Source organism: Dactylosporangium sp. NPDC006015, assembly GCF_040614215.1.
Classification (GTDB): Bacteria; Actinomycetota; Actinomycetes; order Mycobacteriales; family Micromonosporaceae; genus Dactylosporangium; species Dactylosporangium maewongense.
In genome coordinates, this window is sequence record NZ_JBEXUD010000009.1 from 108813 (window position 1) to 165841 (window position 57029).

At 73.5% G+C, this 57029-nt stretch carries 47 protein-coding genes and 1 pseudogene (1 of these 48 only partly in view); 23 read left to right on the forward strand and 25 right to left on the reverse strand.

The window, feature by feature from the left end:
* The first annotated feature begins 170 nt into the window (after positions 1-170).
* Together ABZ321_RS18075 and ABZ321_RS18080 are read left to right on the forward strand one after the other, a co-directional pair.
* The gene (locus ABZ321_RS18075; protein WP_354892414.1) at positions 171-3668 is read left to right on the forward strand and encodes a BTAD domain-containing putative transcriptional regulator; all 3498 of its coding nucleotides are present in this window, start codon (positions 171-173) and stop codon (positions 3666-3668) included.
* A 74-nt stretch (positions 3669-3742) separates the two neighbouring features.
* The gene (locus tag ABZ321_RS18080) at positions 3743-5116 is read left to right on the forward strand and encodes an FAD-binding oxidoreductase (protein ID WP_354892417.1); all 1374 of its coding nucleotides are present in this window, start codon (positions 3743-3745) and stop codon (positions 5114-5116) included.
* Between the two features lie 220 nt (positions 5117-5336).
* Here the strand turns inward: ABZ321_RS18080 and ABZ321_RS18085 are convergent, their stop codons facing one another.
* Complete coding sequence (locus tag ABZ321_RS18085) at positions 5337-7391, reverse strand: PQQ-binding-like beta-propeller repeat protein (RefSeq protein WP_354892420.1); 2055 nt, start codon at positions 7389-7391, stop codon at positions 5337-5339.
* Positions 7372-7578 (reverse strand): hypothetical protein, encoded by a 207-nt coding sequence (locus ABZ321_RS18090; protein ID WP_354892423.1) that lies wholly within the window; start codon positions 7576-7578, stop codon positions 7372-7374. The genes ABZ321_RS18085 and ABZ321_RS18090 overlap by 20 nt, the downstream gene beginning before the upstream one ends.
* A gap of 167 nt (positions 7579-7745) precedes the next feature.
* Here ABZ321_RS18090 and ABZ321_RS18095 point away from each other — a divergent pair.
* Positions 7746-8504, forward strand: a pseudogene (locus ABZ321_RS18095) (Hsp70 family protein); the annotation flags it as partial.
* A 157-nt stretch (positions 8505-8661) separates the two neighbouring features.
* Positions 8662-8925 carry a hypothetical protein gene (locus ABZ321_RS18100; RefSeq protein WP_354892866.1) on the forward strand — a complete coding sequence of 88 codons (264 nt, stop codon included), beginning with the start codon at positions 8662-8664 and terminating at the stop codon, positions 8923-8925.
* A 30-nt stretch (positions 8926-8955) separates the two neighbouring features.
* Here ABZ321_RS18100 and ABZ321_RS18105 read toward each other — a convergent pair whose 3' ends face one another.
* A complete protein-coding gene (locus ABZ321_RS18105) occupies positions 8956-9678 on the reverse strand; it encodes an SDR family oxidoreductase (RefSeq protein ID WP_344498429.1) in 723 nt (240 codons plus the stop codon).
* A 70-nt stretch (positions 9679-9748) separates the two neighbouring features.
* Between ABZ321_RS18105 and ABZ321_RS18110 the strand changes: the two genes are divergently transcribed.
* Entirely contained in the window at positions 9749-10606 is an 858-nt protein-coding gene (locus ABZ321_RS18110) for a LysR family transcriptional regulator (protein WP_354892426.1), read from the forward strand.
* Between the two features lie 1353 nt (positions 10607-11959).
* Here ABZ321_RS18110 and ABZ321_RS18115 read toward each other — a convergent pair.
* Together ABZ321_RS18115 and ABZ321_RS18120 are read right to left on the reverse strand one after the other, a co-directional pair.
* Positions 11960-12352, reverse strand: a complete 393-nt coding sequence (locus tag ABZ321_RS18115) for a MerR family transcriptional regulator (protein WP_354892429.1) — start codon at positions 12350-12352, stop codon at positions 11960-11962.
* 3 nt (positions 12353-12355) lie between these two features.
* Positions 12356-13198 carry a serine hydrolase gene (locus ABZ321_RS18120; RefSeq protein ID WP_354892432.1) on the reverse strand — a complete coding sequence of 281 codons (843 nt, stop codon included), beginning with the start codon at positions 13196-13198 and terminating at the stop codon, positions 12356-12358.
* Here ABZ321_RS18120 and ABZ321_RS18125 point away from each other — a divergent pair.
* The gene (locus tag ABZ321_RS18125) at positions 13155-13943 is read left to right on the forward strand and encodes an endo alpha-1,4 polygalactosaminidase (protein WP_344498419.1); all 789 of its coding nucleotides are present in this window, start codon (positions 13155-13157) and stop codon (positions 13941-13943) included. The two genes, ABZ321_RS18120 and ABZ321_RS18125, sit on opposite strands and share 44 nt — an antisense overlap.
* A 1092-nt stretch (positions 13944-15035) precedes the next feature.
* On the opposite strand, the gene ABZ321_RS18130 is transcribed toward ABZ321_RS18125, so the two are convergent.
* Both ABZ321_RS18130 and ABZ321_RS18135 read right to left on the reverse strand, forming a co-directional pair.
* Positions 15036-16376, reverse strand: a complete 1341-nt coding sequence (locus ABZ321_RS18130) for a HAMP domain-containing sensor histidine kinase (protein ID WP_354892435.1) — start codon at positions 16374-16376, stop codon at positions 15036-15038.
* The gene (locus ABZ321_RS18135; RefSeq protein ID WP_354892438.1) at positions 16373-17035 is read right to left on the reverse strand and encodes a response regulator transcription factor; all 663 of its coding nucleotides are present in this window, start codon (positions 17033-17035) and stop codon (positions 16373-16375) included. Before ABZ321_RS18135 ends, ABZ321_RS18130 begins: the two co-directional genes overlap by 4 nt.
* An 87-nt stretch (positions 17036-17122) precedes the next feature.
* Here ABZ321_RS18135 and ABZ321_RS18140 point away from each other — a divergent pair, with 87 nt between their 5' ends.
* The 7 genes from ABZ321_RS18140 to ABZ321_RS18170 all read left to right on the forward strand — a co-directional run bounded on the left by ABZ321_RS18140 (position 17123) and on the right by ABZ321_RS18170 (position 24806).
* Entirely contained in the window at positions 17123-18052 is a 930-nt protein-coding gene (locus tag ABZ321_RS18140) for an ATP-binding cassette domain-containing protein (RefSeq protein WP_354892441.1), read from the forward strand.
* A gap of 136 nt (positions 18053-18188) precedes the next feature.
* Positions 18189-19697 carry an ABC transporter permease subunit gene (locus tag ABZ321_RS18145; protein ID WP_354892444.1) on the forward strand — a complete coding sequence of 503 codons (1509 nt, stop codon included), beginning with the start codon at positions 18189-18191 and terminating at the stop codon, positions 19695-19697.
* Positions 19694-20764, forward strand: a complete 1071-nt coding sequence (locus ABZ321_RS18150) for a hypothetical protein (protein WP_354892447.1) — start codon at positions 19694-19696, stop codon at positions 20762-20764. The genes ABZ321_RS18145 and ABZ321_RS18150 overlap by 4 nt, the downstream gene beginning before the upstream one ends.
* A gap of 629 nt (positions 20765-21393) precedes the next feature.
* Entirely contained in the window at positions 21394-22251 is an 858-nt protein-coding gene (locus ABZ321_RS18155) for a diacylglycerol kinase family protein (protein ID WP_344498407.1), read from the forward strand.
* Between the two features lie 23 nt (positions 22252-22274).
* Positions 22275-23153: a hypothetical protein gene (locus ABZ321_RS18160; protein ID WP_354892452.1), complete on the forward strand. Its 879-nt coding sequence runs from the start codon at positions 22275-22277 to the stop codon at positions 23151-23153.
* A gap of 8 nt (positions 23154-23161) precedes the next feature.
* Entirely contained in the window at positions 23162-24196 is a 1035-nt protein-coding gene (locus ABZ321_RS18165) for an LLM class flavin-dependent oxidoreductase (protein ID WP_354892455.1), read from the forward strand.
* 28 nt (positions 24197-24224) lie between these two features.
* Positions 24225-24806 carry a dihydrofolate reductase family protein gene (locus ABZ321_RS18170; RefSeq protein ID WP_354892458.1) on the forward strand — a complete coding sequence of 194 codons (582 nt, stop codon included), beginning with the start codon at positions 24225-24227 and terminating at the stop codon, positions 24804-24806.
* Between the two features lie 2 nt (positions 24807-24808).
* On the opposite strand, the gene ABZ321_RS18175 is transcribed toward ABZ321_RS18170, so the two are convergent.
* Genes ABZ321_RS18175 through ABZ321_RS18185 form a run of 3 tightly spaced genes read right to left on the reverse strand, consistent with a single transcriptional unit; the run spans position 24809 to position 26438 of the window.
* Positions 24809-25213: a hypothetical protein gene (locus tag ABZ321_RS18175; protein ID WP_354892461.1), complete on the reverse strand. Its 405-nt coding sequence runs from the start codon at positions 25211-25213 to the stop codon at positions 24809-24811.
* Positions 25200-25814 carry a TetR/AcrR family transcriptional regulator gene (locus tag ABZ321_RS18180; RefSeq protein WP_354892464.1) on the reverse strand — a complete coding sequence of 205 codons (615 nt, stop codon included), beginning with the start codon at positions 25812-25814 and terminating at the stop codon, positions 25200-25202. The genes ABZ321_RS18175 and ABZ321_RS18180 overlap by 14 nt, the downstream gene beginning before the upstream one ends.
* Positions 25815-25859: 45 nt before the next feature.
* Entirely contained in the window at positions 25860-26438 is a 579-nt protein-coding gene (locus ABZ321_RS18185) for a TetR/AcrR family transcriptional regulator (RefSeq protein WP_344498395.1), read from the reverse strand.
* 65 nt (positions 26439-26503) lie between these two features.
* On the opposite strand from ABZ321_RS18185, the gene ABZ321_RS18190 reads away from it, so the two are divergent.
* Positions 26504-27448, forward strand: coding sequence for a DUF2867 domain-containing protein (locus ABZ321_RS18190; protein WP_354892467.1), 945 nt, complete (start codon positions 26504-26506; stop codon positions 27446-27448).
* A 46-nt stretch (positions 27449-27494) separates the two neighbouring features.
* Here the strand turns inward: ABZ321_RS18190 and ABZ321_RS18195 are convergent, their stop codons facing one another.
* From ABZ321_RS18195 to ABZ321_RS18205, 3 genes are read right to left on the reverse strand one after another with little or no spacing between them, the layout of a single operon-like run.
* Positions 27495-27872 (reverse strand): VOC family protein, encoded by a 378-nt coding sequence (locus tag ABZ321_RS18195; RefSeq protein WP_344498391.1) that lies wholly within the window; start codon positions 27870-27872, stop codon positions 27495-27497.
* 19 nt (positions 27873-27891) lie between these two features.
* Positions 27892-30294 (reverse strand): FtsX-like permease family protein, encoded by a 2403-nt coding sequence (locus tag ABZ321_RS18200; protein WP_354892471.1) that lies wholly within the window; start codon positions 30292-30294, stop codon positions 27892-27894.
* Positions 30288-31037, reverse strand: a complete 750-nt coding sequence (locus ABZ321_RS18205; RefSeq protein ID WP_344498387.1) for an ABC transporter ATP-binding protein — start codon at positions 31035-31037, stop codon at positions 30288-30290. Before ABZ321_RS18205 ends, ABZ321_RS18200 begins: the two co-directional genes overlap by 7 nt.
* Before the next feature lie 144 nt (positions 31038-31181).
* Here ABZ321_RS18205 and ABZ321_RS18210 point away from each other — a divergent pair, with 144 nt between their 5' ends.
* A complete protein-coding gene (locus ABZ321_RS18210) occupies positions 31182-32495 on the forward strand; it encodes a condensation domain-containing protein (protein ID WP_354892473.1) in 1314 nt (437 codons plus the stop codon).
* 100 nt (positions 32496-32595) lie between these two features.
* Complete coding sequence (locus tag ABZ321_RS18215; protein ID WP_344498383.1) at positions 32596-33300, forward strand: laminin G domain-containing protein; 705 nt, start codon at positions 32596-32598, stop codon at positions 33298-33300.
* 28 nt (positions 33301-33328) lie between these two features.
* Here ABZ321_RS18215 and ABZ321_RS18220 read toward each other — a convergent pair whose 3' ends face one another.
* On the reverse strand, positions 33329-34129 hold the full coding sequence (locus tag ABZ321_RS18220; protein ID WP_344498381.1) for an ROK family protein: 801 nt from the start codon (positions 34127-34129) through the stop codon (positions 33329-33331).
* Between the two features lie 17 nt (positions 34130-34146).
* On the reverse strand, positions 34147-34578 hold the full coding sequence (locus tag ABZ321_RS18225; protein ID WP_354892476.1) for a hypothetical protein: 432 nt from the start codon (positions 34576-34578) through the stop codon (positions 34147-34149).
* 52 nt (positions 34579-34630) lie between these two features.
* Between ABZ321_RS18225 and ABZ321_RS18230 the strand changes: the two genes are divergently transcribed.
* Genes ABZ321_RS18230 through ABZ321_RS18240 form a run of 3 tightly spaced genes read left to right on the forward strand, consistent with a single transcriptional unit; the run spans position 34631 to position 36105 of the window.
* Positions 34631-35134, forward strand: coding sequence for a GNAT family N-acetyltransferase (locus ABZ321_RS18230; protein ID WP_354892478.1), 504 nt, complete (start codon positions 34631-34633; stop codon positions 35132-35134).
* Positions 35131-35595 (forward strand): hypothetical protein, encoded by a 465-nt coding sequence (locus tag ABZ321_RS18235; RefSeq protein ID WP_354892481.1) that lies wholly within the window; start codon positions 35131-35133, stop codon positions 35593-35595. Before ABZ321_RS18230 ends, ABZ321_RS18235 begins: the two co-directional genes overlap by 4 nt.
* 9 nt (positions 35596-35604) lie before the next feature.
* The gene (locus tag ABZ321_RS18240) at positions 35605-36105 is read left to right on the forward strand and encodes a hypothetical protein (protein ID WP_344498373.1); all 501 of its coding nucleotides are present in this window, start codon (positions 35605-35607) and stop codon (positions 36103-36105) included.
* Here ABZ321_RS18240 and ABZ321_RS18245 read toward each other — a convergent pair.
* Positions 36026-36682: a hypothetical protein gene (locus ABZ321_RS18245; RefSeq protein ID WP_344498371.1), complete on the reverse strand. Its 657-nt coding sequence runs from the start codon at positions 36680-36682 to the stop codon at positions 36026-36028. The two genes, ABZ321_RS18240 and ABZ321_RS18245, sit on opposite strands and share 80 nt — an antisense overlap.
* The gene (locus tag ABZ321_RS18250; protein ID WP_344498369.1) at positions 36679-38457 is read right to left on the reverse strand and encodes a carbamoyltransferase C-terminal domain-containing protein; all 1779 of its coding nucleotides are present in this window, start codon (positions 38455-38457) and stop codon (positions 36679-36681) included. The genes ABZ321_RS18245 and ABZ321_RS18250 overlap by 4 nt, the downstream gene beginning before the upstream one ends.
* A gap of 151 nt (positions 38458-38608) precedes the next feature.
* Here ABZ321_RS18250 and ABZ321_RS18255 point away from each other — a divergent pair, with 151 nt between their 5' ends.
* Entirely contained in the window at positions 38609-39625 is a 1017-nt protein-coding gene (locus ABZ321_RS18255) for a hypothetical protein (protein WP_354892486.1), read from the forward strand.
* A 559-nt stretch (positions 39626-40184) separates the two neighbouring features.
* Here the strand turns inward: ABZ321_RS18255 and ABZ321_RS18260 are convergent.
* Complete coding sequence (locus tag ABZ321_RS18260) at positions 40185-40520, reverse strand: PadR family transcriptional regulator (protein ID WP_344498365.1); 336 nt, start codon at positions 40518-40520, stop codon at positions 40185-40187.
* Positions 40521-40649: 129 nt separating this feature from the next.
* Here ABZ321_RS18260 and ABZ321_RS18265 point away from each other — a divergent pair, with 129 nt between their 5' ends.
* Positions 40650-43022, forward strand: coding sequence for an EAL domain-containing protein (locus ABZ321_RS18265; RefSeq protein ID WP_354892489.1), 2373 nt, complete (start codon positions 40650-40652; stop codon positions 43020-43022).
* On the opposite strand, the gene ABZ321_RS18270 is transcribed toward ABZ321_RS18265, so the two are convergent.
* Positions 43015-44061 carry a hypothetical protein gene (locus ABZ321_RS18270; protein WP_354892492.1) on the reverse strand — a complete coding sequence of 349 codons (1047 nt, stop codon included), beginning with the start codon at positions 44059-44061 and terminating at the stop codon, positions 43015-43017. The two genes, ABZ321_RS18265 and ABZ321_RS18270, sit on opposite strands and share 8 nt — an antisense overlap.
* Positions 44062-44096: 35 nt before the next feature.
* On the opposite strand from ABZ321_RS18270, the gene ABZ321_RS18275 reads away from it, so the two are divergent.
* Positions 44097-46058 (forward strand): tetratricopeptide repeat protein, encoded by a 1962-nt coding sequence (locus ABZ321_RS18275; RefSeq protein WP_354892495.1) that lies wholly within the window; start codon positions 44097-44099, stop codon positions 46056-46058.
* Here the strand turns inward: ABZ321_RS18275 and ABZ321_RS18280 are convergent.
* Entirely contained in the window at positions 46052-50053 is a 4002-nt protein-coding gene (locus ABZ321_RS18280) for a bifunctional nitrate reductase/sulfite reductase flavoprotein subunit alpha (protein WP_354892498.1), read from the reverse strand. The two genes, ABZ321_RS18275 and ABZ321_RS18280, sit on opposite strands and share 7 nt — an antisense overlap.
* 135 nt (positions 50054-50188) lie before the next feature.
* A complete protein-coding gene (locus tag ABZ321_RS18285; RefSeq protein ID WP_354892501.1) occupies positions 50189-51535 on the reverse strand; it encodes an MFS transporter in 1347 nt (448 codons plus the stop codon).
* Positions 51536-51561: 26 nt separating this feature from the next.
* Here ABZ321_RS18285 and ABZ321_RS18290 point away from each other — a divergent pair, with 26 nt between their 5' ends.
* On the forward strand, positions 51562-52494 hold the full coding sequence (locus tag ABZ321_RS18290; RefSeq protein ID WP_354892504.1) for a winged helix-turn-helix transcriptional regulator: 933 nt from the start codon (positions 51562-51564) through the stop codon (positions 52492-52494).
* Positions 52495-52514: 20 nt separating this feature from the next.
* Here ABZ321_RS18290 and ABZ321_RS18295 read toward each other — a convergent pair whose 3' ends face one another.
* From ABZ321_RS18295 to ABZ321_RS18310, 4 genes are all read right to left on the reverse strand, one after another.
* A complete protein-coding gene (locus tag ABZ321_RS18295; RefSeq protein WP_354892507.1) occupies positions 52515-52973 on the reverse strand; it encodes a pyridoxamine 5'-phosphate oxidase family protein in 459 nt (152 codons plus the stop codon).
* Between the two features lie 40 nt (positions 52974-53013).
* Positions 53014-53403, reverse strand: a complete 390-nt coding sequence (locus ABZ321_RS18300; RefSeq protein ID WP_354892510.1) for a hypothetical protein — start codon at positions 53401-53403, stop codon at positions 53014-53016.
* A 931-nt stretch (positions 53404-54334) separates the two neighbouring features.
* Positions 54335-54901 carry a DUF4240 domain-containing protein gene (locus tag ABZ321_RS18305; protein ID WP_354892513.1) on the reverse strand — a complete coding sequence of 189 codons (567 nt, stop codon included), beginning with the start codon at positions 54899-54901 and terminating at the stop codon, positions 54335-54337.
* A gap of 39 nt (positions 54902-54940) precedes the next feature.
* Positions 54941-57029 carry the 3' portion of an FtsX-like permease family protein gene (locus ABZ321_RS18310; protein ID WP_354892516.1) on the reverse strand. The gene runs 278 nt beyond the window's last position, so the window shows 2089 of its 2367 coding nt (coding positions 279-2367); its start codon lies beyond the right edge, outside the window; its stop codon occupies positions 54941-54943.

Consider the following 57029-nt stretch of genomic DNA (forward strand, 5'->3'; position numbering starts at 1 on the left):
GCTGCTGGCCGGAGGCTGAGCTGCTGGCCGGAGGCTGAGCTGCTGGCCGGAGGCTGAGCTGCTGGCCGGAGGCTGAGCTGCTGGCCGGAGGCTGAGCTGCTGGCCGGAGGCTGAGTCCAAGATCCGACGGGTCGGCCCCGGGGCGCCCGCCGGCGGATAGCGTGGCGACCGTGACGCGGCTCGACTTCCGGATCCTGGGCCCGCTGGAGGTCCAGCCGCCCGGCGGCGCGCCGCTGGACCTCGGCGCGCGCAAGCAGCGGGCCGTCCTCGCGCTGCTGCTGCTCGACCCCGGCCGGGTCGTGCCGCTCGACCGGATCATCAACGGGCTGTGGACCGGCGAGGCGCCGTCGAGCGCGACCAGCACGCTGCAGGTGTACATCTCGCAGCTGCGGCGCGTCCTCGAGCCGGACCGCCCGCCGCGGACCCCGCCGTCGGTGCTGGTGACCCGGGATCCCGGGTACCTCCTCGCGATCGACGCCGGGCAGGTCGACGCGGCCCGCTTCACCCGCGGCGCCGAGGACGGCCGGGCGCAGCTCGCGGCCGGCGCGTACGCCGAGGCCGAGACCTTGCTCACCGCGGCCCTGCGGGAGTGGCGGGGCGGGCCGCTGGCCGACTTCGCCGACGAGGAGTTCGCGGCGGCGGTCGCCGCGCAGCTCGGCGAGGTGCACGACGGCGCCGTCGAGGACCTCGTCGACGTCCACCTCGCCACCGGGCGGCACGCGGCGGCGGCAGCGGCGTCCGTGGCGCTGCTGGACCGGCACCCGTTCCGCGAACGGCCCTGGGGGCAGCTGATGCTCGCCCTGTACCGCGACGGCCGCCAGGCCGACGCGCTCGCCGCGTTCCGGCGGGCGAGGACGGTCCTCGACGAGGAGCTCGGCCTGCCGCCCGGCCCGCACCTGCGCGACCTGGAGGCGGCCATCCTCCGCCACGACCCGGCGCTCACCCCCTCCGCCGGCAGCCCCGGTTTCGCGGCGCCGCCCGGCGCCGCCTTACAGGCGCCACCCAGCGCCGTGGTGCAGGCGCCGCCCGGCGGCGTGGTGAAGGCGCCGCCCGGCGGCGTGGTGAAGGCGCCACCGGGCGCTTTGATGCAGGCGCTGCCCGGCGCCGCCGTGCAGGTGGCCGAGCGCCCGCCGGGGACGGTGCTCGTCGGCAGGGGGCGGGAGGAGCGGCACCTCGACGAGCGGCTCGCCCAGGCGGCCGCGGGCCAGGGCGGCGTCGTCCTCGTCGTCGGCGAGGCCGGACTCGGCAAGACGCTGCTCGCCGAGCGGGCCGCCGCCCTCGCCGAAGGGCACGGGCTGCGGGTCGCGTGGAGCCGGTGCGTCGAGGCGAGCGCGACCCCCGCGTTCTGGCCGTGGGCGCAGATCCTGCGGTCGCTGCCCGACACCGACGGCCGGCGGCACCTGCTCGACGTGCTCGCCGGGCGCGGCGAGAGCGGATGGCGGGCCGAGGAGCCCGGCACCGCCCTGTTCCACCTGCACGAGGCGGTCGCCGAGACGCTGTCGGAGTGCGCCGCCGGGCAGCCGCTGCTGCTCGTCGTCGACGACCTGCACGTCGCCGACGCGTCGTCGCTGCAGCTGCTCGCGCACCTGGCGCCCGCCCTGCACCGGCGGCCGATCCTGCTGCTGGGCACGATGCGCCCGGACGTCGCCGACGGCGACCCCGCGCTGCGGGAGACCCTCGCGCTGCTGGCGAACGAGCGCGGCGCCGACCGGATCCGGCTCGGCTCGTTCACGGCGGGTGACGTCGCCGCGTACCTCCACGACAGCGCGGGCGGCGACGCGCCCGGCGAGGTCGTCGTGGCGCTGCTGGAGCGCACCGGCGGCAACCCGTTCTACCTGAAGGAGTTGCTGCGGCTGCTCACCAGCGAGCACCCCGGCGGCTGGGGCACCGCGCAGGCCGTCGCCGACCTCGACGTGCCCGAAGGGGTCCGGGACGTCGTCGGCCGGCGCGTGTCACGGCTGCCGGAGGCGACCCAGGCGATGCTGCGCACGGCGGCGGTCATCGGGCGCGACGTCGAGCTGGTCCTGCTGGAGGCCGGCACCGACGCCGAGAACGAACAGGTGATGAGCGCCCTGGAGCCCGCGGTGGTCGCGGGGCTGCTCACCGAGGTGCCCGGCACCTGGGACTACCGGTTCTCGCACGCGATCGTCCGCGACACCCTCTACGGCGCGCTCACCCGGCTGCAACGCTCCCGCCTGCACCTGCGGGTCGGCGAGGCCCTCGAGGCGTTCGACCAGCCCGACGATCCCGCGCTGCTCGGCCGGCTCGTGCACCACTTCACCATGGCGGCGCGGCTCGGCGGCGCGGAGCGGGCCGTCGGCTACGCGCGGCGGGCCGCCGACCTGTCGATGGCGCAGCTGGCGTACGACGAGGCCGCCGCCTACCTGGAGGCGGCCCTCGGCGCGCTGGACCCGACCCGCCCGGGCGCGGCCGCCGACCGGTGCCGGCTGCTCGTCCAGCTGGGTGCCGCGCGCCGCGCGGGCGGGGACCTCGCCGGCACCCGCGCCGTCCTCGACGAGGCGCTCACCCTCGCCCGGCAGCTCGGCGACGACGACCTCACGATGGACGCGGCCACGCTCTTCGGCGGGGTCACGCTGTGGACGTGGCGGCCCTACCTGGTCGTCGACGAGCGGATGATCGGCATCCTCCGCGACCAGCTCGCCCGCCTCGGCGACACCGACCCGCGGCGCCGGGCCGTCCTCCTCGGCACCCTGGCGGTCGAGCTGTACCACAGCGAGGACCGGCCGGCCGGGGAGGCGCACGCCGCGGAGGCCGTGGCGCTCGCCAGGCGCACCGGCGACGCGGAGCTCCTCGCCCGCACCCTCAACAACCTCTGGAACGTCGCCCTGGTCCCGCAGGCCGAGCGGCTGCGCCGGGCCGCCGTCGACGAGCTGCTCGCCATCGACGGGCTGCCGCGCACCGTGGAGCTCACCGGCCGGCTGCACCGCATGATGAACGCCGTGACCGCCGGCGACGTTGCCGGTTTCGAGACCGACCTGGCCCGTGCCGTCCACCTCGGCGAGGAGCTGCGCACCGGGGTCCTCGCCGCGCAGGTCCGGTACGCGCGGGCCGGCCGGGCGATGCTCGACGGCCGCTGGGACGACGGCGAGCGGCTCGTCGGCGAGGCGTTCGCCCTGCAGGCGCACACCAGCCTGTGGGGCACCAACTGGATCCGGCTGGCCATGCTGTACACCAGCCGGCGCTTCCAGGGCAGGCCCGGCGAGCTGCTCGACGAGCTGGTCCGCCGCGCCGACGAGCCGCACCTGGAACTGCTGCGCCCGACCGCGGTCCTGGCCGCCTGCGAGTCCGGCGACGAGGACCTCGCCCGGCGGCTCGTCGACCGGTGGGGCACGCGGCGGGAGATGCTGTGGTGCTGGAACCTCGTGGCGTTCCAGTGGGCGCTCGTGGCGGCGCGGCTCGACCTGCCGCCCTGCGCCGAGCTGTACGAGGAGATCCTTCCCTTCGCCGACCAGTGGTCCACGGTCGGGACCGGCTGCGCCACCTGGGGCTCGATGCGCTACGCCCTCGCCGAGCTCGCGCAGCGCCTCGGCCGCCCGGACGAGAGTGTCGCGCACGCCACGCTGGCCCTGGAGGCGCACCGCCGGCTCGGCGCCGCCCATCTTGAGGCCGCAAGTATCGCTCAAGTCGCGCGTTTAAGTGGTGCTTGACCGGCGGCCAAGCGCTGTCGTGCACCGTGGTCCGTGGCGCCGCTGCACGCGCCCCGAACCCTGAGGAACCTCTGATGACTGCATCGACCGACCTGTCCTTCGCCGACCTCGCCGCCGCCGTCGACGGCCCCGTCTTCCTGCCCTCCGACGAGGGCTTCGCGGAGGAGATCTTCGCCTGGAACGTGGCGAACCCGCACCGACCAGCCGTCGCCGTCGGCGCCGCCAGCACGGCCGACGTCGCCGCGGCGGTCAGCTGGGCCGGCCGCCACGGCCTGCCCGTCGCCGTCCAGGCCACCGGCCACGGCGCCGTCCGCCCCGCCGTCGACTGCGTCCTCATCACCACCAGCCGCATGCAGTCGCTCACCGTCGACGCCACCGGCAAGCGCGCCCGCGCCGCGGCCGGCGTCCGCTGGTCGCAGGTCATCGAGGCGGCCGCCCCGCACGGCCTCGCCCCGCTGAGCGGCTCCTCGTCGCAGGTCGGCGTCGTCGGCTACACGCTCGGCGGCGGACTCGGCCCGCTTGGCCGCACCTTCGGCTTCGCCGCCGACCACGTCCGCTCCGTCGAGATCGTCACCGCCGACGGCGTCGCCCGCACCGTCGACGCCGACCACGAGAGCGACCTCTTCTGGGCCGTCCGCGGCGGCAAGGGCAACTTCGGCATCGTCACCGCCATCGAGTTCGACCTCTTCGACGTGCCGTCGCTGACCGGCGGCGGCTTCTACTTCCCGGCCACCCACGCCGCCGAGGTCCTGCACGCCTACCGTGCGTGGGCGCCGACCCTGCCCGAGCGGATGAACACGTCCCTCGCCATGCTCCGCCTCCCCCCGCTGCCGCAGCTGCCCGAGCCGCTGCGCGGGGCGTTCGTGGTGCACCTGCGGGTGGCGTACCTCGGCGACACCGACACCGCGTCGGAGCTGCTCGCTCCCATGCTCGCCGCCGCCCCGGTCCTGCTCGGCGGCGTCGGCGAGATGCCCTACCAGGCCGTCGACTTCATCCACCAGGACCCGGTCGACCCCACGCCCACCCGCGAGGGCGGCGCCCTCCTCGGCGACCTGACCGCGGCCACCGTCGAGGGCCTGCTCGCCACCGCCGGCCCGCAGGTCGACGTCCCGCTCATCATGGTCGAGCTCCGCCACCTCGGCGGCGCCCTCTCCCGCCCGCCGGCCGTGCCGAACGCGATCCCCGGCCGCGACGCCGCCTTCTCGCTCTTCGTCATCGGCCTGGGCGTCCCGGAGCTGGTGCCGGCCGTCGACGCCGTCACCGCCGCGGTCCTGGCCTCGACCGCGGACGCCACCGTGCCGGGCGGCTTCATGAACTTCTCCGGCGGCGCCGGCCCCGAGGCCCTCCAGTCCAACTGGCCCGCCCCGGACCGCGACCGCCTGCTGCGCATCAAGCGCTCCTACGACCCGACCAACGTCTTCTCCACCAACCAGGCCCTCCTGCCCTGACCCCTCGCAGCTGAGTCCCGCGACGCTGACCGACCTCGGGTCCCGATCGGGATCCGCTGGCCGCAACGGCACGGGACTCACTGTTGCTCGTGAAGGTGGAGACAGTGACACCTGCCTGGTCACGCCGCGGGCAGTTGCGGCAGCACTTCGGACCGCCGGCGCCGGCCTGATCCTGGGCGCAGACGGCATCAACCTCGATCCGAATCCGCGATGCGCGGACTCACAGTCTCAACGCGGTCGCAGCGGCGGCGTCGTTGACGAAGGCGACCAGGCCGTTCGTCAGGGTCGGCGCCGTTGCGTGCCACCTACCGACCAGATGCCGCCAGCGCACCGTGCCGGTGGCGGTGTCGACGGCGTAGAGGTGTTCACCGACTCCGAAACAGGCGATGTCACCAGCCAGGGTCACCGCGCCGGGGTAGTAGCCGGTCCGCAGCGTCCAACGGACGCGCCCCGTCGCTGCTTCGACCGCATGCAGATCGCGGGTGGCGAAATACGCGGCGCCACCGGCGATCGTGATCGCCGAGAACGGCCCACCCCAGCCGTTGGCATGCATGTACCAGCCTGTCTCGCCGGTCTCGCGGTCCAGTCCGTACACCCGTTTGCCCTCCGGCCGAGCCGCCACGACCACACCATCGGCGGCGGCAAGGACCCATTCGAGGGGCATCTCGCTGGCGAACCGCAGCAGAAGTGGTCGCGGCTTCGGCACGACCTGCCACCGGATCTCGCCCGAGGCGGGCGCGAGGCTGGCCACCCGTCCGGCATCCGTGCCGACGACGACGCCGTCGGTATCGGCGATCGACGCGACCGGCCCCCCGACGAGCTCTCGCGCCCAGCGGTCCTCACCGGAGTCCGCGGCAAGGCTGACCACGCGATTCTCCCGACGCACCACGACGTGACCGCCTGGCGCCAGCACCGGCAGGCGGGCGTCTATGCGGTGTCGCCAACGCTCGGCGCCGGTCGCCAGATCCACCGCGGTGAGGTCGGGCGTGGCGAGATCGTCGCGGACGGCCACATATACGTTGGCACCGTCCGCGACCAGCGCGGTCCGCTCCGCGGGTCCGGCGATCGGATGCCGCCACTGCCGCTCGCCCGTGCCGCTGTCGATGCAGTGCACCTGGCCTCCGTCGTCGCAGACCAGCACGCGGGAGCCGGCCACGAGCACCGGCCTGACAAGGCTCCGCTCCGGCTCGGCGAAGGCCCATCGGACCGCGCCGGTCAGCGCGTCGAGCCCGTACAGCCGATGGTCTGTGCCCGCCATGAGCAGGGTGTCGCCGGCGACCGGAGGAGCGAAGGTCGCCGGTTCACGCGACTTGACATCCAGCGCGATCTTCCAGGTGTTGCGTTGGTGCGTCGCGACCAACGGAGGAATCGGCCGCCGGATGCCACGCACGACGGGCCCGACCCGTTCGACCGTCCACACGACCTCGGCAGCAGGCGGGGCAGCAGGCACCTTGGCGGTCTGGGCAGGAGCCACCTCGGTGGCCGGCGACTCGTCCACGATGGACGGTTGGCTGACGGATTCCGGAGCCGGCGAGGCCGTTGCGGCGACGTTGCGTGCGAGGGTGAAGGCGCCGGAGGTGTTCCGTGCGGCGGCCTCCGCCCTCGGCAGACCCTTGCTGCGCAGTCGTTGCGACACGTGGTGATACACCGTGTCGAGGCTGAGATACTCGCCGCCGCCGGGCAGCCCTTCGGTGAGCAGTCCGACCAGTTCGCCGGTGAACGCCGTGTGCTCGGCACCGACCGGCGCCATCGCCAGCTTGGTGGCGGACGTGGCGGTCAACACGTACGCACCGTCGATGACGACCTGCCCGGCCGGTCCGCCTCCCATGCCGTCCAGCGCAGCCCCGCTGAAGCAACAGTCCAGGATGACGATCTTCACCGCGGCGGGGCTGTCGAGCACCGTGTCCCGCAGTCGCTGGTACGGCAGGCAGTCCACGTCGGAGAACTCCACCGAGGACTCGGCAACGGCCAGGTACAGCTCACGGCGGCGTCCGGCCCGCATCCCGTGACCGGCGTAGTAGACGAGGAGTGCGTCGGTGGCCTCGTCAGCGGCCTTGGCCACCGCCTGCGCCACCGCGACTGGTGTCCGGGGGTCGGAGACCACGGTGATGGACTCGCTGGGCAGCCCGCACCGAAGGGGATCGGTCAGGATGTCGGTGAGCGACCGGAGGTTGTTCGCGACCGCGGGGAGATCGGCCAGCTCGGGCTCGTGGTAGGCGCCGACGCCGATGAGCACGGCGCGCGAGGCGAGCGGGTCAGCGAGGATCAAGGCCATCCTCGACGGGCCGTCGGCAGCAACACCAGTACGTGTCGGTGATGGTGCCGAGGTACCCCGGCGTGGGCGAGCCGTGCTCGGCCTGGACGGTCCACGAACGGATGTCGTCATCGGACCGCAGCCATCGGCGGAGGGCCTCGACCTCCTCCCCGCCGTCGTCCGGCTGAAGCCGGAGTTCGTCCGTCATAGCGGACAAGATAGTGTCCGTCGCCGAGCCGTTGCACCCTACGTTCGGCCGCAAGGCGTGCGCTGCCGCGCTGTGCAGCAATTGATCGAGATGCCGACCGCCTCCGGCCCGGCGCCGCGCTCACACCGGCGCCGGGCTTGCCCGTGCACGCGGTCCAGGATTGCCCGATGGTCAGCGGGGTTGGGGTCCGGCTCGGCGTCGACTTCGGGACGACGAACACCGTGGCCGCGCTCGGCCGGCCCGACGGGTCGGTCCGGCCGCTGGTCTTCGACGGGAGCCCGGTGCTGCCGTCCGCGGTGTACCTCGGTCAGGACGGGCAGCTGCTCGCCGGGCGCGACGCGCTGGACGGCGGCGGGGTGCGGCCGGAGAGCCTGGAGCCCAACCCGAAGCGCTGCATCGACGACACGGCCGTGCTGCTCGGGTCCGTCGAGGTGCCCGTGCGGGAGCTCGTCGCGGCGGTGCTGCGGCGGGTCGCCGCGGAGGCGGAGCGGGTCGCCGGGGCGGCACCGGCCGAGGCCGTGCTGACATGCCCGGCGACGTGGGGGGCGCGCCGGCGGCAGGTCCTGCTCGACGCGGCCGCGGCCGCGGACGCGGGGCTGGGCCCGGTGCGGCTGGTGGCGGAGCCGGTCGCGGCGGCGGCCTGGTTCGCCTCGACGGAGGGCGTCACGGTCCCTGTCGGCGCCTGCATCGTCGTGTACGACTTCGGCGCCGGCACCTTCGACGCGGCGGCCGTCCGGCGCGACGCCGGCGGGTTCACGGTCCTGGCCGACGAGGGCCTCCGGGAGACCGGCGGGCTGGACGTCGACGCGGCGGTCGTCAGCTACCTCGGCGCGGTGCACGCCGCCCGGGCGCCGGGGGCGTGGCAGCGGCTGAGCAACCCCGCCACCGCGCGGGACCTGCGGCAGCGGCGGCAGCTCTGGGACGGCGTGCGCACGGCCAAGGAGACGCTGTCCCGGGCGGCGGTGACCGAGCTGCACCTGCCGATCGTCGACGACGTCGCGGTCCTCGGCCGGGAACCGCGGCGGCGAGCTCGGCCTGGCCTTCGGCCTCGCGTCGCCGGCCGCGGCGCAGGACGTGTTCGCCGTGTCGAAGGCGTTCGCCGACAAGTACCACGTGACGAGCCTCGACGAGTTCGCGCGCGCCTGCTCGGGCACCGCGACCGTCCTCGGTGGACCCACCGAGTGCCCGGCCGGCTACCCGTGCCGGCAGTCGCTCGCCGACGTGTACGCCCTGCGCGCCGGTGCCTTCACCGAGCTGCCGGACCGCGGTCCCGCCGCCCGCGCCGCCCTCACGGGCGGCACGGTCTCACTCGCCCTGATCTCGAGCAGCGACCCGGTCTTCGCGTAGCGTCGTCCCTACCAGGCTTCTACCCGGCTTCTACCAGCGGACCGGGCCCTCGTCGTCGAAGAAACCGCCCGACGGGCCGTCGGCGGGCAGGGTCGCGAGGTGCACCGCGATCGCCGCGCCCTGCTCCGGGGTCCGGAAGCCGCTGTGGTGGTTCAGGTCGGTGGCGCAGTAGCCGGGGCAGCCGGCGTTGACCAGGATCGCCGTGTCGCGTAGCTCCTTGGCGTACTGGACGGTGACGGCGTTCAGGAAGGCCTTCGACGGCGCGTACGCCACCGACGCCGGCATCCCGCTCAGCGGCCCCTGCGGGTCGGTCTGCTCCGCGAACGAGCCGACGGAGCTCGACATGTTCACGATCCGCGGCCGCGGGGACCGGCGCAGCAGCGGGAGCATCGCGTTGGTCACGCGGATCACCCCGTACACGTTGGTGTCCACGGCGGCCTGCACGACGGCCAGGTCGACGGTGCTCGGCACCTGCGGCGTGCCGCCGATGATCCCGGCGTTGTTGACGAGCACGTCCAGCTGGTCCAGTCGCGCCGCGGCCGCGTCGACGCTCGCCTGGTCGGTGACGTCGAGCGCGACCCCGAACGCGTCGGCGCCGCCCGCGCGCAGCTTCGCCACCGCCTCCTCGCGCCTCCCGGCGTCGCGGGCCCCGACCCCGACACGCCACCCGAGCTCCCCGAGCCGCGCCGCGATCTCGTACCCGATCCCCTTGTTCGCGCCGGTCACCAGCGCGACGGTTACTGCAGTGGTCATACCCACGATGCTGGTCCGCCCCCGCCCCGGCCGCCAACACCGTCTGGGTCAGGACCGATACCGTAGCGGTATGGAAACGCGCGAGCTGGCGTACTTCGTCGCGGTCGCCGAGGAGCTGCACTTCGGCCGGGCCGCCGCACGCCTCGGCATCGCCCAGCCGCCGCTGTCGCGGGCGATCCGCCAGCTGGAGCGCCGCCTCGGCGTCACCCTCCTGGAGCGCACCAGCCGCTCGGTCGCGCTCACCGCGGCGGGCGAGGTCCTGCTCCGTGAGGGCCGTGCCGCCCTGGACGCGGTCGCCGCCGCCGACCGCCGCACCCGCCGCGCCGGCCACCCCGCCGCCAAGCTCGTGCTCGCCACGAAGTCCGGCGCGGCCGGCGACCTCCTGCCCGCGCTGCTCTCGGCGTACGCCGCAACCGCCCCCGCCGCCGTCACCATCGAGGTGCTCCTGTGCGGCATCGGCGAACAGGAACGCCTGCTCCGCGACGGCCGCGCCGACGTGGCCCTGCTGCACCTGCCGTTCGACGACGTGACCGGCCTCGACGTCGAGGAGCTGCACACCGAGGGCCAGGTCGCGGTCCTACCCGCCGGCCACCGCCTCGCCGGCCACACCCACCTGCTGACCGCCGACCTGGCCGGCGAGCCGTTCCCCACCTGGCCCGGCTCCCCCGCCTCACCCGGCCCCGGCCCGCTGGTCCGCGACAGCACGCAGCTCTACCAGCTGATCGCCCTCGGCATGGTCGTCGCCACCCTGCCGTCCTCGTGCCGCTCCCAGCTACGCCCCGACCTGGTCGCCGTCCCCGTCCTGGACGCCCCCACGGTGACCACGGTGATCGCCTGGCCCCCACACAGCCGCTCCCCCGCCCTGGCCACCCTGATCCGCTGCGCCATGGACCTCAGCACCCCCGCAGCGCTCACAACCCCAGCGTGACACCGACAACGACCACGCCAAGCGCCGACCAGCATTACTCCCCGTCGGCCCGGCACCCGTGCATCGCGTCAACGTCCGCCGGCGGCAACGTGCTCACCGCCGACGCAGCGTCCCCACGGCACCAGCTGATCCCGGCCACACCGTAGATCCACGCCGACCGGCGCGCCGTGGCCATCGGCACCCCGCAGCGCTCTCAGCCCCAGCCCACCGAGCAGAACCGCGTCGCCGCCCTCCTCGAGGCCCCGGGCCGACCAGCATCACCCGGCCGGTCCACACCGAGGCAGCGACCTCGCGGCACCAGCTGATCCCCGGCCACACCCCAGGTCCCGGAGCCCACAGGCTCCTGATCTCAGATGTCCGCCAAAAAGCGGGGCAGGCCCACCAGAGCCGACCGGGTCCGCCTTGGCCATCCGCTCACCGGCGTCGCCACCGGGGCATGCCGCCATCACCGGACGCGAACTCCCCTTCGCCGGATCGCCACAAGCGCTCCCGCGAGCCAAACACCACGCGCCCTCACGCCAGGTAGCGCAGCCAAGCTCCCGACCAGCCCGACACCTGCACCGCATCAACCATGCCGCTCACCGACCGACACCACGGACCCCCAATGCCCGCCGTCACGGCCACGCTCCCGACCGGCTCACAACCCGCCCAGCAAACGCACCGCCAACGCTCCGACGCGACCACGCTCATCTCCGACCCAACTCCCGCGCACCGCCACCGCTGCAACACCCGCCGACACGACCACGCCCACAACCGCCCGACAACGCACCACTGCTTCGACACCCGCGCACGACCACGGCTCCGATACCGACCGGCGCGACCACACACCTCACCAACACCCGCGCATCACCACTGCCGTAATACCCGCCGATACGGCCTGCCGCCTCATCCGCACGACATCCGCGCACCGCCACCACCGCAACACCCGCCCAGCCACGCCGCTCACCCACACGACATCCGCGCACCGCCACCACCGCAACACCCGCCCAGCCACGCCGCTCACCCACACGACATCCGCGCACCGCCACCGCATCAACGCCTACCGGCACGACCACGCGCCCAGCCAAACTCATTACCGCCCAACAACGCACCGCCACCGCATCAAGTCCCGCCGTCACCGGCGCACCGCCACCGGCTCCACTGCCAGCCGGTGCGGCCACGCACCCCGCCGCCCGGCATCCGCGCACCGCGTCAACGCCCGCCTGGTGGCAACCATGCTCGCCGCCGGGCCGACGCCCACGCGGGTGCTATCGCTCGATGCCCGCCCGCGCGGTCGCGCTTCCCAAGGGCTCACGTCCGCGCACCGTCGGCGCCGTGGTCAGGCCTGCGGCGGCGCGGGCGTGGACCTCTCCGTCACGCGGAGGCCTGGGCATCGGCGGGAGCTAAGCGGGCGAGCTCAGTGCGGTACCAGCCGATCTTCTCCTTGATCCTCGTCTGCTCGTCGCGCAGGTCGGCGATCTTGCGCTCGATGTCCCGGTCGTGCTCCTCCAGCAGCTCGGCGCGCTCGGCGAAGGTGCTGTCACCGTCGCGGGCCAGCTCCGCGTACCGTCGCATCCGCGCGATCGGCATGCCTGTGTCCCGCAGGCAGCGCAGGACCTCCAGCCACGCGAGGTCGTCGTCGGTGAACATGCGCTGCCCGCCGGCGGTGCGGTCGATGCCGTCAAGAAGGCCGATCCGCTCGTAGTAGCGCAGCGTGTCGAGGCTGAACCCGGTCTTCTGAACGGTCTCCCGTGGCGAGTACGGCATGCCTCAGTTTCCCACGAACGCACGAATCCCATCGCCCAGCTCACGCATGGTCGCGAGCACCTCACCGACCGTCGCCTCGTCCGGTGGCCAGTTGGCCAGCACCGCGTACGCGCACCCGTTCACGACACCGACGTCCGCCCGGACGCCGTCGTCGGTGCCGGTCTTGTTGCGCAGGACCAGGCCGTCGTGCGACAACGGGTCGAGCGCGAACGCCGACGCGACCATCGACAGATCCGCCGACGTGCGCATCCAGTCCAGCACCCGCTCGCCGCCGTCGATCCCCGGCAGCCGGTGCAACAGCAGCGACAGCTCGGCGGCGGTGCCCGACGACAGCCGCGGCGGATGCGCGGCCGTCCGCACGTCGCGGACCATGTCGTGCAGCGCCGTCGACGCCAGCCCCAGTTCATGCCCGAGGGCCGCGACCCGCTCCAGCCCGACGTGGTGCAGCAGCACGTTGGTCGCGAGGTTGTCGCTCACCGACGCGACCAGCACCGCCAGGTCGTGCGCGGGCAGCACGTCGGTGCGCAGGTGCTGCCACAACCCGGAGTCCGCCACCGGCTCGACGTCCCGCCGGTCACATGGCCGGTCCAGCGGGAGCCCGCGGGCGACCTCGATCAGCAGCAGCAGCTTGCCGACACTCGCTGTGGAGAGCACGGTGTCGGGGCGGTGGTCGTACACCACCTGGCCGCCGCTGTCACGAACACATACCGACCAGGAGATGGGGCTGTCTGTCCCCCGGCCGGCCGGCGCATTCCGCCGGACCGTCAGATCAGGCCACCCGACGCCCAGCCGATGGCGAGGCATGCGACACACCCCCCGCGCTGTATTCCTGGCCGTCACAGCCATCTTCGCCGTCGTTTGCTCCACGGTACCGGCATCCGCCGCGACCTCCCCCGCGACCTGGTGGAAACCGGCGGTCGGCGCCACCTGGCAGATGCAGTTCACCGGAAGGCTCGACACGTCCGTCACCGCCGACGTGTACGACATCGACGGCGCCGACTCCACGAAGGCCCAGGTCACCCAGCTGCACGCGGCCGGCCGGAAGGTGCTCTGCTACGTCGACGCCGGCTCCTGGGAGGACTGGCGCGCCGACGCCGCCCGCTTCCCGGCCGCCGTGCGCGGCAAGGCCCTCGACGGCTGGGCGGGCGAGCGGTGGCTCGACATCCGCCAGTGGGACACGCTGCGCCCGATCCTCGCCGACCGCTTCGCGACCTGCAAGGCGAAGGGCTTCGACGCCGTCGACCCCGACAACATGGACGGCTACACCAACCCCACCGGCTTCCCCCTCACCGCCGCCGACCAGCTCCTGTTCAACCGCCGCGTCGCCGACCTCGCCCACTCCCTCGGCCTGGCCGTCGGCCTGAAGAACGACCTCGACCAGATCACCAAGCTGCAGCCGTCCTTCGACTTCGCCGTCAACGAATCGTGCCTGCAGTGGAAGGAGTGCGCCCTGCTCACCCCGTTCATCACCGCCGGCAAGCCCGTCTTCCACGTCGAGTACAAGGCCTCCTTGTGCCCGACCGCGGCCGGCCTCCGCTTCAGCTCGATCCGCAAGAACCTCCGCCTCGACGCCTTCCGCGCCCCCTGCTGACCAGCGCTCAACCGCCGAGCCAGTGCTGCTCCCCGAGCATCGCGGCGGTCTCCTCGTACATCGCGAGCCGCGGCTCCCCACTCACCGGATCCGTGTTGCGCCACCTCGTCCATGACGGCCGCCGACGCGGGCTTCAACGACGGCAACTTCTCCACCCGCCCTTTGCCCCCGGGCCGCGACGTGACTCCGTGACCCACGCTCGTACGTGCACCGCCGCGCCGGCGGCGCCTCGAAGTCATCAAGCAGCCCGAGCAGACCGAGGTCCACGACTTCCTGCCGGGAATCTGGTCCCGGTACTCACCTGCCGCGACCAGCCCGGCAACCGCCTCGAAGTCCTGATCGTCCAGTACCCCGCCACTCTGCTGCAGCAACGCGCTCACCCCGCACCCGCCACGGCGACCACCCAGCCGCGACGGACCGCCCACCGCCCGTGCCGCGGCACCTGGCACGCCTGGATCATCCGTAACCAGGTCACCAAACCCCGCTGGCGCCGACGACGGCTCCCGGTCGTCAACTCTCCGCCGACCTCCACACCACGGCCGGCCCTCGTCACCCAATTCCCACGTCCCTGACGAGCGGCCCACCACAACGCAACATCACTCGGTCGCCGCCCCATCCCGCGCGGCTTTCCCGCAGGCTGGCAACCCACCAGCCCAACGAGAGGTGGCCGACCACAGCCCTTGACGAAGCCACCTCCCTGCACGACCCCGCACCGCGACCCTGCGCAACGCCAGAATCCGGCATTGCGGCGCCATGCACGGCAGACAGTCCGACACAGCACCGCAGGTCTCCGCGCCGCACGACCGTGCCCTCCCGACCACGGCGTACCTGGCCGGGCCAACTTCCCCGCACCAGCCCACCCACACCGTCCCGACCAAGGCGATCCGGCCGAACTCACCTCCTGACCGCCCCAGCCCACGCCGTCCCGATGCCACGCCCGGCCCGCGCCCTCCTCAACTGCCCGCCCAAGTCCGCACCCTCCTCACCGGGCCCGTCAAACCCGTGCCATCCCGACGCCACGCTCGGCCCGGACCCTCCTCAAAGCCCGGCCCGCACGCTCCTCACCTGGCGGCCCAGCCCGCGCCGGTCGAGCTAAGCGATGCGGTCAACGGGCAGCGGGAAGTCGACGGTCACGTCGAGGCCGCCTTCCGGGCGGGGCAGGACGCGTAACGTGGCGCCGTGCGCGGTCGCGATGGCCTGCACGATCGCAAGGCCGAGACCGTGCCCGCTCGCAGCCCGGCCGATCCGCTGCCCCTCCAGTCGCTGAAACGGTTGCAGCAGCCGCCCGATCTCCTCCGCCGGGACCGCCGGCCCCGTGTTGCGCACCGTCAGCCGAGCCACCTCCCGCACGGTCGAACCCGCGCCACGCGTCGTCGCCCCGGCCGCGCCCCGAACCGGAGCGCCAGCACCCCAGGGCAGAAGCCGGCCCACGCCCCGCGCCGCCGGAGCCCCGTCCCCTGCCGCTGGTCCAGGCGCGTCCCGGACCGGAGCGCCCGCACCCTGCGCTGCAAGCCGAGCCGCGGCACGACCCGTCTGGCTGCCCGTGCTCTGCGTCGTCGGCGGGGTGGCGTCCTGCACCGTGGACGTGACGACCTCGATCCAGCCGCCGTCGATGTTGTACCGCACCGCGTTGTCGACCAGGTTCGCCACCAGGCTCTCCGCCAGGCGTGGGTCGCCGGCGCCGACGGCTGGGCCCAGCGTTGCGTCGACGCGGACACCGCGGACCTTCGCCTCGCTCGACCGGCGACGGATCGCGGCGGCCGCGATCTCGGCCAGGTCGACCGGCTCCGCCTGCTCGACGCCCTGCTCGCCGCTGGCGAGGGTCAGCAGGGCGTCGACGAGCCGCTCCTGGGCGGCGCCGAGAGCGAGCACCTCGCGGCACGCTTCGCGGAGGGTGTCGGCGGTGGCGTCGGGGTCGGCGAGCGCGACCTGCAGCAGCGCCCGCTCCGCGGCCAGCGGCGTGCGCAGCTCATGGGACGCGTTGGCCACGAACCGCCGCTGCGACGCGAACGCCGCCTCCAGCCGCTCGAAGACGCTGTCGAGGGTCTCGGCGAGATCCGTGAACTCGTCGTCGTCACCGGTCTTGCCGAGCCGCCGGTCCAGGCTCGTCGCCGAGATGTCCTGCGCCGTGGCGATGATGGCGCGCAACGGACGCAGCAGCCGCCCGGCCGTGATCCAACCGCCGATCACCGCGACGACGCTGGCGATCAGCACCGTGAGGGCGATGACGCGGAACATCCGCTCCTCGTAGAAGTCGGTCGGAGGGTCGCGGATGATCCGGACGTCGCCGACGGTCTCGCTGGCGGGAGCGGACACGCTCTCCCCGAAGGAGAACAGCGCGATGCCTGCCGTCACGGCGATGATGAACGGCACGGCGTACAGCGTCGTGAGCCGCAGCTGCAGCCCGCGCCGCCGTCGGCGTCGGGTGCTCACGGTGCCCCGATTCGGTAGCCGGCCTCGCGGACCGTGTGGATGAGCTCGGGCGCGCCGAGCTTGCCGCGCAACCGGCGGATCGTCGTCTTCACCACCGTGGTGAACGGGTCGGCCGCCTCGTCCCACACCCGCTCCAGCAGATCCTCAGCGGAGACGGGCCGGCCGTCGGCGGCGAGCAGGCACTCCAGGACGCCGAACTCCTTGGGGCTGAGCTCCAGGCGGCGCCCGCCCCTCGACGCGACCCGCCGGGATGGGTCGAGCGTCAGGTCGCCTAGCTCGTACACCAGCGGCAATGCCTCAGCGGGGCGCCGCGCGAGCGCCCGAATGCGGGCCACCAGCTCGTCGAAGTCGAACGGCTTGGGCAGATAGTCGTCGGCGCCGAGGCCGAGGCCGTCCACGCGCTGCTTGACGGTGCTCGCCGCGGTGAGCATCAGCACGCGGCTGCTGGAGCGGGCCGCGACGATCCGCCGGCACACCTCGTCACCGTGGATGCCTGGCAGGTCGCGGTCGAGGACGACGACGTCATACCGATTGACGGTGAGTCGCTCGAGCGCCTCCGTGCCGTCGAGGACCACGTCGACCGCCATGCCCTCACGGCGCAGCCCCGTCCCGACCGTCCTGGCCAGGACCTCGAAGTCTTCAACCACCAGCACCCGCATGCCCACCACCATGCCAGGTCGAAGGTGTCAGTGAGGTGTCAGCCGCTGTCACCGTGATGTCACCGGCCGCCACGTACAACGGACCGCATGATTGTCGTCAGCGGACTCCGCAAACGATTCGGGTCGCACACCGCCCTCGACGGGATGAGCTTCGCCGTCGAGCCTGGCCAGGTCACCGGCTTCGTCGGGCCCAACGGCGCCGGCAAGTCCACCACGATGCGGGTGATCCTCGGCCTCGACGCGCCCGACGCCGGCACCGCGCTCGTCGCCGGCCGCCCTTATCGCAGCCTCACCCGCCCGCTGTGCCACCTCGGTTCGCTGCTCGACGCGGGCGCGTTGCAGCCCGGCCGCACCGCGCGCAATCACCTCCTGTGGATCGCGCATTCACAAGGGCTGCCGAGTCGCCGCGTCGACGAGGTCCTCGAGCGGGCCGGCCTGCAGACCGTGGCCCGGCGCGCGGCCGGCGGGTTCTCCCTCGGCATGCGTCAGCGTCTCGGCATCGCCGCCGCGCTGCTCGGTGACCCGCCCGCGCTGATGCTCGACGAGCCGTTCAACGGCATGGACCCCGAGGGGATCGTGTGGATGCGCCAGCACCTGCGCGGGCTCGCGGCGGAGGGCCGCGCCGTCCTCGTCTCCAGTCACCTCATGAGCGAGCTCGAGGACACCGCTGACCATGTCGTGGTCGTCGGCCGGGGCCGGGTCATCGCCGACACCAACATCGCCGCGCTGCTCAAGACGGCCGCCGCAGGCAGAGTCACCCTGCGCGCAGGTGCTTCTTCGATCGATGCTGCGGCAGGTGTACTGGAAGCAGAAGGCGCCTCCGTCAGCCGCACCGACGCCGGCACGCTGACGGTCGCCGGGCTGCCAGCCGAGGCCGTCGTGACGCTGCTGACCACGCGTGGCGTGCCGTTCGCGGAGATCTCGTCGCACCGGGCGACCCTCGAGGAGGCCTATCTCGAACTGACCCGCGACGCCGTCGAGTTCCGCGCCGCGACCGGGTCGGAGGCGGCGGCATGAGCGGTCCGGAGCGCAGCGGAGGAGCCGCGAATCAGTGTTGCAGCGTTGGCTCAGGCCGACGCCGGAGCGTAGCGGAGGTGGCGGCATGAGCGGCTTCGCACGACTCGTACACGCGGAATGGACGAAATTCAGGACGGTGCGTGGCTGGTTGATCGGCATGGCCGCGGCCGCCGCCGCCATCGTCGGTCTCGGCCTGTTCCCAGGCATGGAGGGCACGTGCGGCTCCGGCTGCGGCCTGCCCGTCGGTCCAGGGGGCGAGGAGGTCACGGACGTGTTCACGTTCGTGCACCGGCCCCTCGCCGGCGACGGCACCATCACCGTCCGGGTCGCGTCGCTGACCGGCGAGCTGCCGCCCGACGGGCCGGGCAAGGAACCGCAGCCGGGGCTGGTGCCGTGGGCGAAGGCGGGCCTGATCGTCAGGAGCGGCACGAAGCAGGGCGCCACGTATGCGGCGGTCATGGTCACCGGCGCGCACGGCGTGCGGTTGCAGCACGACTATGTCCACGACCGTGCCGGGAAGCCGGGCGCCGTCACCGAGTCCGCGCCGCGTTGGCTGCGGCTGACCCGCGCCGGCGACGTCGTCACCGCCCTGGAGTCCGCCGACGGCACCTCGTGGACGGGCGTGGGCACCGTCCGACTCAAGGATCTGCCGGCGACCGCGGAGGTCGGGCTGTTCGTCACGTCGCCGATGTTCGTGGAAGGGATCGGCGCGGCCGGCGCGTCCAGCGCCCCAAGCCTCGCCACCGCCGGCTTCGACCACCTCACCACGACCGGCGGCTGGCAGTCCGCGACCTGGACGACCGAACGTATCGGCGGCACCGCCGACGAGCACCCGATCGGCAGCGGCCCGCCGCCCGGGCCGGCACCGGGCGACGCTTCCGGTGGAAGCAGAGCACCTGCCGGAGGGCAGGCGCCGGGCGCCGAGCCGACCGGCGACGGCTTCACGGTCAGCGGCTCCGGCGACATCGCCCCGGCCGTGGCCGGGGCCGCCGGGCTCGGCACGACGATCAGCCAGACGCTCGTCGGCACGTTCGCCGGTCTGGTCTTCGTCGTCGTGGTCGGCGCGATGACGATGACCGGCGAATACCGGCGCGGCCTGATCCGCACGTCGCTCGCCGCCGCGCCCCGCCGCGGCGCCGCGCTCGCCGCGAAGGCGACCGTGCTCGGCGCCGTCACGTTCGTCGTCGGGGTAGCCGCGGCAGCGGTCGTCGTCACCATCGGGCCGGGGCTGCTCCGCGACAACGGCGTGTACGTCCATCCGGTCTCCACCGCCACCGAGCTGCGGGTCATCGCCGGCACCGGCGCCCTGCTCGCCGTCGCCGCGGTCCTCGCTCTCGCGTTCGGCGTCCTGCTGCGCCGCGGCACCACGGCGGTCACGCTGGCGTTTGTGGCGACGGTCCTGCCGTATCTGCTGTCGATGACCGTCCTGCCCGTCGCCGCGGGCGCGTGGCTGCTGCGCGTGACGCCGGCCGCCGCGTTCGCCATCCAGCAGAGCACGCCGCAGTACGCCCAGGTCGAGGGCCTGTACACGCCCACCAACGGCTTCTTCCCGCTCACCCCGTGGTCTGGGCTGGCGGTCCTGCTCGCCTGGGCGACCGTGGGGCTGGCCTTTGCCGCGTACCGCTTCCGCAGGAGGGACGTATGAGCCGCGACCTGCTTCCGCCGGAACGCCGCGGGAACCACGACCTGCCACCGCCACCCGGCGAACACCGGGACCGCACCCCGCCACCGCTGGACGACCGGGCCGGCTCCTGGGAGGCGCGCCACCAGCGTGGCACGGACCCAGGGCGCCTGCCGGCGGCGCCACGACGCACGCCGACGACCGACCCGCAGCACGACCTGACGACCGGGCCGCGGGACGAGCCGCAGCGCGAGCCTCGACGCGAGCCGACAGCCCAGCCGCGACATGAGCTCACGGCCGAACCGCGACGCGAGCTGACGGCCGAGCAGCGACGCGGGCTGGCGGCAGAGTGGCGGCGGTACCTGCGGGCGGAGTGGACGAAGCTGCGGACCGCCACGGAGACCGTGTGGCTGGTGCTCGGGATCGTGGCGGCGACCGTCGGTGTCGGCCTCGTCGTCGTGCTCAACATTCCGTGCACCACTGAGTTCTGCGGCGGCGACCCGACGAAGACGGGCCTCACCGGCGTCCAGCTCGGGCAGGCCGTCGTGGCGATCCTCGCCGTGCTCGCCGTCGGTGGGGAGTACAGCACCGGCATGATCCACGGCACCCTCGCCGCCATGCCGCGCCGCACCGGGGTGCTCGCGGCCAAGGCCGTCGTGGTCACCGCCGTCATCGCGCCCGCGGCGGCGGTGGCAGTAGCGGTCTCCGCCCTCGCCGGCCGTCATTTCCTGCCGGCGGACGCGTCATGGACGTCGGTCCTGCGGGCCACGGGTGGCTCGGTGCTGTACCTGATGCTCATCGGACTGCTCGCCCTCGGCGTGGCCACGGTGGTCCGCAACGCCGCCGCGGCGGTCGGGGTGGTGCTTGCCCTGCTGTTCCTGTTCCCGATCCTCGCCGCCGCCGCGCCCGACCCGACGTGGGAGCGGCACCTGCTGCAGGTCGGCCCGATGACCGCCGGCCTCGCCGTCCAGGCCACGACGGGCCTGGACAAATTACCGATCGGGCCGTGGGCAGGCCTTGCCGTGACCGCGGCCTGGGCGGTGGGGGCGTTGCTCGCCGCGGTCATCGCCCTGGAGGCCCGCGACGCCTGACCATCTCAGCACGCTGACGGCCCACCGCCCGACAGCGATGCGTCGGCCCGGGGTGGCGCACGATGCTCGCCCCGCGACATCCCAGCCGTCGGGCTGAGGCTGACGAGGGGGTCCGCTCCTGCCGGTCCAGCGCAGACCGACGAACCGCAGCAGGCAACCAGCGACACGACGGCCACCGCAGCCGTGATCGCGGCGGGGACCTGATGGCGGGCGTTCATCGCGGGTGGTGCGACGGTCCGATGGGGTTTGTGCGCGGCGTCTTCGGGCCACCCGCCGGTCCAGGCGTGAGCACCATCGATTGCCCGAACCGGGCGGCGCACCCGCGGCACCGCACGGGTTGATCGAAGGATGGAAACGGCCGGCCGCGCGACCGGGTTCGGCCTTCGATCAACCCGCCCGCGCACCACCAGCGCGAGTTGTGCGCGACGCGTTCGGGCCACCCGCCGGTCCAGGCGCGAGCACCACCGATTGCCAGAGCCCGGCGGCGCACCCGCGGCACCGCACGGGTTGATCGAAGGATGGAAACGGCCAGCCGCGCGACCGGGTTCGGCCTTCGATCGACCCGCTGGCGTGAGTGGGGTGCTTAGTGGGAGGGGCGGGTGGGTACCGGGGCGGGTGTGAATGTCGCTGTGGTTGCGCATGCTGGGAAGAGCATCGGTGGGGGGCTTGACGAGCTGCGGCGGGAGTTGGCCCGGGCGGGGGTCGAGGCGCCTGACTGGCGGGAGGTGCCGAAGAGCAGGAAGGCGCCGAAGCAGGTGCGCAAGGCCGTCGAGCGGGGTGCCGACCTGGTGTTCGTCTGGGGCGGCGACGGCATGGTGCAGCGGTGTGTCGACGCGCTGGCCGGGTCGGACGTGACGGTGGCGATCGTGCCTGCCGGGACCGCGAACCTGTTCGCCACGTCGCTGGACATTCCGCAGGACATCGGTGCGGCGGTGAGGATCGGGCTGGAGGGGGCGCGGCGGCGGTTCGACCTGGGGAAGGTCGGCGGGGAGCACTTCGCGGTGATGGCGGGTGCCGGGTTCGACGCGGCGATGATCGATGATGCCGATCGGGGGATGAAGAGCCGGGCGGGGAAGCTGGCGTACTTCGGCACCGCCGTCCGGCATGTCAAGGACGAGCCGGTCGAGGCGACCGTCGAGCTGGACGGCGCCGAGTGGTTCTCCGGGCCGGCGACCTGTGTGCTGCTGGGCAACATCGGCACCATCGCCGGTGGGATCGAGGCGTTCGACGACGCGAGTCCGTTCGACGGGCGGCTGGAGGTCGGGGTGTCCACCGCGCACGGCGCCCTGCAGTGGGCCCGGACGCTGGGGAGGATGGCGTTCGCGCGGACGGACGGCTCGCCGTTCGTGAAGGTGGCGAGTGCCCGCAAGGTCAAGGTGCGGTTCGCGGAGCCGGTGCTGCTGGAGCTCGACGGCGGCTCCCGGACCGAGGTCCGCAAGCTCAAGGCCCGCGCCGTGCCGGCTGCCATCAGCATCGCCGTCCCTTAACGCGGGTGTGATAGGACACCGGCATGCATCGCGGGCGATGGATCGCTGGGGTACTGGTCGTGCTGCTGGCCGGTGGGTGCGGAGCGCAGGGGGAGGCGGTGCCGCCGGCGGAGAACGGGGATCAGCTGCGGCGGCAGGCGCGGGAGGCGTTGGACCGGTACGACCAGGCGGTCGCGCGGGCCGGCGGCCAGGGGATCGTCGTCGTCGGGGCGCGGACCGGGCAGGTCGGCGAGTGGGAGGACGACAAGGCGCGGTTCAAGGTGTCGCTGCTCGTGGGCAAGGTCGCCGCTGTCGCGGCGCTGCCCGCCGCCCCGCAGGCCGACGGTGTGGTGGTGTGGGACGGCGGCGCCAGTCGTACCGTGGCGGTCATCGCCGCCGGAGCGGCCCTCGCGGAGCTGGTCAAGGACGGTGCCGGGGACTGCGCCGACTGCCCGGTGATCGAGGTGACCGGAGCGCGGCTCGGCACGGCACGGATCCAGACGGCGCAGGGTGCGGCGACGGCGCCGGCGTGGGAGTTCGCGCTGCGGGGGTCGGCGGTGCTGGTGACCAGGACGGCGTTCGCGGGCGTGACGGTGGTGCCGCCGCCGTGGAACGCCAGCCACCCGCCGGGCGGGCTGAGCATCCAGACGGTGCGGGTCGCCGGCACGACGCTGACGGCGGAGTTCATCGGGGCGGTCGACCCGGCGAGCGCCGGACCGTGCGGGGTCGACTACACGGCGGAGGCGGTCGAGTCGCCGAACGCGGTCGTCGTCATCGTCCACGAGCATCCGGCCTCCGGGAACGCCCGGTGCACCGCCCTGGGCGCGACCAGGACGGCGACCGTGCAGCTGGCGGCGGAGCTGGGTGGCCGGGCCGTGCTCGAAGTGCGACAAGGGACGCCGGTGCCGGTCACGGGCGGATAATCGACGGCGTGGCACTGGAGAAGCTGGGTTTCCTGACGATCGGGTTGTTCGACGAGGCGGATCCGCGCAAGGGTCACGAGTCGACGCTGGAGGTGATCGAGCTCGGGGAGCGCCTCGGGTTCGACAGTGCGTGGGTGCGGCACCGGCACCTGCAGTTCGGGATCTCGTCGCCGGTGGCGGTGCTCGCCGCGGCCACGCAGCGGACCAGCAGGATCGAGCTCGGCACCGCCGTCATCCCGCTCGGCTGGGAGAATCCGCTCCGGCTCGCCGAGGACCTGGCGACCGTGGACGTGCTGTCGGGCGGGCGGCTCAACCCGGGCGTGAGCGTCGGGCCGCCGATGCACTTCGAGCGGGTGAAGGGCGCGCTGTACCCGCACACCGCCGGCGCCGAGGACTTCGGCTACGACCGGGTGGGACGGCTGCTCGACCTCGTCCGCGGGGTTCCGGTCGCCGAGGCGGCCACGGAGGGCTTCGAGGTGTTCTCCGACCACGTGCAGCCGCACTCCCCCGGTCTCGGCAGCCGGATGTGGTACGGCGGAGGCAGCCTCGCCTCGGCGCGCTGGGCGGGCGAGCACGGCATGAACTTCCTGACCAGCAGCGTGGTGAAGGCCGAGGAGTCGGAGGACTTCGCCGGGATCCAGCGCTCGCACATCCGCGCGTTCCGCGCCGCGCACCCCGACGGCGACCGGGCCCGCGTCTCGCAGGGCCTGGTGGTCATCCCGACGGACTCCGCGACGCCTGATCAGCGGCGGCGTTACGAGGTGTACTCGGAGCAGCGCACCCCGCGCACGGCGACGCCACAGGGACCGGCCCGGTTGATGTTCGCCCCGGATCTGGTCGGACCGTCGGCGCAGATCGCGGAGCGGCTGCACGCGCACGCCGGCTACCAGGAGGTGCGGGAGGTGGCGTTCGCGCTGCCGTTCACGTTCGAGCACGAGGACTATCTGCAGATCCTCACCGACATCGCCACGAATCTCGGCCCCGCGCTCGGATGGCGGCGGCGGGATGTCGATCCGGGCGGGTCGAGTTCGTACAGCGGGTGAAGGCAAGTCCGCACACCTGGAGGTACGCATGCGCACACTGAACGTGATCGAGTTCCTGACCCTGGACGGGGTCATGCAGGGGTTGGCGTCGCCGGACGACGACCGCGACGGCGGGTTCGAGCACGGCGGGTGGGGCGCGCCGTACTTCGACGACGTCCAGGCGGCCGCCGCGCTGGAAGGTCTGGCGTCGACGACGGCGTACCTGTTCGGCCGCCGCACCTACGAGCACATGATCGCGTTCTGGCCCGGGCAGCCCGACTCGAACCCGATGGCGGCCCACCTGAATTCGACCGTGAAGTACGTCGCGACCGGCACACTGCGGTCGCTGACGTGGAACAACGCGCACGTGCTCGACGGCCCGCTCGGCCCGTCGGTGCGCAAGCTCAAGTCCGAGGGAGAGGGCACGATCGCGGTGCTGGGCAGCGGCGTGCTCGTCCAGGACCTGATCGCCGAGGACCTGGTGGACGGTTACCGCCTGTTCCTGCACCCGCTGCTGCTCGGCACCGGCAAGCGCCTGTTCCGCGGCGCGGCCGCCCCGCGGCGGCTGTCCCTTGTGGACTGCACCCCCACCTCCACCGGCGTCGTCATGCTGTCGTACGACGTGATCTAACGTTAGACGACGTGCTTGCGGGCGGTGTCGCGGGCGCGCGACACCGCCGGCATCCGGGAGCGCAGCAGCCACGAGTCGGTCTGGCAGCCGCGGCAGGTGCGCACGGCCCCGACCGGCACGCGGGTGTCGCCGCGGACGTACTCGAGCCGGTGCTGGTCGACGAGCGGGCGGCCGCACCTGCGGCAGTCGCCCTCACCGGTGCCGATCGTCGTGTACGCGACGTGCTGGGTGGTGTACCGCACGGTCGAGTACGACTTCTCGTCGCCGATCCGCAGGTCGGGGTCGCGCGGGGCGCCCGCATACGGGCCGGTTTCGGCGTGCGAGACCGCCCCGGCCACCCCGCCGAGGACCCGGAACCGGCGGCGCAGCCACGCCATGAACGCCGACCGCCGCTCAACTGACTCCACGCGCGCCCCTCTCCACTGATGGTGCCGGCAGCAGCGCGGCGAGCACGCCGGCGGCGACCGTCGCCACGTCGGTCGACGGGTCGACGGCGTGCAGCAGGGCGAGGCCGCCGCCGAGGGCGCCCCACGCGACCACGAACTGCGCCGGCGGCACCGCCGGCCGGATCCCCAGCCGGTGGCAGTGGCGGTCGAGGTCGGCGGCGACGGCCTCGTCGAGGCGGCGCTGGGTCTCGGCCTGGTGCGCGGAGCGGCCCGCGACGGCGGCGAGGTGCTCGGCGGAGACCAGGGTCCAGCGGGCCGCCGCCGGGTCGCGGACGAACGCCGCCGGGTTGAGCACCTCCAGCAGCTCGTCGCGGCTGCCCGCGCGGTCGAGGGCGGCCCGCAGCCCGTCCAACAGCGCGCCGGCCCGGGCGTCGACGATCGCCTGCCACAGGCCTTCCTTGCCGCCGAAGTGCTTGTAGACGGCGCCGCGCGTGAAGCCGGCCTCGGCGGCGATCTCCTCGACCGTCGCGCTCAGGTAGCCGCGCCGCAGGAAGACGGCCAGCCCGGCGTCCAGCAGCTGCTCATGCGTCCGTTGCTGCTGCTGTACGCGGGTCAGCCGCACCAACTCGCACCGCCCGAACTCAGAAACGCCGTGTATCCAGAAACGCTACGTCACCGAGTGTGGCGGTGACAAGAGGGCACCCAGGACGGTGTCGAGGTAGGCGCCCTGACCACCGGCGTCGGCCGGGAGCAGCTCCGGCAGGCGGGCGGCGAGCTGCGACTGCCCGACGTACGCCGAATAGGCCAGCAGCGCCCGCCGGGCGGCCTCGCCCGGGGCGAACCCGGCCTCGGTGAACAGCTGCTCGACGTACTCCAGCCGGCGCCGGGTCACCCGCTGCACCACCGGCGCGACCAGGGGGTGGTCGGCGACGGCGAGGACGTTGGTCTCCAGGCGGCTCGACCGGGCGTGCCCGAGCACCGTCGTGAACAGCAGCGACAGCTTCCGCGGCGGGTCCCCCGCCGCCTCCACCATATCGATGATCGCGTCGGTGCAGGCGCGCTCCCACAGCTGCATGGTCGCCTCGATGAGCGCGTCGCGGTTGGTGAAGTGCCAGTAGAAGCTGCCCTTGGTGGCGCCCAGCCGCGCGGCGATGGGCTCGACCGCGACCGCGGGCAGCCCTCCGTCGGCGATCGCGGCCAGTGCCGCCGCCGTCCAGTCCTCCGCGCTGAGCCGCCGTTGTGCCATGCCCATACGGTAGCGTACGGTTCTTCCATACGGCACCGTACGGAACGAGGGACGGGCAGGTAGCCATGGAGAACGTTCAACGCCGCACGATCGACGCGCCGCCGGAGCTGATGGGCGCGCTGCTGGACCGGGTCGCCGGGCCCGACGACGCGTTGTGGCCGGTCAAGGCTTGGCCGCCGATGCGGTTCGACCGGCCGCTCGGCCCCGGCGCGTCCGGCGGGCACGGCATGATCCGGTACGACGTCGTCGAGCACGTCCCCGGCCGGCTGCTGCGGTGCCGGTTCGACCCGGCGATCGGCGTCGTCGGCGAGCACGAGCTGCGGATCGAGCCTGACGGCGACGGCACCGCGGTCGTGCACGTCATCAGGGGCCGGCTCACCGGCGCGATGCGGGTGCTGTGGCCCGTCGCCGTCCGGTGGCTGCACGAGGCGCTGCTGCGGGACCTGCTCGACAACGCCGAGCGCGCCGGCACCGGCACGGTGCGCCGCCCGGCCCGCTGGTCACCGTGGGTGCGCCTGCTGCGCCGCGCCTTCAGGGGGCCGCGGCGGGTGCCGCTCCCCCGCGGCGCGCGGCTCGCGGCCGGGACGCTGGACCGGGTCGACCTGATGGACGCGTGGCAGGGCACCCGGCCGCGGGGCGCGAGCGCCGACCCGGCCGCCTGGCGGGCCGCGATGTTCGGCCGCCCGCCGCGCTGGGTCGGCGCGCTGATGCGGCTGCGCAACCACATCCCGGGCCTGGAGCCCCTCGACGCCAGGAAGGTGTTCGCGCCACTGGACGCCCGCGCCGACGAGGTCCTGTTCGGCGCCGACACCCGCCACTTCGACCTACGGATCTCACTGTTCGTCGACGCGGAGTCGGTGGTCTGCTCGACCCTCGCCCGCCCCCGGACCCGCCGCGGCCGCGCCTACCTGGCCGTGGTCGGCCACGTCCACCCGTTCGTGGTCAGGACGATGCTCGGCCGCGCCCTCCGCGCCGCCCCACCGGCGATCGCCCCACCGGCGATCGCCTGACCAAGACCGCCTGACCAAAGGCCGCACCGGCGACAACCTGAAAGTCCTAAGCGGTACCCATGATGGCCAGCAGCGAGCCGTCGGGGTCGGCGAAGAAGGCCATCCACTCCTCCACCCCGTTCTCGTGCCGGTGGATCATCGTGGGCGGCGCCTGGAAGGTGACGCCACGGCCGGTCAGCGAGTCGTGGGCGGCGTGGATGTCCGGCACACGGAAGTAGACGATCGACTGGGCGGCGGGGTCGAACGCGCCGGACTCGGGCCGGCTCAGGAACAGCCGGGTGCCGTCGCAGTCGAAGAACGCCAGGTCGCCGAACGTGTACAGGTGGGGCAGGCCGAGCACCCCGCCGTAGAAGTCGACCGCGCGGCCGATGTCGCTCACGTGCCGGGCGATCTGCCCGATCGGTCCGAGCCCGAACAACGCCATGGACCCGACCATAGACCTGTCACTCCCTGACGGACGAGAGGCGCCCCGGCGGCGTGCGCAGCGCGAGCGCCGCCGGCACCAGGCTCGCGACGAGGGTGATCGCCACGCACACGGCGGCGATCACCCCGATCGGCGTCCACGGCACCACGGTGCGCGGGTCCGCCACGAGATCGGTGAGCCCGGCCCGCAGCCCGGCCAGCATCCCCGCGGTGACGGCGCCGGCGAGCAGGACCCCCGTGGCGCCCACCAGCAGCGCCTCCACCGCGATCATCGCGAGGACCTGCCGCGGCGTGGCGCCGCCGAGGCGCAGGACGGCGAGGTCCCGCACCCGGGCCCCGGTGGCCATGACGAGCGTGTTGGCGATCGCGATCGACGTGTACACCAGTGCCATGCCGAGCACGGCGACCAGCGCCAGGTGGTTGAGGCGGCGCTGCGCGGCGTTCAGCGACCGGAAGTACTCGGCGGCGGTGACGACCCGCGCACCGTCCAGGGTGGACCCGGTGAGGTAGACCGCGTCGGCGCCGGTCCGCGGGGCGTGCGCCGCCCGGAGCGCCCACGGCAGCAGGACCGTCTCGTCGAGGTCGAGCGACGGCTCCAGCACCGCCACGACCCGCAGCTGGACGGGTGAGGCGTCGTCCAGCCACAGCGTCGCCGTGCCGCCGGTCCGCCAGCCCGCGGCGCGGGCCAGCCCGGCGCCGGCCACGACGGTGTCGGTGCCCGCGAGGTCGGCGACCGAGCCGGAGCGCACCGGCAGCCGCAGCACGCCGTCGACGCCCGGTCCGGCGTACAGCGCGTCGAACTCCTCCGGATAGTCGTCGGTCGACACGTACACGACGGACTGCGCGGTGGGAACGCCCGCGACAGCGCCGGAAGCGACCGGAATGCCGGCGGACCCCGACGGCAGGGCGATGGAGCCGGCGGTCACGCGGGCGGCCGACGCGCGCTCCGAGGCGTCCCACAGCGTCGCGGTCGCCGCGAAGGTCGCCGCCGCGATGCCCACCGTGACGAGGATCGGCGCGACCGTCGACGCGGTCCGCCGGACCGCGGTGCGGGCGTTGTCGCGGGCCAGCGCCGCCGCGACGCCGGGCACCAGCAGCCCGGCCAGCCACGCCAGCCGCGGCGCGAAGACCGGTGCCAGCAGCGCGATCCCGGTGATGGCCAGCTGCGCGTCGAGCAGGACGAGGGCGATCGCCTCGCCGCCGAGGGACGGGATGACGGCAAGCAGCACGGCCGCGCCGCCGAGGAAGAGCACGCCGAAGACCCATCGGCCGGCGGTCATGACCCGCCGCTCCGCGGCCGCCTCACGCAGCGCCTCGATCGGGCGGACCTTTCCGGCCCGCCGGGCGGCGACGGCGGCGCCGGCGAGCGCGACGAGCAGGCTCACCCCGAAGGCGGCGAGCAGCGGCCACAGGATGAACCGGGCGGTGAACCCGGGCGGCGCGAACCCGGACCGGGCCAGCCACGCCGCGAACGGCGGCGCGACCAGCAGACCGGCGAGGCAGCCGGCGAGGCCCGCGACGACGCCGACGATGAGGGACTCGCCGAGGACGAGCCGCCGCACCTGGCGCGGCGTGGCCCCGGCGGCGCGCAGCAGCGCGAGCTCCTGGCGGCGCTGCACGACCGCGAACGCGAACGTGCCGGCGACCACGAACACGGACACGAAGAGGGCGACGCCGGCGGTGGTGCCGAGCAGCGACGCGGCGGCGGCGAGGAGGTCGCCGCCGGGATCGGCCTCGGCGCCGGCCCGGCGGTCGCCGGTGAGCACGGCCGGGCCCGGCCCGACGACCTCGCGGACCTGCGCCGCGGTGACCCCGTCGACGGCGATCGCGTCGACCCGCCCCTCGGCGAGCGCCGCCGCGGCCGGGTCGGTGAGGTAGACGGCGGGCGGGCCGGTGACGATCCCGGCGACCAGCAGCGCCCGCGGCCCCAGCGGCGTCGACACCTCGACCCGGTCGCCCGGGCGGGCGCCGACGGCCTCGGGGAGCGCGACCTCGTCGTCGGCGTGCGGCGGATGGCCGTCGCGCACGGTGTACGGGTGCAGCCCCGCGCTCGACCACGGGTGCGCCTCGAGCGCGACGCCGGCCACGTCGACCGGGACGGCACGGTCCACGACGACGGTGGCGCCGGGCAGCGCGGCGAGCCGCTCGGCGGTGCCGGCCGGCAGTTGCCGCGGGCGGCGGGTCCGGGTGCTGGAGGTGTAGTGCTCCCCGTCGCCCTCGTCGACGGTGACGCTGACGGTCTGGCTGCCGGTGACGACGACGGCCGGCCGCGCGTACCACACCGGCGGACGGCCGTCGGAGACGGTCGAGGCGATCGTCAGGCCCGTCGTGGCGAGCAGGCACGCGCCCAGCGACAGCGCCACGAACACCCCGGCGAACGACGCCCACCGCGCCCGCAGCGTCTGCGTGGCGACGCTCAGCACGGGACCGCCTCCAGGGACGTCATGCGCGCGGCGACGGCCTGCGCGGTCGGCCGGTCCAGGGTGCCCGCGACGCGCCCGTCGGCGAGGAACACGACCCGGTCGGCGTAGGACGCGGCGAGTGGGTCGTGGGTGACCATGACGACGGTCTGCCGGGCGCCGCCGTCCGCCGTGGACACCATGGCGCGCAGCAGCCGCAGCACGTCCCGACCGGTCGCGGAGTCCAGCGCGCCGGTCGGCTCGTCGGCGAACAGGACCGCGGGCCGGGTGACGAGCGCCCGGGCGATCGCGACCCGCTGCTGCTGCCCGCCGGACAGCTCCGCCGGCCGGTGCCTTCCCCGGCCGCCGAGCCCGACGGCGTCGAGGACGGCGCGGACCTCGGCGCGCGCCGGCCGCCGGCCCGCGAGGCGCAGCGGCAGCGCCACGTTCTGCTCCGCGGTCAGCGACGGCAGCAGGTTGAACGCCTGGAACACGAAGCCGATCGTGTCGCGCCGCAGCAGCGTCAGCCCGGTCTCCGACAGCGTCGACAGGTCGGTCCCGGCGACGGTGACGGTGCCACCGGTCGGCCGGTCCAGCCCGGCGGCGCACTGCAGCAGCGTGCTCTTGCCGGACCCTGACGGGCCCATCACCGCGGTGAACGTCCCGGCCGCGAACCCCAGCGTGACCTCGTGCAGCGCGGTGACCGCCCGGTCCCCGGCGCCGAACCGCCGGTGCACCCTGTCGAGCGTGACGACATCCGTCTCCATGCCGTCGATTCCACCGTGGACGACCCGGCCGGCACACGCCCGTACACCAGCCGAACACCGGTATGGCAGGCACTACTACAAACCGTATGGCAGGCCCGACACCATGATCCGCTACGATCGGCGCCGTCGAGGCGGAGGTATGGCATGACCACGGTTGCCGAGCACATCAACGTGGCGTTCGCCGGGGACGGCGCCGGGGAAGCCGACCTGTCGTGGGGGCAGCAGGACATCTGGCAGGCGATGGTGCGCCAGCGCTCGTGGCTGCCGAACGGCGCCTGGGGCCCGCTGCCCGAGGGCACCACCGTCGACGACGTCGCCGAGCAGCTGCGGTACATGATGAGCCGCTTCCCCACGGCGCGCACGAAGCTGCGGTTCGACGCGGAGGGTCGCCCGAGCCAGGTCGTGGCCGGGTCCGGCGAGATCACGCTCGAGATCGTCGACGCGGGCGACGACGACCCGGCTGCCGTCGCGGAGGCGGAGCGGCTGCGGCTGCAGGACGCCGAGTACGACTTCGCCACGGACTGGCCGGTCAGGATGACCGCGGTGCGGTCCGGCGGCCGGCTGACCCATCTCGTCGTCGTCATGTGCCACCTGGTCGCCGACGGCTTCGGCACCGGGGTGATGCTGGAGGACCTCGCCACCAGGGTCGAGACGCCGATCCCGGAGCTGCAGCCGCTGGAGCAGGCCCGGTGGCAGGCGTCGCCGTCCGGCCAGCGGCAGAACACCCTCGCGCTGCGGCACTGGGACGGCATCCTGCGCGGCATGGCTCCGCGCCGCTTCCCGGACCCGGCCGGGAAGCCCGAGCCGCGGCACTGGCGGGGCGAGCTCACGTCGTGGGCCCTCGCGCCCGCGCTGCGGGTGGTGACCGAGCGGACCGGTGTGCCGCCGGCGCCGGCGCTGCTCGGGGTGTTCGCCGTCGCGCTCGCCCGGGTCACCGGGGTCAACCCGGTGGTGCTGCGCCCGATGGTCAACAACCGGTTCCGCCCCGGGCTGGACCGGGTGGTGTGCATGCTCGCCCAGTACGGCATCTGCCAGCTCGACGTGGCGGGCGCGTCGTTCGCGGAGGTCCTCGACCGGGCCAAGCGCGGCGCCATGACCACGTACAAGCACGCGTACTACCACCCGGTGGAGCTCGACGACCTGGTCCGCCGGGTGGTCGAGGAGCGGGGCGGCGACCTGGAGCTGCCGGCCTACTTCAACGACCGGCGCGCCGCGGGTGAGGGCGGCACCGAGTTCCAGGGCCGCAAGGACGCGGCGTTCGAGTGGACGACCCGGCAGGACGTGCCGTTCGAGCCGCTGATCGTGCACATCGACGACCTGCCCGACGACGCGGTGCGGGCGATCATCTTCATGGACACGCACGTGATCTCCCCGGCGGACGGCGAGGCGCTGCTGCGCGGCATGGAGGCCGTCGCGGTCGAGGCCGCCCTGGACCCCGAGGCGCCGACAGGAGTGTGACGGCGCTGCGGCGATCCCGCCCCTGGTAAGGCCTTTCGAGGTTTACGATCTGGTTTGTCCGGATTGCGGACTTTGAGTTCGGGGGTATTGCATGGTCTCTGTGACGCGGGTTCTGGCGGTGGCGGCAACGGCCGCGGTACTGGGCGTCGGGGTGCCGGCCGCGGCCGGCGCCAGCTCCGGCCACTACCCGGTGGCGACCTGGTCGATGAACGAGGGCCCGGGCGCCCGCACGATGATCGACAGCAGCGGCAACGGACTGCACGGCCAGATCGGCAACGAGGTCATCACCGACGTCGACGTCCGCGGCGCGACCGGCTACCGGTTCACCCGCCTGCAGCCCGACCGGCCGCCCACGCACCCGCGGCACCTGGTGACCGTGCCGGACAGCTCCGCCCTCGACCCCGGCAGCCGCGACTACGCCGTCACGCTCAGGCTGCGCACGACCTACCAGTTCGGCAACATCATCCAGAAGGGCCAGGCCACCACGTCGGGCGGCAACTTCAAGTTCCAGATCCCGAACGGCATCGTGCAGTGCCTGTTCCGCGGCTCCAACGGCACGATCATCGTGCAGGCGTCCCGGCGGATCAACGACGGCTGGTGGCACGTCGTGCGCTGCGAGCGGACCCGCTCCGGCGTCAGCCTGGAGATCGACGGCCGGACCGTGGCCCGCCGCGGCGGCTGGACCGGCTCGATCTCCAACGCCTGGCCGCTGTCCATCGGCGGCAAGACCGACTGCGACCAGCGCGACGTCGGCTGCGACTACTACGCCGGCGACCTCGACTGGGTCGAGATCGAGGCCCGCTGACCCGCTGACCGGGGCGCCGACAGGCCGTTCAGTGCAGGATGCTCGTCGGCGGCGTGCCGGCGAGCACTCTCGCACCCACCAGCGGGGCGTCCTCCGTCGCCGCCTGATGTACGCGCACCGCCTGATACGTGAGCCGGTCCGCGAGCGCCTGCCGCAGCGGCGGCCACAGCTCGGCCCGGCGCGCCGCGATCGCCCCGCCGACCGCGACCGCCTCCAGTCCCGCGGTGAGCGCGAAGTTGGCGATGCCGGCGGCCACGCGCTGCGCGTACACCTGCCAGAAGCGCGGATCGTCGACGTCCTCCAACCCGCGGCCCAGCCGCCGGCGCAGCTGCGCACCGCCGAGCAGCGTCTCCAGGCAGCCGGTCTGCCCGCAGCCGCAGCGCCGGTCGTTGCCCTCGACGAGCTGGTGGCCGGCCTCGGTGGTCAGCGCCACGAAGTGCTCCCCCCGCCCGAGCCGCACGGCCGCGCCGACGCCGGTCGACAGGGTGAGGTAGCCGCACCGGTCCTCCCCGCGCAGCGTGCCGAGAGCGTGCTCGCCGAGCAGGCCGCAGGTCGCGTCGTGGGCGACCCGCACCGGGCAGCCGAGCGCCGCCGCCAGGTCGCGGCCCAGGGGCCGGCCCTCATACGCCCGCAGGTGCAGCGAGACCCGCACGTCGCCGTCCTCGGTGACCCGCCCGCCGAACGACACGCCGACCGCCTCGGGCCGGCCCTGGACCGCGTCCCGTAGCAGGGCGAGCTGCCGGTCGTAGTCCGGCTCGGTCGGGAAGCGCACGACCGTCCCGTCCTCGGCCGCCACTCTGGTACGGGTGCCGCCGACATCGATCGCCACGACCCTCATCAGTTGGTTCACCGCGGCGGCGCCGGCTGGTCCCACGGCGGCGCCGCTTGATCCGGCAGCGGCGCCGGCTGGTCCCACGGTCCGGTCTCCGGGGCCGGCTGCCTCCACGGCGTGGCGGGCGGCGCCGTGGCCAGGAGCGCGGCGATGACCAGCGCCAGGCCGAGCACCTGCAGGACCACGAAGAGCAGGTTGATCCCGGCGATGGCGAGCCGCATCTCCATCAAGCGCCCGCCGCGCAGGATCTCCGGCAGCAGCAGCTGGTAGAGCAGGTTCGCCACGGCCCCCGCGAGCAGCACGGCCAGCCCCGCCGACCCCAGCGCCCGGACCCGCGGCAGCAGCCGCCCCCGCCGGTTCCACAGCAGCACCACGCCGACGGTCAGCGTGACGACCGCCGGGAGCGAGAACAGCAGTTGCGGCAGGAGGTACTCCAGCTCGAACATGGGCCCGACCGTAGCAGCGCACCCTCGCAGCGCGGGGTACGACAATGGAACGATGATCGACACGCTGCGGCACCCGACGGAGGACGACCACGCCCGCGTCATGGCGGTCATGGACGAATGGTGGGGCGGCCTGGGCGGCGAGTCCGGCAGCGTGTACCGGGCGACGCTGCTGCCCCGCCTGTACTTCCAGCACTTCACCGACACCAGCTACGTGCTCGACCTGTCCGGCGGCCGGCTCGGCGCGTTCCTCGTCGGGTTCGTGTCGCAGTCCGACCCCGGGGTCGGCTACATCCACTTCATCGGTGTCTCGCCGGCGCTGCGGCGCACCGGGGTCGGCGGCAGACTGTACCGCCGCTTCTTCACCGACGTCGCGGCGCGCGGCGTCCGGAGGGTCCACTCGATCACCGGCGTCGCGAACCGCCAGTCCCTCGCCTTCCACACCCGGCTCGGCTTCACCCTCGTGCCGGGCGACACCTCGCTCGACGGCCTGCCCGTGCACACCAACTACGACGGGCCGGGCCGCGACGCCCTCAAGTTCGTGAAGCACCTCCCATGACGGCGCGGGTGGTGTTCTTCGACCCCGAGCACGGCATCGGGCTGCGGATCGCGGCCGGCAGCGGACGCAGCTGGCAGGACCAGCCCGACGGGGACCCGCGGCACGCCCACTGCTCGCTCGACATCCCCCGTGACACGCTGCTGCCGTACATGGGCGAGGACCGACCCTGCTCGGACACCCTGTTCGTGCCGTGGTCCGACCTGGCTGCCTTCGCCGACGACCTGGCGGCGCTGCAACCCGGCGGCACCGCCCGCCTCGGCGACGCCGGCACCGCCCTGACGATCCGGATGCGCCGCGACGGCCACCTTCGCGCCGAGGCCGTGTTCAGCGTCGGCCACCACGTCGCCACCACCGTCCGCTGCCGCACCCTGTGGGACTGGCACCACGGCACCCCCGGCGACCTGCCCGCCCTGGCGGACCGCATCCGCGCCGTGGACCGCGTCCGCGCCGCGGGCCGTTAGGATCGATCGATGTCGGTGCTGCTGGTGGGGGCGAATCCGGGGCTGACCGTGGAGCGCGACGGCGGGACGGTCGCGTTCGTGTCGGTGTGGCGGGTCGACTGGTCGGCGCACGGCGCCGGGCGGGCGATCGTGCTGTGGCACGAGGGCCGCACCACGCTCGTCACGGACCGGCCGGTGCTGGGCCGGTGGCTGGCGGACACGTTCAACCGGCACTTCCCCGAGGTCGGTGGGCTGCCGTGGCCCGAGCCGGCGCTCATCGAGGCACCGGTCGCCGTGGAGCTCGACCTCGCCGCCGGCTGCACGGCCACCGGCGGCGGGATCACGGTCGAGCTGAGCGGGCCGTCCGGGCACCGCCTGATCACCGTCGACGACTTTCAGGGCACCGGGCGGAACCTGTCCACGGTGTTCGCCCGGTGCGGGCACGGCGCCCTCACGGCCGGGGGGACGCCGGTGCCGGGGACGGCGTCGGGGTTTCTCGCCGACGCCGAAGTGTGGACCTCGGCAGGGTGAGCACGGCCGCGGCCAGCAGCAGGTGCACCGCGCAGAAGACGATCGCGACCGCCGGGGTGGCCGTGCCGCCGACGAACACCGTGATGTGCGACGCCCAGTCCAGCCGCGCCGGGCGCCCTTCCGGCCAGTCGTTGAGGTAGTAGAACGACAGGTCGTTGAGGCCCGACACGACCACCAGCGCCGACGCGAACCCGAGCCGCAGCACCCGCTCCGTGCTCGCGCCGCCGAGCCGGTAGCCGAACAGGATCGCCAGGACGGTGAACGCGTTGACGAAGATCGCCATCTGGTAGAACGGCGCGAAGTCGCCGCCGTCGGCGAGCGCGACGACCCGCAGCACGTACAGGGTGTCCAGGACGCCCATGTACCCGAGGACGACGGCGGCGAGCAGGATCAGGCCCGGCGCGGCCCGCTGCGGGAAGCCGCCGATCGCGACGACCGCGAACAGCACCGGGCTGATCCGCAGCAGGAACTCCGCCGGGTTGTCGATCGTGCGGTCCGGCGGCAGGACACCCATGATGAGCACGGTCATCGCCGCGCCGGCGACCCCGGCCGCCAGCCACCACCAGCGACGGATCACTTCTGCGTCCAGAACGGCCCGAGCGCCAGCGCGTCCATGTCGGTCTTGAGGTAGCAGCGGACCGCGTCCTGCGGCGTGCACACGATCGGCTCCTCGTTGTCGTTGAACGAGGTGTTCACCACCATCGGCACGCCGGTCAGCGCGTAGAACTCGCTGATCAGCTCGTGGTAGACCGGGTTGTCGACGGGCGAGACGGTCTGCACGCGGGCGGTGCCGTCCTCGTGCGTGATCGCCGGGACGACGGCCCGCTGGTGCTCCAGGACGTCGAAGACGAGCAGCATGACCGGGCTCGGGTAGCCGCTGGCGAAGTACTCCCCCGCGTGCTCGACCAGGCACGACGGCGCGAACGGGCGGAACGGCTCGCGGTGCTTGACCTTCTCGTTGAGCCGGTCCTTCGTGTCGGCGCCGCGCGGGTCGGCGAGGATCGAGCGGTTGCCCAGCGCCCGCGGGCCGACCTCGCCGCGACCCTGGAACCAGCCGATGATCTTCCCGTCCGCGATCGCGGCGGCGGCGGTCTTCGTGATCGGGTCCCGGCGCTCGTACGGCAGGCCGGCCTCCGCGAGCGCCTTCTCCATGTCCGCCTCGGCGTAGGTGGGCCCGAGGAAGATGTACTCGCCCCGCGGGCGGGGCAGGCCCAGCCCGGCGGAGACGACGGTCGCGGCGCCGAGCGCGGAGCCGTCGTCGGCGGCGGCCGGCTGGGCGAAGAACTCCTCGAACCCGGTCTGCAGCAGGATCTTGCCGTTCATGACGCTGTTGAGCGCGACCCCGCCGGCGGTCAGCAGCCGCGGGTTGCCGGTCTTCTCGTGCACCCACTTCGCGACGTGCAGGCCCGCCTCCTCCAGGGTGTTCTGCAGCGCGTACGCGACGTCGGCGTAGTGCTGCGGCACGGCGTCGCGGGTCTTCGGCCGGGGCGGGCCGAACGTGGCCCGGAACTTGTCCGACACCTGGTGCTTGCCGGTCGCGTGGTGGCGGAACCAGCTGAGGTTCAGCGCGTAGCGGCCGTCGCTGTCGAGGCGGACCAGGTCGCGGAACTGCTCCACGAACGTCGGCCGCCCGTACGCGGCGAGGCCCATGACCTTGCCCTCGTCGCGGGTCGGGTGGAAGCCGAGCCAGCCGGTCACGTCGGCGTACATGGCGCCGAGCGAGTGCGGGAACTTCACCCGCCGCAGGTCGTGGATCCTGTCGCCCTCGCCGACGGCGAGCAGCGTGCTGGTGCCGTCGCTGCCGATGCCGTCCCAGGCGATGATCGCGGCGTCGTCCCACGGCGAGATGTGCAGGGCGCTGCCCGCGTGCGCGTGGTGGTGGTCGACCAGGTGCACCTTGAGCTTCGTCGGCCCGTCGTAGCCGGTCGCCGCCCGCAGCAACGCCTCCAGCTGCGACGCGCGGCGCCACAGCACGAGCAGGGTGCCGCCCATGTGGTGGTCGTCGGCGTTGGTGGACGTCTCCCGCCGGGTGGTCGTCTCATGGAAGCCGCGGGCCTTGCCGTAGTCGCCGGCGTCGTTGCGCAGCACGGCCAGGGTGGCCGGGAAGTAACGCAGGAAGTGCTTGCCGGCGTGCCACAGCAGGCGCCGGCCCTGGAAGAAGTACGCGACGTGGTCGACGTCGCCGAGGGTGATGCCCGCGCTGCGCAGGCACCACTGGATCGCCCCGACGGGGAAGCCCCCGTCGTGCTTGATCCTGCTGAACCGCTCCTCCTCACAGAACGCGACGATCCGCCCGTCGTGCAGGAGTGCCGCAGCCGAGTCGTGGTGTTGACTCAAGCCGAGTACGTACATTGATCCTCATCTCATCGACCGAAGATCGTCCAGTCCCCCCGCCAACCTGCAAAAGTATTGACGTAAGTGGTTGCCGAAGGGAAGCCTTCCGGTCGGATTGTTGACCGCCTGCAGATCTTGGCGGAACATCATCAGCATCGAAGAACTGGTATTGGATCTTCTCGATCCGACCGGCTCCGCCGCGCCGCCGTGGTGGGGCTCCGCGGTCCGCGACGCCGAGCTGCACTCGGTGCTGGACTGGCCGGTCATGCGGACGCTGGCGTCGACCCGGCGCGGCCCGGTCCTCGTCGGCGCACTCCGCGACGGCGACAAGGTCGCGGGGCTCGTCACGCTGCGCCTGCGCAGGCTCCCGGCCCTCGGCCTCGCCGTCGCCGACGTCGAGAGCATGATCATCGGGGCGTTCTCCGGCATCGCCCTGGCCGGCGGCCTGCCCGGCACGCTGCACCCCAGCGGCGGCCCGGCGCCGTCCCTCTTCACGGCCGCGGTCAGGACCCTCGAGGCGTCGCTGCGGCAGCGCTACGGCAAGCGCCTCCAGGCCGTCATGTACCGCCACATCTACCGCCGCGAGCTGCCCCACCTCCTGCACGGCGTCTCGGTCGTGCGAGCCGGCGCCCCGGCCCTGCTGCTGCGCAACACGTTCCCCGACTACGACTCGTACCTGCGAACCCTGCGCAAGTCGCGGCGCGTCGACCAGCAGCGGCTGGTCCGCAACATCGACGCCGACCCGTCGCTCACGGTCACCTTCGGCCCGGCCGCCGACGCGGGCCTCGACGCCACCACCCTGCACCGCCTCTGCGCCGACACCTCCCGCCGCAACCACACCCACCGCTGGCCGCCGATGCGGGTCTGGCCACGGTCCCTGTTCGAGACCGTCCTGCAGCAGCCTGACGTCCTCGCCCTGCGCTACACCGGCCCGGACGGCCTGGTCGCGGCGACCCTCACCTTCGACCACCCCGTAGCGCCGATCCTGGGCCCGTGGGGCGCCCTCCCACTCGGCGGTCCGCGGCGCAGCGGCCTCTGGTTCGACCACCTGGCCCGCCTCATCCGCTGGGGCGTCGAGCAGCAACGCCCCCTCATCGTCGGCGGCAAGGGCGCCCAGGGCCCGAAGGAGGCCCTCGGCTTCACCCCAGAACCACAGTGGACAGTCCTCCGCCGCCTGACCCCCTGACCCCACAAGCCCTCGCCACCCGGCGCACCCTCGCGGCGCCCACACCCTCCGCTACCCAGACGCTCCCCGCCAGCACAGACATTGGCCAATGCCCGTGAATGCGGCATTTGCTCCATCGACGTTGCGCGATCTACACCCAATTCGATCTCTAAAATGTGGGTAGATCGCGCAGCGTCGATGGCGAAACGGGGACGATTTGGGGCATTGACCAATGTCTGCATGCGGGTCGGGCACATCGTCGCCGCCGCGTTCGCACGCGTGACCGAGTCGCACGCGTGACCGAGTCGCACGCGTGACCGAGCGGCGGTCGCTTCGAAGGCGGCGCGTGACCTGGATTCGATTTGATCTCTGGAATTGCGGCTGTATCACGGAGCATCGATGACAAAGGAGGGCGTATTGGGGCATTGACCAACGTCTGGGCGTGGGCGGGGTGCCTCGCTGGCGTCGCACTCCCCGGTATCCGGCCCGGCACAAAAGACGGCGTTGGTGGCGGGCGTCAGGTGCAGGGCGCCGCCGAGGGGCCTGCACAGCGGCAGCAGGCAGCGCCGGTCCGGCGCGGTTACTCCAGGCCCGCCTGGAAGCCGCGGCGGCGGAGGCCCGCTGCGGCGGCGTTGGCGTTGCGGCGCAGGCGCTCCACCTCGGTCGCGAGCCGGGCCGCGCCCTCGTCGGTGAGCCGGTAGTAGCGGCGGAGCCGGCCGTCGACGGCCTCCTCGCGCTCCACAGCGACCAACCCCTGCTCCGCCAGCCGGTCCAGCGCGCCATACAGCGTGCCGGCGCCGAGGACCACCGCGCCGCCGGAGAGGGCCGTCACCTGCTGCAGGATCCCGTAGCCGTGCAGCGGCTCGCCGGTGAGCGCGGTCAGCACCAGAAACGTCGGCTCCTGTAAAGGCGGCATGACCAGCAAATTACAACCGTCGTGATATTACGTCAATCGTAACATGCTGAAATCGGGCAGCGGCTCATGGCAGCATTCGGTGGTCGATGATGGCGGTGCACTGGCGACAGCACGGGACGAGGAGACCGGATGGGCGCACTGCGACGGCTGCGGGCCATGTCCGGGCCGATGCGCGCCTCGTGTCTGGTGCTGGCCGCCTGCACGACCTGGTTCCTGGTCAACCTGGTGACGCCGGTGGGGCCGCCGGTCCTGCTGTGGCTGCCCACCCCGGCCGGCGCGCTGCTGCTCACGGCCGCGTTCCGGCGCACGGCGAGGACGATGACGCTGCCCGCGCCGACCCGCAGGTTCTGGGGGCACCTGAGCATCGCCGCGCTGTGCGTCGGGGTCGCGCACACCGCCCAGGCGATCGACGTGCTCACCCACCCGGACGTCGGCGGCGCGTACAACGGGCCCGTCCTGCTGGCCTTCGACAGCGCCGCGGTGCTGCTCATCCTGTACGCGCTGTACCGTCTCCCACTGTCCCGGCGCAGCGCCGGCGAGCGGCTGCGGGTGGCGCTGGACGGCGGCACGGTCGTCGCCGGCGCCGCCGTGTTCATCTGGCACTTCCAGGCCAGGGTCGCGCTGCGCACCGACAACCGCAACGAGGTCCTCGGCGCGCTGATCCTCGCCGTGCTCGCCCTGGTCGTGGTGCTCGCGGTGGCGAAGGTGATGCTGTCGGGCTACGAGTTCATCGACAAGTCGGCGCTGCAGTGGCTCGCCTTCTCGATCTTCTACGGCGCCACCAGCTCGATGCTGCAGCCGCTGCTCGCCTCGGGCCACCCGCACCTGATGTCGACGCAGTTCGGCATCCCGGTGGTGTGCTGCCTGGCGTCATGGGCCGCGGAGCGGGAGCGCGGCGCACCCCGTAAAGCGGCGGTGGCGGTGACGGCGAAGCGGCGCCCGTTCAGCCTGGTGCCCTACGCGGCCGTCGCCGCCGTCTACGTCCTGCTCGTCCTCGAGACCTGGTTCGGCGACCACGGCGACGAGAAGATGCTGGTGCTCGGCGCGGTCACCCTCACGGCGCTGGTCATGGTGCGGCAGGTGGCCGCGTTCGTCGACAACGGCCGGCTCCTCGCCCGGCTCGACCACACCGCCACCCACGACGCGCTCACCCAGCTGCCCAACCGGGCGCTCTTCGGCCAGCGCCTCCAGCAGGCGCTGCGGGAGTCCGGCCCGGTCAGCGTCGCGCTCATCGACCTCGACGACTTCAAGGAGGTCAACGACACGCTCGGGCACGAGGTCGGCGACCTGCTGCTGGTCGAGGTGGCCCGGCGCCTCGCGGGTCGCGCCGGCGCCGCGGACACGGTCGCCCGGCTCGGCGGCGACGAGTTCGTCGTGGTGCTGCCCGGCGCCGACCCGGCCGCCGCCAGCCTCGCCGTGGAGCGGCTCGCCGACGCGCTGCGGGCGCCCGCCGTCGTCAACGGCCACGAGCTGCCGATCTCCGCCAGCATCGGCATCGCCGACGGCCGCGACGGCGACGACCCGAGCCTGCTGCTGCGCCGTGCCGACATCGCCATGTACGCGGCGAAGCGGCTCACCGGCACCGCCTACCTGCACTACGACTGCGCGATGTCGGAGCTCGGCGGCGAGAAAGGCGTGGCCGGTGCGGGAGACGACCATCCGTCCCAGCTGCGTGAAGCCATCGACAGCGGGCGCTGCTTCCTGGTGTACCAGCCGATCGTGTCCCTCGACGACGGCCGGCTCGTCGGCGCCGAGGCCCTGGTCCGCTGGGACCACCCGGTCCACGGCGTCCTGCCGCCCGACGCGTTCATCCCCCTCGCCGAACGCACCGGCCTGATCGTGCCGCTCGGCCGGTTCGTGTTCGCCGACGCGTGCCGGCAGTTCGCGGCCTGGGACGCCCGGCACGGCGCCGCCGCCCCGGCGGTGCTCAACATCAACGTGTCTCCGCGCGAGCTGCGCGAGGCAGACTACGCCGGGTTCGTCGCCGAGACCCTGACGCTGCACGCCGTCGACCCGGCCCGCATCGTCCTGGAGATCACCGAGTCGATGGCCCTGACCCTCGGGCCGGCGACCGCGACCCTCGAGCGGCTCCGCGCGCTGGGCCTGCGGATCTCGCTCGACGACTTCGGCACCGGCAGCTCCACCCTCCGGCTGCTGCACGACTGCCCGGTCGACGAGGTCAAGCTCGACCGCTCCTTCACCCAGGCGCCCGCGTCGCCGTCGGGAGAGGGTCGTCCACCGGTCGCCGCCGCCGTCATCCAGCTCGCCCAGGCGCTGCGGCTGCACGCCGTCGCGGAGGGCGTCGAGACGCCGGAGCAGGCCGAGCAGCTGCGGTCGCTGGGGTACCGCTCGGCCCAGGGCTACCACTTCGCCCGCCCCGTGCCCGCCGCGCAGCTCACCGAGTGGATGACGGATCGCGCACCGCGCCCGACGACCTCACCCGGGTCGGCCGCGACGGCGCCGACGCGCTCCGACGCGGCACCGACCCGCGTCGCTACTTGAGCGTGATCTTCTGCTGGGCGCTGCCCGTCAGCTTCAGCGTGGCCGGCTTGCCGGCGCGGGTCAGCGCGCCCTTGGGCTCGAACCGGAACGTCAGCGTCTGCACCGAGCCCTCCGCGACCTCCATCCGCACCTCGTCGCGAATCGTGTAGCCGTTGGTCGGCACCGTCTCGCCCACGACGTCGGCCTGGGACGCCTCGACGGTCACCGCCTTGCCGTTGGCCGTCAGCTGCAGGCTCTGCCGCATGTCGATGGCGCCGTCCAGCACGCCGATCGAGGTGAGCTTCGCCTCCACCCACACCCGCAGCCACGTGTGCCCGGCCGGCGCCCACGTGCCCTGCTGGCGGTGGTCGTACGGCTCCAGCGCCGCCGACACCTCGATCTCCACATAGGTCTGCTGCGGCTCGCCGCTGATCTGCCCGACGAGCTTGTAGGACGTCTCGCCGTAGGGCCGCGGCTTCAGATAGGCGGCGACGGCGCCCGGCCCGACGGCGCCTGTGCGCAGGTCGATGCTCTGGTCCTTGTCGGCGTCGGACACGACGAGCGTCACCGGCGCCCCGGCGGGCACGAGCGCGACGAGCACACTGTTCGGCGACACGATCCCCTCGACCGGGCGGGCCTTGTCGCCGACCCGCAGCCGCGCCTTCACCACCGCGGACGGCTGCGTCTCCAGGCCCGGCACCGCCGCCAACCGCGCGAACACGAACTCCTTGCCCTGCCCGGCGGCGATCGGTCCGCTCGCGTCACGCGGCACGCCGGTCGCCGACTGCATCTTGCCGAACTGCGTGACGACCGCCGGCTCCAGGTGATCGGCGGTGCCGACCTCGGTGAGCCGCACCGCGTAGTCGGGCCCGCCGATCGCGGCGCCGGCCGGCAGCTGCTTCGCCGACGGCACCGCCAGCCCGCCGCCCGCGACGACGGCCAGCTCCTCGGCGACCGACGCCTGCGACGACGAAGCCGCCGCGGGGACCTTCACCGGCTCCCCGCCGCACCCCGCCAGCAGCGCGCACGCCACCACGACAACCCCGACCCGTCTGCGCATCGGCACACCCTATAGGTGGATGCGACGATGGGATCGTGGACGTCAAGGGCCTGCAAGCCGGCTCACACAACACACAGATCAACCATTACGCGGCCGCCCCGCCGCCGCTCGCCTGGCCGCTGCTCGTGGGCCGCGCCCCGCTGCGCGCCGACGCCTTCCAGTCCAGAGGTTCCCTTGTCGCCGTCGCGTCGCCGGTACTGGTGGGCGACGGCGGCACGGGGAAGACCCAGCTCGCCGCCGCGCTGTTCGAGCAGGCCCGCGCCGACGGCACCGACCTCGCGGTCTGGGTCACGGCATCCTCGCGCACCGCGGCGCTGACCGGCTACGCGGACGCCGCCGGCGCCCTCCGCCTCGCCACCGGCGACGTGGAGCGCGCCGCCGCCGCGTTCCTGACCTGGCTCGCGAACACCGACAGGACCTGGATCGTGGTCCTGGACGACGTCGCCGACCCCGCCGACCTGCGCGGCCTGTGGCCCTCCGGCCCGACCGGCCGCCTCGTGCTGACCACCCGCCGCCGCGACGCGGCCCTGCGCTCCCGCGGCACCGTGATCGACGTCGACGTCTTCACCCCGGCGGAGTCGGCCGCCTACCTGACGGCCAAGCTGGACCGGGACGACCCCGACGCCGCGGCCCTGGCGGCGGACCTCGGCCACCTGCCCCTCGCCTTGGCGCAGGCCGCCGCGCTGATCGTCGACGACGCCCTGACCTGCGCCGAGTACCGTTCCCTGTTCGCCGACCGGACCAGCCGCCTGGCGGACCTGTTCCCGAACGCGACAGGCGACGACCACGACCACGAACTCGCGGCCACCTGGTCCCTGGCCGCCGACCGCGCCGACGCCCTCGCCCCGGTGGGCCTGGCCCGCCCGATGCTGCTCCTGGCCGCCACCCTGGACCCCAACGGCATCCCCGAATCGGTCCTCACCAGCACCGCGGCGTGCACCTACCTCGGCGGCACGGCACAGGATGCCCGCAAGACCCTGCGCAACCTGCACCGCCTGAGCCTGATCTCACACAACGCCACCGACCCACTGCGATCGGTGCGGATGCACGCCCTGGCCCAACGGTCCGCGATAGAATCGGCGCCAGGCGAAGACCTGCGAGGCGTGCAGCGGGTCGGCGCCGACGCGCTGCTGGAGGCGTGGGAGGCGGCAGGGCAGTCGACGTCGATCACGGCGCGGTTCGTCGCCAACGGCAGGGTCTGGGCCGACCGGCTGGACTCGCCGGATGCCGCGATGTTCCTGCACCCGTTCGTGACCCGGGTCGGCGAGTCCGCCGGCGAGATCGGGTTGCCAGAGATCGCGCAGGCCTACTTCTCCGAAATAGCGGGCATCGTCGGCCAGCTCTGGGGTGACAGCCACCGCGGCACCTTGGCGTTGCGGTATCGGATCGGCTACTGGCAGGGCGAGCGAGGCGACTTCCCCGGAGCGGTGTCCTTGCTGGAACAGGTCCTGGCAGATCAGACCCGGATCCTCGGCACGGCGCATCCCGACACGCTGCGCACCCGGGGCAACCTGGCCTACTGGCGCGGGCACGCCGGCGACCCTGCCAGGGCCGCTCGCGAAACCTCGGAGGTCCTCTCCATTCTAGTGCGGACCCCCGACATCGAGGCATCGACGGTCCTGAGCACGCGGCACAACCTGGCGCACTGGCGGGGGCTTGCCGGGGACCCGCGGGCCGCCGCCGAGGAGAGCGCGCGGCTGCTCGTCGACGCCGAGCGCGTGCTCGGGCCCGATCATCCGGACACGCTCGACACCCGCCGGAACCTCGCGCACTGGCGGGGGCTCGCCGGCGACCCGGGCGCGGCCGTCGAGGGCCTCGATGCGGTCCTCGCCGACTATGTACGCGTGCTCGGCGCGGATCATCCCGACACGATGCAGGTGCGGGAGAACCTCGTACATTGGCGGCCTCAGGATCTCGACGCGCTGCTCGCCGACAGGACCAGGGTCCTCGGGGCCGATCATCCGCACACCGTGCGGACGCGGCGGATACGTCAGTAGACGTCGCGGACGTAGCGCTTGTCGGCGGCGAGCTGCTTCACATAGGCCTCGGCGGCGTCCGGGGTCAGGTGGCCGTGGGCGACGGCGATCTCGCGCAGGGTCCGGTCGACGTCCTTGGCCATGCGGCTGGCGTCGCCGCAGACGTAGAAGCAGGCGCCGTCCTGGAGCCAGGACCACAGGTGGGCGCCGTGCTCGCGCATGCGGTCCTGCACGTACACCTTGTTGCGCTGGTCGCGGGAGAACGCGAGGTCCAGGCGGGTGAGGACGCCGGTGTCGCGCAGGGCGAGCAGCTCGTCGGCGTAGTAGAAGTCGGTGCCGCGGCGCTGCTCGCCGAAGAACAGCCAGTTGGCGCCGCGGGCGCCGCGCGCCTGGCGCTCCTGGAGGAAGCCGAGGAACGGGGCGACGCCGGTGCCGGGGCCGACCATGATCATGGGGGTGGCCGGGTCGGCCGGTGGGCGGAAGTGCGGGGCGCGCTGGACGAAGACCGGCACCGCGCCGTCGGCGGGCAGGTCGGCGAGGAACGTCGACGCGACGCCCTTGCGGATCTGGCCGCGGCTGTTCGCGAAGCGGACCACCGACACCGTGAGGCTGACCCGGGTGGGGTCGAGCAGCGGCGTCGAGGAGATCGAGTACTGCCGCGGCTGGAGCCGCTTCAGCACGCCCGCCCACTCCTGCGCGGTCGCGTCGACGGGCCACTCGGCGATGACGTCGATCGCCTGGCGCCCCCACGTCCACTTCGCCAGCTCGCCCTGGTTGTCGGGGCGCAGCAGAGTCTTCAGGTGCGGGTCGGTGCTGCGCTCGGCGACGAACCGCAGCAGGTCCGGGCTGATCTTCGCGATCTCCAGGCGGCGGTGCAGCGCCTCGGCGAGCGGCAGCGTGCCGTGCTGGGCGACCTCGACCGGCTCGTCGGCGCGCAGGCCCGTGACCTTCAGCCACTCGTCGACCAGGTCCGGGCAGTTGACGGGCCAGACGCCGAGGGAGTCGCCGGCCTCGTACGGCAGGACGCCTTCCTCGGACTCGAACGTGAACTGCCGCACCTCCTTCGCCGAGCCGGGCAGGCTCAGCAGGCGGTTGCCGGTGAGCCGGGCCGTCAGCGGCTGGTTGCGGGTCGGCACCGGCGGTGGCGCCGCCCGCCGGGCCGGCGTGGCCCGCAGCGCGGCGATGACCTGGTCGAGCCAGGCGCTGGCGGCCGGCTGGTAGTCCGGCTCGCAGTCGACGCGGGCGGTGAGCCTGGTCGCGCCGAGCTCGCTGAGCCGCGCGTCGAGGCGCCGGCCGTGGCCGCAGAAGTCGTCGTAGTTGGAGTCGCCGAACGCGAGCACGGCGTACCGGCGGTCGTCGAGCCGCGGCGTGTCCGGCCCGCCGAGCGACTGCCAGAACGCGGCGCCGTTGTCGGGCGCGTCCCCGTCGCCGAACGTGCTGGTGATGATGAGCAGGTCCGCCGGCCCGGCCAGGGTGTCGACGCCGACGTCGGCCATGCTGCGCACGCTCGCCCGCCAGCCCGCGTCGGCGAGCCGCCGGCCGACGACGCCGGCGAAGTCCTCGGCGTTGCCGGTCTGCGACGCCCACAGCACGTGGACCGCCGGGCCGGCCGCCTCCTCGGGCGCGGCCACCACGACCGGCGCTGCCGCCGGCACCCGCGAGTACCGCCCGGCGAGCAGCCCGTTCACCCACAGGGCCCGCTCGGGCAGGATCGGCGCCGACGCCGGGAGCACGGGCACGGTCGTGTGATCCGGCGGGGCGGCGACGAGCGCGTCCAGGAATCCGGCCAGATACCGCTTCTCATCGTCGGTGAGCTGCGGCGGTACCGGCGGCAGACCCAGCATCTCGCGAAGGCCCGGCTCGTCCGGAGGCAGGTCCGCGACCCTGGCCAGGGACACGGCGCAGACCTTCAGCTCCGGCTGGAAGGAGATCGGGTCGACGGCGTCGTTCGTGACGGCGTTGACGCTGAGGTACTCGCCGAACAGGTCGTTCCAGTGGAACGGCGCGAAGCAGCCGCCCGGCATCACCCGGTCCGTCACGACGGCGGGCAGCACCGCGCGGCCGCGGCGGGACGCGACCTCGACCCGGTCGCCGTCGGCGATCCCGAGGCGCGCGGCGTCGGCCGGGTTCAGCTCCACGAACGGGCCGGGGTTGAGCTTGCTGAGCTTGCCGACCCGGCCGGTCTTCGTCAGCGTGTGCCACTGGTGCTGCACGCGGCCCGTGTTGAGCAGGAACGGGTAGTCGTCGTCGGGCAGCTCCGCCGCCGGCAGGTGCGGCCGCGCGAAGAAGACCGCGCGGCGGCTCGGCGTCGCGAACGCCAGTCGCGGCCGTGAGCCGTCGGGCCGCTCGTGCAGGTGCTGGCTGACGCCGTCGTTGAGGTAGCGGATCGGGTTGCGGGCCCCCGCCCCCGGCGGCGCGGGCCACTGCACCGGGCCGTCGCGGAGCTGGTCGTAGCTGACGCCGCGCAGGTCGTACCCGGTGGCCGGGTTCCAGAACGCCCGCAGCTCGGTGAAGATCTCCTCGGCGCTGCCGTAGTCGAAGGCCGCGCCGTGTCCCAGCTCCGTCGCGATGCGGGCGATCAGCTGCCAGTCGGGCAGGGCGTCGCCGGGCGGGGTCACGGCGGGGTGCACGAGCGTCAGGTTCCGCTCGGAATTGATCATGATGCCGTCGGTCTCGCCCCAGATCGTCGCGGGGAGGATCACGTCGGCGTACGCGTTGGTCTCGGTGTCGCCGTACACGTCCTGCGTGATGACCAGCTCGGCGGCCTCGAGGCCCTCGATGACGGTGCGGCGGTTGCCCACGGACGCGACGGGGTTGGTGCAGATGATCCAGCAGGCCTTGATCTCGCCGTCGGCCATCCGCTGGAACATGTCGACGGTGCCGGTGCCGACCTCGGTGCGGATGGCGCCGCGCGGCAGCCCCCACTGGTCCTCGGCGAACGCACGGTCCTGCTCGACGAGCACCGAGCGCTGCCCGGGCAGGCCGGGGCCCATGTACCCCATCTCGCGGCCGCCCATGGCGTTGGGCTGGCCGGTGAGCGACAGCGGCCCGCTGCCGGTGCGGCAGATCGCCCCCGTGGCGAGGTGCAGGTTGACCAGGGCGTTCGTGTTCCAGGTGCCGTGCGTCGACTGGTTCAGCCCCATCGTCCAGCAGCTGACCCAGTTCTTCGCTGTACCGATGACCGCCGCTGCCTCATACAACGATTTTTCGGAAATGCCGGTTATTTCGGACACGCTTGCCGGAACATAGTCGGCCAGGAAGGCGGGCATGGCGTCCCAGCCCTCCGTGTGCGCCGCGATGAACTCCTCGTCGGTGTGGCCGCCCTCGACGAGCAGGTGCAGCAGCCCGTTCAGCAGCGCGAGGTCGGTGCCGGGGTTGACCTGCAGGAACAGGTCGGCCCTGTCGGCGGTGGCGGTGCGCCGCGGGTCGACCACGATGAGCTTCGCGCCGGCCTTCATGCGGTCGAGCATCCGCAGGAACAGGATCGGGTGGCAGTCGGCCATGTTCGCGCCGATGACCAGGAACACGTCGGCGTGGTCGAGGTCGTCGTACGAGCCGGGCGGCCCGTCCGATCCCAGCGACAGCTTGTAGCCGCTGCCGGCGCTCGCCATGCACAGCCGTGAGTTCGACTCGATCTGGTTGGTGCCGATGAAGCCCTTCGCCAGCTTGTTCGCCAGGTACTGCGCCTCGAGGGTCATCTGGCCCGACACGTACAGCGCGACCGCGTCCGGCCCGTGCTCGTCGATGATCGCCCGCAGCCGCCGCGCGGTCTCGGTGATCGTGGCGTCGAGGTCGGCGTCCTGCGGCGCGGCGCCGCGCTCCCGGCGGACCTTCGCCGTGCCGAGCCGCCCGGGCGCCGCGAGCATGTCGGCGCTCGTCGCCCCCTTGGTGCACAACCGCCCGCGGTTGGCCGGGTGCTCCTTGTCGCCCGTTGCCTTCAGCGCGCTCCGCCGGCCGTCCGGCCCGGTCTGGATGTCCAGCACCATCCCGCAGCCGACGCCACAGTACGAACACACCGTCCTGACCTGCGTGCCGAGTGCTACCACAACCACATCCCTCCGCCCGGCCGACACCGTCGCGTCGACCGTGACGCTGCGGGCAGCCTAAGGAGAGCGCGTTACACGCACGTCACGCCGTTCATCGCCACCCCGTTACACGTGCCCCACATCGACACCGCCCGAGCTGTGAACGACCTCGCCGCCGTCGCGCGGCGCGCCTTGGAAGTCGCCGGCGCTCGGCGCGTCCTGGAAGTCGCCGGCGCTCGGCGCGTCCTGGAAGTCGGTCAGGTCGCGCAGCCGCCGGACGGGCGACAGGACCAGCGCGAGCGGGGCGGCCAGGGTCGCCGCGGCGAACAGCCACAGCGTCGTGCGCCCGTCCAGCGCGCCGGCCAGGGCACCCGCGACGAGACCGCCGACGGGGATCGCGCCCCAGGACACGAACCGGACCGTGGCCATGACCCTCGGCAGCAGGTCCGGCGGGCTGGCGATCTGGCGGTAGGTCCGGGTCGTGACGCTCAGCACGACCACCCCGCCGGCGAACACCACGTTGCCGGCGGCGAACGCCACGAACGCCGGCCAGCCGGCGCCGACCGGCACGAGGGCCGCGCCGGCGACCGCCGCGAACCCAGCCCAGACCAGGGCCCTGGCGGATCCGAGCCGGCCCGTGATCCGCGCCGTCAGCGCCGCGCCGACGAGGGACCCGACGCCCTCCGCCGCGAGCAGCAGGCCGACCAGCCCGGCGGGCGCGTGCAGCTCGCGCACCAGGTACAGCGGGTACACGGCCAGCTGCGCGCCGCAGACGAAGTTGACGGCGGTCGCGGTCCACATGCCTGGGCCCATCACCGGGTGGCGGACCACGAACCACCATCCTTCCCGGATCAGTCCCCAGGCCGGCCCCGTCCCGGCACGGACCCTGCCGCCCCGAACCGGCAGGGTCCGCAGCAGCGCGGCGGAGACGACGAAGCTGGCGGCGTCCACCAGTACCGTGGCGACGGGACCGAACAGTTGGACGCAGAACCCACCGACGGACGGCCCGCCGAGCTGGGTGGCGGCGTGCGTGGCCGACACGAGGCTGTTGCGGGCCTGCAGCCGCTCCCGCTCGACGATCTCCGGCAGGAAGGTCGCGTTGGCCACGTCGAAGATGACGTTGGCGAAGCTCACGACGAGTGCCACCGCGACCAGCTGCGGCACGCTCAGCCACCCCCACCACCAGGCGAGCGGCACCGACCCGACGGCGGCGGCCCGGGCGAGGTCCGCGCCGACCTGCACCCCACGCAGCGGCAGCCGCTGCACGAACACCCCCGCCGGCAGCCCGATGACCAGCCACGCGAGATAGCTCGCCGCCGCGATCAGCCCCATCTCGAACGGCCCCGCGTCGAGCACCGTCAACGCCGTCAGCGGCAGCGCGACCGCCCCGACCGCCGACCCGACGCTGCTGGTGGTCCCGGCCGCCCACCAGGTCCAGAACAGCGTCTCTTTGCGGGATGTGGTGAGTTCCATAATGGAACGGACTATAGTCGGTAAGCATGGACCGCGCTGCCCTCGCCGACGCCGACTGCGGCATCAGCCAGGCGCTCGGCGTGATGGGCGACGGCTGGACGTTCCTGATCGTGCGGGACATCGCCGGCGGCACGACCCGCTTCGACGCACTGCAGCGCGCCCTCGGTGTGAGCCGGCGCGCCCTCACCGAGCGCCTCGCCCGGCTCGTCGAGCACGGCGTGCTGCACCGGCGGCAGTATTCGGCGCACCCGCCGCGCTACGACTACCTGCTCACCGCGAAGGGCGAAGGGCTGCTGCCCGTGCTGGTCGCCCTGCAGGACTGGGGCACCCGCCACGTCATGGGCTCAGGCGTCCTGACCGCGACCGCCGCCTCTGCCCCCGGCTCCGCCTCTACCTCCGGCTCCGCTTCCGGCTCCGGCTCCGGCTCCGACTTCGGCTCCGGCGAGGTGCGCAGGGTGCACGCCCTGACCGGCCGCCGCCTGCCCGCCGTCACGCTCACCGCACACGACGGCACCCCGGTCGACCTCGGCGCTCCGGTCTCATGGATGCTGCTGTACTGCTTCCCCGGCGCCTTCGCCCCGGACGCCCACGGTTATCCGCCCGGGTGGGGCGACATCCCCGGCGCGCCCGGCTGCACCCTGGAGTCGCTGACCTACGCCGACCGCCACCCGGCGTTCCTGGCGAAGGGCGTCGCCGTTCACGGCGTGAGCACCCAACGCCCCGACCAGCTGGCCGCGTTCGCCGCCCACGCCCGCCTGCCGTTCCCGCTGCTGTCGGACCAGGACCTCATGCTGACCGCCGGCCTGCTCCTGCCGACCTTCCGCGCCGCGGGCGTCGACCGCCTCAAGCGGCTCACCCTGCTCGCCGACCCCACGGGCGTGATCCGCGAGGTGCAGTTCCCGATCACCGACCCGGCCGCCTCGGTCGACGAGATCCTCGCCCGCGTCCCGGCCCCCTGACGCTGCTGCTTCGGCGCGCCTTACAGCGTGACGGCGGCCCGCCCGTCGGGCCGGCTGTCGGGGTCGAGCACCCAGTGCTCACGGATCGCCGCCCGGTACATCCGGTAGATCCCTTCACCGGTGACCTCTTCGATCCTGACCAGCCGCCCACCCTTCGGCACCGCCGCGGCACCATACGCCGCCGCGACCTCCGCCACGGCCTCCCCGGAGACCTCCTCCGCCACCCCACTCATGTACACGGCGAACGCCCCGCCCACCTCCACCCGCGAGTCGAACACCACCATGCTCACCTCGGGCCGCACCACCAGGTTCCGCGAGTGCAACGTCTCCGGCGACGACATCCAGACGAGCTCCCGATACCCGTTCATCGTGTAGAAGACCGGCGACACCCACGGCTTCCCACCCGCGTCCGCGGTGCCCAGCACCACATACCGCCCCTCGTCCAGCACACCCCGCGCAGCATTCTCAAACCCGGCCATACCAACACCGTATGCCAACCCCGGCACCCCGCAGACGCCGTCAGCGCGTCAGGACGAACGTGACCTCACCCGGACCGGCCGGATCGCGGACCCACACCTCAACCTCCACCAACCCTTCGGGCACCGGAACCCAGTGCTCGACGGCGCTGACCGTCATCCCCGCATCGAGACCGGCCGGCCCGACCTCGAGACGTCCCGTGTGCACCAGGCTCCAGCCATCGAGCACGGGCCGCCCGTCGTACACGCGGACAGTCACCGGCCCACAATCATCACTCCAGGTCGCGACCAGCATCATGCCCGGCCCGGACACCGCCGTGTGCGGCCCACCGCCCCACTCCGGCACGCTGCAGTCCCCACCGGTCACGGACAGCCTGATCTGGCTGTACTCGGGCTCGATGCCCACCTCAAGCAACAGCTCACCTTCCGCCATCGGCTGATGATGCCCGACCACGCCCACGCAAGAAACCACGCACGCACCCCGCGCCCCGCCGACAACAACCAACCCCCGCCACGATCAGGCAAGGGACAGGAGCAGCCAGCACAAGCACGCGCGACCACACCACGCACGCACCCACGCCCACACAGCGCGCCACCTACACCTCCCCACCCAGCCCGAAGCCACCCCCGTCGCCACGGCGGGCAAAACGCGGACCGATGCCGCGGACTCGAACCAGGCAACGCCACTTGCCGTCGTGGTCGGGACTGTGGTCGGCGTGGATGGGGCGTGGCCGGTGTCTGGGCCGGCCGCACACACCGCGGATCCGTGGAGCCGCGTCGAGCAACGGCAGCAATTGACCAACGCCGCTGCGGTGACCGCCGCTCAGCGTCACAGCGAGCGGGACGCCGACGCGTCGGTGATCAAGTGACGCTCGCTGCCCAGCTTGCCCCGGTCGGCCGGGATCGGGCTGGTGTGCTGCCCCGTTGAGCGCACGCAGGTGCGAAGGGCGCCGCCCGGATCGGCGTGCACGCCGGCGATGAGTCGACGGCCGCCGCGGACAGGTCGCAGCTCGCGGCGGAGCTCGGTGAGCGCAGCGGCGCCACCAGCAATCCAGCCGCCCGGCAGAACGTGGCTCGGCCAGGATCAGTTCGTGTGGCTGCTGCCAGACGCCGGGCTCGGGCGACTCCTGCAACCGCCGCCAGCAAGTAGCGCCGGAGGTGCCGAACGCGGCAGCCAGCAACGCGCTTCACGACACTCCGGTCCGGGCCGCGAAGCCGAGACACGCCGAACTGATCTCGAAGGCGCGGCGCACGCGACGGTCGTGGCGTCCACGGCGCCGGCCTTGCGCAGCGCCCGGCCGCCCGGCCGCTGTATGTGCGGCGTTGTCAACGCTCCGGCGGTCGCCGTGGTCAGGAAATGGCGGTCAGGACAGGAACAGGGCGGCCAACCGGGGCAGGTGCAGCCGCATCTGCTCGTCGTCCTCGAGGTCCCAGCGCTCGCCGCGGGCCGGTGACGGACGGGTCGGCGACCGGGTGGCTAACGCCTCGTCGTAGCCGGACGGGGAGCCGGTGCTGCGGGTGTAGGCCGTGCGGGCCACATACAGCATCGCCTCGCAGCCGAGCCAGCCCTTGCCGGTGGTCGCCATGCGCTGGACCACCGGCAGGTCGGCGAGGGAGTCGGGGGCGACGACGGCGTTGTCGAACGCGGACCGGCCCTGCAGCATCAGGCCGGCCCGGAAGTCCATGAAGCCGTCGTCGCCGCAGCCGCCCTCGATGAGATAGGCGGCGGCCCACAGCGGAGCCAGAAATGCCGAGTCGAAGACCGAAGAGAAGCAGCGCCCGAACGCGACGATCGACGAGGGCGGCAGGGCCGCGACCCGCGACAGCACCTCGCCCGGCAGCGGGTCGTCGGCCGAGTCACGATCCCCCGCCGACGACCCGCATGCCGCCCTCGCTTCCTCGATCAGGCCCCACCACTCCCGCAGCTCCATGACCGACACGCTAGCCCCGGGGTACGACAGAAAATGCCGCTACTCGAAGCGCAGCCCATCGGGGCGCATGAGGCGCCACAGCGCGGGCAGGCTCGCGGTGGTGACGAGCAGGACCACCCCGCCGGCGATGCCGCACACGATCGCGATGCCGGTCACGTCGGCGTGGAAGGGCACGTCGACCGTGGCCAGGAGCATGGCGCCCAGGCCGAGGCCGAGGCCGGTCGCCAGCACCAGGCCCAGGACGACCGGGAGCAGGGTCTGCCAGAGGACCGACCAGCCCAGCGTGGAGCGGCGGGCACCGAAGGCGACCAGCGCGGCCAGGGTCCGCCGCCGCTCGCGCAGCTGCTCGATCGTGCCGACCAGCAGGCTCAGCCCGACGAGCAGCAGGGTGACGGCCGATCCGGCGAACAGGCCGCGGCGGATGCTCATGAACGTGCTGTCGCGCACCTTCGAGCGCAGGATCGACACGTCCATGGCCGGGCTGATGGCCATCGCCGCGTTGCGCAGCCGCTCCTCGGCGTCCAGGCCGGCGGCCGGGTCCAGGTGGACGTAGGACTCGAAGGTGGGCTCCGCGCGGGCGGCCGGCGCGGCGGCGGGCGTGACGAGGATGCCCTCGACGTCCTGGCCCCACGGGTCCTTGCGGGCCTGCGCCCGGTGCGCCGTCGCCGGCACGGTCCACTGTGGACCTTGCGGGGTGGCGGACGGGTCGCCCATGCGCACGGTCCGGCCGATGAGGTCGGGACGGTCCAGCACGAACACGTCGCCGTCCGCGCAGCGCTCCAGCGCGGCCATCTCGCGCAGCACGTCGCAGTCGCCGACCCGCACTCCCACGAAGTCGTCGTCGCTGATGGAGGCGATGTCCCTCCTGTACGTGCGGACCGACGTCACTCCGGAGGCCCGCAGCTTCGCGTCGATCCCGGCGGCGTCCTTGGCCGTCGTGATCGGGGACACGGTGAGCAGCGTGACCGCCTGCGCACGGGTCGGGTCCTGCCCGGTGTTGATGGTGAACTCGGACTCGGCCGCGGCGAACAGCATCTGCAGCGCGATCGTGCCGGCCGCCGCGACCGCGATGGCGCCGACGGCCCGCACGGAGCTGCCGCCGGACAGTTGCAGGCGGCGCACCGCCATCTGCCACGACACGCTCCCGCCGGCGCCGAGGCGGCCGACCAGCCGGTCGAAGACCCACGGCAGCAGCAGCGCCACGCCGAGCAGCAGCAGCGACACCCCGCCGACCGCCTGCCACGGGTTGAACTCGCCGTGCTTGCCGGTCAGCGGCGCGAGCAGGCCGACGCCGGCGAGCGGGACGAGCACCCGCCACCACAGTCGCCGGTGGGTGCTGGAGGTGGCGCGGCGCACGACGCCGAGCGGCTCGACGACCACCCGCCGCATCGCCACCAGGGTCATCGCCAGCGCGGCCACCGGCACGGCCATGACGAGCAGCGCGAGCAGCGGCAGCGGCGGGCGCACGTCGGAGCCGTACACGCTGAGGTCGGCGATCTCGAACACCTCGACGAACTGCCGGCCGGCGAGGAAGAAGACGCCGCCGGCGAGCAGGCCGAGGGTCGCGCTGATCACCGCCTCGCCGCCGGCGATCCGGCGGGTCATGGCACCGTCGGCGCCGACGAGCCGGACGGCGGCGAGCCGCCGGTCGCGCTGCTCGCCGCCGAAGCGGGTGGCGGCGGCCACGAACATCGCCACCGGCATGAGCAGCACCACGAAGATGACCACGACCAGCATGAGCAGGAAGGGGTCCAGCGGACGGTGCACGCTGCGGCTGCCGTACGAGTCGATGCGCTGGACCTGCGGCTGGCCGAACGCCAGGTCGCCGCGCTGGGCGTAGAACACCAGCTCGTTCGGCCCGGAAAGACCGGCCTTGCCGATCGTGCCCGCCACGGTGCCGGGCATCCGGTCGCGCAGCAGCGCGCCGTCGGAGGAGGCGAGCAGGTCCCGCAGCGCCGGCGACACGAGCATCGTGCCGGGCGCCGGCATCGCCTGCACGCCGGGCGGCAGCACCGGGTGGGCGCCGTCGGCGCGGACGAGCCGGCCGCGGACGTTCTTGCCGTGGAAGGAGGTCGCGAGGTTCAGCGTCAGCACGGTCGTGTCCCCGGCCGGCAACTCGTCGCCACCG

What these genes read in the sequence shown, in the direction of transcription:
- ABZ321_RS18080 (WP_354892417.1), top strand. Translation starts at nt 3,743, where the DNA reads ATGACTGCATCGACCGACCTGTCCTTCGCCGACCTCGCCGCCGCCGTC.
- ABZ321_RS18085 (WP_354892420.1), bottom strand. Translation starts at nt 7,391, where the DNA reads ATGGCCTTGATCCTCGCTGACCCGCTCGCCTCGCGCGCCGTGCTCATC.
- ABZ321_RS18090 (WP_354892423.1), bottom strand. Translation starts at nt 7,578, where the DNA reads ATGACGGACGAACTCCGGCTTCAGCCGGACGACGGCGGGGAGGAGGTC.
- ABZ321_RS18105 (WP_344498429.1), bottom strand. Translation starts at nt 9,678, where the DNA reads ATGACCACTGCAGTAACCGTCGCGCTGGTGACCGGCGCGAACAAGGGG.
- ABZ321_RS18110 (WP_354892426.1), top strand. Translation starts at nt 9,749, where the DNA reads ATGGAAACGCGCGAGCTGGCGTACTTCGTCGCGGTCGCCGAGGAGCTG.
- ABZ321_RS18115 (WP_354892429.1), bottom strand. Translation starts at nt 12,352, where the DNA reads ATGCCGTACTCGCCACGGGAGACCGTTCAGAAGACCGGGTTCAGCCTC.
- ABZ321_RS18125 (WP_344498419.1), top strand. Translation starts at nt 13,155, where the DNA reads ATGCGACACACCCCCCGCGCTGTATTCCTGGCCGTCACAGCCATCTTC.
- ABZ321_RS18120 (WP_354892432.1), bottom strand. Translation starts at nt 13,198, where the DNA reads ATGGCTGTGACGGCCAGGAATACAGCGCGGGGGGTGTGTCGCATGCCT.
- ABZ321_RS18135 (WP_354892438.1), bottom strand. Translation starts at nt 17,035, where the DNA reads ATGCGGGTGCTGGTGGTTGAAGACTTCGAGGTCCTGGCCAGGACGGTC.
- ABZ321_RS18140 (WP_354892441.1), top strand. Translation starts at nt 17,123, where the DNA reads ATGATTGTCGTCAGCGGACTCCGCAAACGATTCGGGTCGCACACCGCC.
- ABZ321_RS18150 (WP_354892447.1), top strand. Translation starts at nt 19,694, where the DNA reads ATGAGCCGCGACCTGCTTCCGCCGGAACGCCGCGGGAACCACGACCTG.
- ABZ321_RS18160 (WP_354892452.1), top strand. Translation starts at nt 22,275, where the DNA reads ATGCATCGCGGGCGATGGATCGCTGGGGTACTGGTCGTGCTGCTGGCC.
- ABZ321_RS18170 (WP_354892458.1), top strand. Translation starts at nt 24,225, where the DNA reads ATGCGCACACTGAACGTGATCGAGTTCCTGACCCTGGACGGGGTCATG.
- ABZ321_RS18185 (WP_344498395.1), bottom strand. Translation starts at nt 26,438, where the DNA reads ATGGCACAACGGCGGCTCAGCGCGGAGGACTGGACGGCGGCGGCACTG.
- ABZ321_RS18190 (WP_354892467.1), top strand. Translation starts at nt 26,504, where the DNA reads ATGGAGAACGTTCAACGCCGCACGATCGACGCGCCGCCGGAGCTGATG.
- ABZ321_RS18195 (WP_344498391.1), bottom strand. Translation starts at nt 27,872, where the DNA reads ATGGCGTTGTTCGGGCTCGGACCGATCGGGCAGATCGCCCGGCACGTG.
- ABZ321_RS18205 (WP_344498387.1), bottom strand. Translation starts at nt 31,037, where the DNA reads ATGGAGACGGATGTCGTCACGCTCGACAGGGTGCACCGGCGGTTCGGC.
- ABZ321_RS18210 (WP_354892473.1), top strand. Translation starts at nt 31,182, where the DNA reads ATGACCACGGTTGCCGAGCACATCAACGTGGCGTTCGCCGGGGACGGC.
- ABZ321_RS18225 (WP_354892476.1), bottom strand. Translation starts at nt 34,578, where the DNA reads ATGTTCGAGCTGGAGTACCTCCTGCCGCAACTGCTGTTCTCGCTCCCG.
- ABZ321_RS18230 (WP_354892478.1), top strand. Translation starts at nt 34,631, where the DNA reads ATGATCGACACGCTGCGGCACCCGACGGAGGACGACCACGCCCGCGTC.
- ABZ321_RS18235 (WP_354892481.1), top strand. Translation starts at nt 35,131, where the DNA reads ATGACGGCGCGGGTGGTGTTCTTCGACCCCGAGCACGGCATCGGGCTG.
- ABZ321_RS18240 (WP_344498373.1), top strand. Translation starts at nt 35,605, where the DNA reads ATGTCGGTGCTGCTGGTGGGGGCGAATCCGGGGCTGACCGTGGAGCGC.
- ABZ321_RS18250 (WP_344498369.1), bottom strand. Translation starts at nt 38,457, where the DNA reads ATGTACGTACTCGGCTTGAGTCAACACCACGACTCGGCTGCGGCACTC.
- ABZ321_RS18260 (WP_344498365.1), bottom strand. Translation starts at nt 40,520, where the DNA reads ATGCCGCCTTTACAGGAGCCGACGTTTCTGGTGCTGACCGCGCTCACC.
- ABZ321_RS18265 (WP_354892489.1), top strand. Translation starts at nt 40,650, where the DNA reads ATGGGCGCACTGCGACGGCTGCGGGCCATGTCCGGGCCGATGCGCGCC.
- ABZ321_RS18270 (WP_354892492.1), bottom strand. Translation starts at nt 44,061, where the DNA reads ATGCGCAGACGGGTCGGGGTTGTCGTGGTGGCGTGCGCGCTGCTGGCG.
- ABZ321_RS18285 (WP_354892501.1), bottom strand. Translation starts at nt 51,535, where the DNA reads ATGGAACTCACCACATCCCGCAAAGAGACGCTGTTCTGGACCTGGTGG.
- ABZ321_RS18290 (WP_354892504.1), top strand. Translation starts at nt 51,562, where the DNA reads ATGGACCGCGCTGCCCTCGCCGACGCCGACTGCGGCATCAGCCAGGCG.
- ABZ321_RS18295 (WP_354892507.1), bottom strand. Translation starts at nt 52,973, where the DNA reads ATGGCCGGGTTTGAGAATGCTGCGCGGGGTGTGCTGGACGAGGGGCGG.
- ABZ321_RS18300 (WP_354892510.1), bottom strand. Translation starts at nt 53,403, where the DNA reads ATGGCGGAAGGTGAGCTGTTGCTTGAGGTGGGCATCGAGCCCGAGTAC.
- ABZ321_RS18305 (WP_354892513.1), bottom strand. Translation starts at nt 54,901, where the DNA reads ATGGAGCTGCGGGAGTGGTGGGGCCTGATCGAGGAAGCGAGGGCGGCA.